Below are 57671 nucleotides of genomic sequence, written 5' to 3' on the forward strand. Positions count from 1 at the left end.
GTGGGCATCGCCCGCGCCGCGCGGGCACCAGCGCCCCGCCGCGGACGGCCTGGCCGGCGCGCCCGCGCGCGGCCGGTACTTCGGCTTCGGCCCGGCACACTAGGAGCGCAGGCGGTTATTTCGACGCGAGCTTGGCGCGTGCGTCCGCGGGCAGCTCGAGTGCGAACACGGTGGCCTGCGCATCCGAGCGGACGAGCCGCAGCGCGCCGCCATGCGCCAGCGCCACCGCATGCGCGAACGCCAGGCCGATGCCCCAGCCCTTGTGCGCCGTGCCCTGGCCGCGCGCGAAGGGACGGAAGATCGCCTCGCGGTCGGACGGGGCGATCGGCGTGCCGAGGTTCTCCACGGTCAGCACGGTGCTGCCGTCGGCAGTGGTGGCGAGGCGGCACCAGATCGGACTGGCGGGCGCGCCGTACTTGACGGCATTGAGCAACAGGTTCTCGACGACGCGGAACAGCGCGTCGCGGTCCCACCAGCCGCTGGCCGAACCTTCCCAGGCCACGCGCGCACCCAGGGCGGCCTCGTTCTCGGTGACCACTTCGGCCAGCAGCGCCTGGCATTCCACGAAGCACGCCTGCAGCCGCAGCGGCCGCCCCGCGTCGAGCGACAAGGTGTCCAACAAGGAGCGCAGCAGGCGGTCCAGTCTGCGGTTGCTGCGCTGCAAGCGCGCCAGCGCCGCCTCGGCCTGCGGCCCGGTCACGAGCCGCTGCAGCAGCGAGGCCGAGACCACCGCCGTCTGCAAGGGGCTGCGCAGGTCGTGCGTGACGGCGGCCGCCACGAGCTGGCGCATCTCGTCGCGTTCGCGCTCCGCCTGCACGCGCGCCAGTTCGGCGCGCTGCACCGCCACCGCGAGGGCCCACAGCATGCCCCACAGCACCGCCACGGCACTCCAGGCGACCAGCAGTACAGCGGTTTCCGCATCGAAGGCCGCGACGCGCCGGGCCACGATGACCAGGGCCGCCACCAACAGCACGCAAGCTGCGCCGGCGAGCAGCAGCAGCCTGCCGAAGCGCCCGACCGTGTTGCGCGACGTCAGCGCGCCGACGACCCCGCCGTGCGGGCGGGCCAGCAGCAGGCTGGCCGACAGGGCACCGAATGCCAGCACCGTCGGCAAGGCCACGCCGGTCCCCGGCATGAAGGCGTACAGATCGGCCCCGGGAAACGCATGGCCCAGGCCCACCAGCCCGGTGAACAGCAGCACGGCGCAGGCCAGCATCTGACCGCAGGCCAGCCGCCCCAGGGCCAGCAACAGGCTCGCCAGGCCGGACAGCGCGAACAGCGCACCCGTCAGCGCCGAGGACCACCACGGCAGCCGCAGGCCGCTCGTGAGCGGGATGTCGGCCAGGTGCGCCAGCACGATGCCTGCACCGCATGCCGCCTGCACGCCGGCCAGGGCGGCAGCGGCCGGCGGCCGTCGCCGCAGTGCGCAGGCCGCCGCGCAGGCCACCAGCATGAGCACGGCGGTCATGGGCGAGAGCGCCGGCCGGCCAGGCACCAGCGTGGTCAGGATCGGCCGGTCCAGCCACCAGCCCGCGAGCGAGCACGCGGCCAAGCCGGCCGCCAGCAGCGCCAGCGCCAGATGCGCCGCAGGCGTGCGCCACAGGCCATCCCTTCCCGCCACTGTGCGTTGCCAACCCAGGTTTGCCATCACGCTTCCGTGCCCGCCATGTCCCCGCAGCGGCACGCTTGCCTCTGCCGGGGGTGTTGCAGCGTTGTGCGAGCCTAGCGCATCGGCAGCCGCGGCTGCGCCGGGACGCCGCCGCCGCCGACACGAGTTGCCACCACCAGCCTACACGGTGGCCCGCGCGGGACGGGCAGGCTTGCGGACCAACCACCCAAGACAGCGACGGGAGCACAACATGCGCAAGATGATCCTCATGGCCGTGGCCGGCTTCCTGTGGAAGCAGTTCAAGGCCAGGCAGAGCGCCAGGACGGCGGCAGCCGGCCCGCGCCGCTGACGGCCGCAGGCCGCGCAAGCGCGCGCCCGCCTGCACGCATGCGCGTCGCCAGCTGGAACATCAACAACGTCCGCAAGCGGCTGGAGCTGCTGCTGGACTGGCTCGCCCGTGCGCAGCCCGACGTGCTGGCCCTGCAGGAACTCAAGACGACGACCGCGGACTACCCGACCCAGGCCTTGACGGCCGCCGGCTACCACAGCCTGGTGGTCGGCCAGCGCAGCTGGAACGGGGTCGCGCTGCTGGCGCGCGGGGCCGAGCCGCTGCCGGTGCTGAACGCATTGCCGGGCGACCCGACGGACAAGGAGGCCCGCTATGTCGAAGCGGCCATCCACGGCGTGCTGTTCGCCTGCCTGTACCTGCCCAATGGCAACCCGCAGCCGGGGCCCAAGTTCGACCGCAAGCTGCGCTGGTTCGCGCGCCTGCAGGCGCGCACGCAAGCCCTGTGGGACTCGGGGCAGCCCGTGGTGCTGATGGGCGACTGGAACGTGGTGCCCACCGATGCCGACATCTACAAGCCCGACACCTGGCGCGACAACGCGCTGCTGCGGCCCGAGGCGCGCGAACGCTTTGCGGCCGTGCTGGCCCAGGGCTGGACCGACGCGGTGGACCGCATGCATCCGGGTGGCCGCCAGTTCACGTTCTGGGACTACCGCCGCAAGCGCTGGGAGCGCGATGCGGGGCTGCGCATCGACCACATCCTGGTGGGCGCGTCCCTGGTGCTGCGCGACGCCGGGGTGGACCGGGACGAGCGCGGCAGGGAGGGCGCCAGCGACCACGCCCCGGTCTGGGCGGAACTCGGTCTCGCCAAGGCCAAGCGGCCCGCACGCACCGCGGCCCGCCGCCAGAGCGCGCCGGAGCGCGCTGCCGATGCCGCTGCGCCGCTCGCCCGCTACCACGCCAAGCGCGACTTTTCGAGGACGGCCGAGCCCGCCGGCACGGTGCCCGGCCGCAGCGGCGCCGCGGGCGCAGCACTGGCCTTCGTGATCCAGAAACACTGGGCATCGCGCCTGCACTACGACCTGCGCCTGGAGCTCGATGGCGTCATGGTGTCCTGGGCCGTGCCCAAGGGACCGTCCTACGACCCGGCCGCCAAGCAGATGGCGATCCATGTCGAGGACCACCCCATCGCGTACAACCGTTTCGAAGGCAGCATCCCCAAAGGCGCGTACGGCGCCGGCAAGGTGATCGTCTGGGACCATGGCAGCTGGGAACCCGTCGGCGACGCCCGCGCGGGCCTGGCGCAGGGCAAGCTGGTCTTTCACCTGCATGGCCAGAAGCTGGCCGGCCTGTGGGAGCTGGTGCGCATCTCCAAGCCGGGCGCGCAGGCGCAGGACCAGTGGCTGTTCTTCAAGAAGCGCGGCGACGCCTGGGCCCGACCGGGCACGGAGTACGACGTCATCGCGGCGCTGCCGGACAGCGTGGTCGCGCAGCCGCTCGGCCTGGTCGAGGAGCGCGAGCCGCAGCGCGTGCGGCGGCCCGCGCCGCCGCCACCCGGCACGGTCGACCTGCGCGAGGCCCGCCGCGCGCCCCTGCCCGCCCGGCTGCAGCCGCAACTGGCCACGCTCGTGTCCTCGGTCCCCCCGGGCCACTGGATCGTCGAATCCAAGTTCGACGGCTACCGGCTGCTGGCGCGCGTCGCACCGGGCCAGGTGCGGCTGTTCACCCGCAACGGGCACGACTGGACCGACAGGCTCGCGCCGATCGCGCGCGCCGTCGCCGACCTCGGGCTCGGCAGCGCCTGGCTGGACGGCGAGATCGTGGTGTTGAACGATGCCGGGCTGCCGGACTTCAACCGCCTGCAGAACGCCATCGACAAGGCCAGCACCGGCGAGATCGTGCTGTTCGTCTTCGATCTGCCCTACCTCGACGGCCTGGACCTGCGCGAACTGCCGCTGTCCAGCCGGCGCGAGGTGCTGCGCCAGCGGTTCGCGGCACGCGGCGACGGGGGCACCGTGCGCCTGAGCCAGTCCTTCGACGTGCAGCCCGGGCAGTTGCTGGAGGCCGCCTGCCGCATGGGCATGGAGGGCGTGATGGTCAAGCGCGCGGACGCCGCCTATACACCCGGCCGCGGCGAGAGCTGGCTCAAGCTCAAGTGCCAGCACCGGCAGGAGTTCGTGGTCGTGGGGTTCACCGAGCGCGCCGGCGCGCCCGGCGAGGTGGGCAGCCTGCTGCTGGGCTACCACGAAGGCACGGCGCTGCGCTTCGCGGGCTCGGTCGGGACGGGCTGGGGCGCGGAGACGGGGCGCGCGCTGCGCGCCAGGCTGGTCGGCCTGCGGACCGACCGGCCCGCGGTGGCCCCCGAGGACGCCCTGCCCGGCCGCTGGTCGCGCCGCGCGGCCGGCAGCGAGCGCTGGGTGCAGCCGCAGGTGGTGGTCGAGGTGGCGTTCTCCGAGTGGACGCCGGACGGCAAGGTGCGCCATGCGGTCTGGCGCGGGCTGCGCACCGACAAGCCGGCAGCGCTGGTCGTGCGCGAGCGGCCGCGCCCGCTCGGTGCCGACCCGCCGCCCAGGACCGGCGCCGGCCGCGCCAAGCTCACCCACCCGGAGCGCGTGATCGACACGTCCAGCGGCCTGCGCAAGGTCGACCTGGTCCGCTACTACGAGAGCGTGGCCGAGTGGATCCTGCCCCACCTGAAGGGCCGGCCGGTATCGCTGGTGCGCGGGCCCACGGGCGTCGAGGGCGAGCTGTTCTTCCAGAAGCACGACGACAAGCTCGCGATCCCGCACGTGCGCAAGCTGACCGAGCGGCTGTGGCCGGGGCATGCGCCGCTGCTGGAAGTGTCCACGGCGCAGGCCCTGCTTGCCTGCGCGCAGATGAACGTGATCGAGTTCCACACCTGGAACGCACGCGCGCGCACCATCGCCAGGCCCGACCGCATCGTGTTCGACCTGGACCCGGGCGAAGGCACGCCATGGCAGCAGGTGCAGGAGGCCGCCCTGCTCGTGCGGGCCCTGTTGCAGGAGCTCGGCCTGCAATGCTGGCTCAAGACCTCCGGCGGCAAGGGCCTGCACGTGGTGGTGCCGCTGGCGCCGCGGCTGGAGTACGACGCAGTGAAGGACTTCTCGCAGGCCGTGGTGCGGCATCTGGCGCGGACGATTCCGGGACGCTTCGTTGCCAAGAGCGGGCCCAGCAACCGCGTGGGCAAGCTGTTCGTGGACTACCTGCGCAACGGCCACGGTGCCACCACCGCGGCCGCGTTCTCGGCGCGTGCGCGCCCCGGCCTGGGCGTGTCCATGCCGGTGGCCTGGGAGCAGCTGGCCGAGCTGCGCAACGGCGCGCAGTGGACCATCGCCACCGCGCGCGAGTACCTGAGCTTCCAGCAGCAGGATCCCTGGCACGACTACTGGTCGACGCGCCAGGGCCTGGCCGCCGCACGCAGGACGCTGGACCGTGCCGCGGCGCGTTGAGAGCATGGCCGGCAGCGTCTGTGCGACCGGATGCCCCTGATGCGGTGGCCGCTCGCCTGCGTGCTGCTCGGCGCCGCGCTGGCCGCTGCGACCCATGGGCGCCTGTGGTCCCTGCCAGAGCGACACAATCCCTGGGCGCCGCTGCGCTACGCCGACGCGCCGAACTGGCTCACGCGCTACAAGCTGCAGCGCCTGTCCACCCAGCCACAAGCCTGCATGGCGCTGTTGGCACAGACGCCATGGCGCTTCCATCCGGTGCCCGACCGCGACAACGCCGCGGGTTGCGGCCTGCGCGATGCCGTCCAGGTGCAGCGCACCGCGCTGGACATCGGCCGCCCCTTCACGCTGCGCTGCACAGCGGCGGCCGCCACCGCGCTCTGGGAACGCCACGTGGTCCAACCCGAAGCGCAACGGCATTTCGGCATGCCGGTGCGCCGGCTGGAGCACCTGGGCAGCTACGCCTGCCGCGACATCGCCGGCAGCGGCGCCGGGCGGCGCAGCGAGCACGCCACGGCCAATGCCCTGGATGTCGCGGCCTTCGTCCTCGAGGACGGGCGCCGGGTCCGCGTGGCGGGCGGCTGGGACGATGGCGGCAGCAGCGCCGCCTTCCTGCAAGCGGTCCACCGCGGAGCGTGCGGCTTGTTCAGCGGCGTGCTGGGGCCGGACTACAACCAGGCCCACCACGACCACTTCCACCTGGACCGGGGCCCGTTTCAGGTCTGCCGCTGAGGGGCCCGGCCCGCGCGGGCTCAGGGTGCCGCGCGGTCGAACAGCGGCTGCAGGCCGGAAGGGGTGGCCGCGCTGCGCAGCGGCAAGGTGGTCTGCAGCAAGGCGCGCAGCCCCTCGTCGGGCATCGGCCTGGCGTACAGGTAGCCCTGCATCTCGTCGCAGCCGCAGTCCTTGAGGAAATTCGCCTGCTCTTCGGTTTCCACACCTTCGGCGACCACGCGCAGCCGCAGGGCCTTGGCCATGGAGACGACCGACTGCACGATGGCCTCGGCCTCCTGTCCCTTGGACGTTCCGATCGGCAGCACGAAGGAGCGGTCGATCTTGAGCTTGTCCAGCGCGAACCGCGTGAGGTAGCTCAGGCTGGAGTAGCCCGTGCCGAAGTCGTCCAGCGCGATGCGCACGCCCCTCGCCGACAGGCGCTGCATGGTGGTGATGGCGGCCTCGGAGCTCTCCATGATCAGGCTTTCCGTGAGCTCCAGCACGAGGCCGTGCGGTGCGACATCGAAGCGCGCCATCGTGCGCTCCACCTGCTCGACGAAGCCAGGGCGGCTGAACTGCAGGGCCGAGACGTTGACTGCGACCGCAGGCGGCAGCAGACCTGCGTCGCGCCATGCGGCCCAGGCCCGGCAGGCCTCTTCCAGGACCCACTGGCTCAGCTCGACGATGAGCCCCGAGGCTTCGGCGATGGGCACGAAGCGCGCGGGCGGCACCATGCCGCGCCGCGGATGCTTCCAGCGCAGCAGCGCCTCGACGCCGGTCAGGGACCAGTTCGCCAGGCGCGCCTGGGGTTGGTAGTGCAGTTCGAGCTGGCGGTGCTCGATGGCCGACTGCAGCTCCACCGCCAGCAGCATGTCGTCGTGCGCCGAGGCGTTCATCGCCGGTTCGTACAGCTGCCAGGTCTTGCCGCCCCGGGCCTTGGCCGTGGTCAGGGCCGCGCTGGCATTGCGCAGCAGCGATTCGGCGTCCTGCGACAGTTCGGGGTAGCTGGCCACGCCCACGCTGACCGACGGCGTGATGGCATGGTGGCCCGCCGTGTGCTTGCCGCACGCCAGCTCCAGCATGCGGTTGATGGTCAGCGCGTGGCCGACCGGCGGCCCTTCGAGCAGTCCGACGAATTCGTCGGCGCCGAAGTGGTACAGCCTGCCCGGCGGCAACGAGGCCTGCAGCCGCCGCGCCAGCTCGATCAGCATCCTGTCGCCTTCGGACAGTCCGAACGATTCGTTGATGGACTTGAAGCGGTCCAGGTTGAGCATGACCACGGTCAGGCTCCGGTCCCGCTCGGCCGCTTCGCGGACCAGGGCGGGCAGCGCGGCATCGAGACAGCGCCGGTTGGGCAGCTGCGTGAGCTGGTCGTGGTTGGCGTGGAACGCAGCCCGCGTCTGCGCTTCGCGCAGGGCCGTGAGGTCGGTGAACATGCCGACGTACTGGTAGACCTGCCCCGACGCGTCGCGGTGCGCGGCAGCCAGCATGTGGCGCGGATAGATCTGGCCGTTCTTGCGGCGGCCCATCAGCTCGCCTTCCCAGAAGTCGTTCTGCAGCACTTGCGCGACCATCAAGGCGTTCTTCTCAGGGTAGGCGCCCGTGGCGAGCGCCTCGACCCGGACACCGAGCACCTCTTCGGGCGCGTAGCCCGTGATGGCCGTGAACGCCGGGTTCACGGAAACCACCTGCAGCGCCTTGTTGCACACGACGATGGCCGCCGGCGCGAGTTCGAACACGCTGGCCGCCTGCTGCATGCGGGCCTGCAGCTCGCGCGCCTGCGTGACGTCCGTGGCCACGCTGTGGAAGTAGCGGCGGCCCTGGATCTCCAGCAGCCCCACGCGGCCTTCGACGAAGAAGGTGCTGCCGTCGGATCGGCGCCGCCGCCCCGTGAAGCGGCGCGAGTCACCGGGCTGCATCCCCTCGACCATCTGCAGGACGGCCGCGCGCTCGCTGTCGGGCGCCAGCGCCATCACGTCGCTGCCGATCATCTGCTCGCGCGCCAGACGGAAGGCCGTCAACGCCGAGGCGCTCGCGTCGACGACCTTGCCACGCCAGTCGTTGAGCACGAACAAGGCGTCGCCGTGGCGCAGGATCTGGTCGTAGAAGGCGGCCATCTCGGCTTCCCGCCGGAAATGGTGGCGGCGTTCTGCACGCAGCCAGAACGCCAGGCCGGCCGCCCCCAGCAGCAACAGCACGCCATAGGCCAGCACGGCCAGCCGGGTCGGCTCGCGCAGGCCCGCCAGGATTTCCGTCTCGTCGAGCACGCCGACCAGGTACCAGCCCGGCAGCGACAACGCTTCGCGCACGGCCATCGCACGGTCGCCGCTGCGCATGGTCCCCTGCACCACGGACTGTGGTGCAGTGAGCAGGCGGTGTTCGATGCTGCCGGGAACCCCATCGTGCAAGACCGCCAGCGCCGGGCCGGCAGGGCCGTCGACGCTGGCGAAACGCACGGGCCGGCCGTCCTGCACGCGCATCAGGATGCCTTTGCCGTCGAACACCCGCGGGCCGGATTCGGCCAGCGCCCGCACGAGCTGCACGGGCTGCACCTCGAGGTAGAACACGAAGCGTGCGAGCGGGCCACCGTCGGCCATGCGGCGCACCACCGCGGCGCGGTAGGCGTGGCCGGAGACGGTCGGCGGCAAGTCGATCCAGCGTGCGCCATCGCCCACCAGCACGCCGGCGGCCAGCGCGATGTCCGCAGCGTCCGGCCGGGCGCCGGCGGCGTAGACGGCCAGCTTCTGCTCGGTGTCGACGATGCTGACCGAGGTGTAGCCGTAGCGCAGACGGATCGACTCGAGGGAATGGCGGATCTCTTCGTCCTCGTGCGTGCTGTCGCCGTCGCCGATCGCATGGCGCAGCACGTGCTGCATGCTGGCACTGCTGGAGAACACGTCGGCATCGGCAAAGCGTTCGGCCAGCCATGCGTTCATGCTGCGGGCACCGAGCTGCACGGTGGCACGCAGCTTGTCCACCGCGGCTTGCTCGCTCCATCGTTCGGCCTGCCGATAGGCCAGGCTGCCGAGCACCAGGATCGCCGCGGCGAAGGCGACGAATCCGGCCGTGAGCCGCCATGGCAGCGAACGGCCACGCCATGCCCGCCGGATGCGGCTGGTGGGACGCGGGGCAGGCGCCGGTGCGGGGCCGCGACGCCTCACGGTCCTGGCAGCAGACGGAAGTCTGCCGTGGCCAAGCCGCCGCAGGCCACCATCGCCGCGCGGCCCGCGATCTGCCAGGCGCGCGCCGCGCGCACCATGGCCGGGCTGGTGTCCGGGGCAGCCGTTTGCGTGGCCTGCACCAGCTGTTCATGGGCGCGGTAGGCCGCCTCCGGGCTCAGGCCCGCGCTGCGCAGCACGTGGGCGGCCGCCCTGGCGCCCATGGCCCTCTGCTCCGCCGACGCTCCGGTCGCGATCACTGACAAATTCACGCTGCCCTCCCCTTGCGAAACGGGCCGGCAGGACCCGCGTTGCGCCATTGTGGGGAGATCCCGCGAGCGAATGTGGCGGGACTGTGGCGGCATGCCGGCAGCGGGGATGGGGCGGTGCTACAGGAGCACGATGTCGTACTGCTCCGGCCCCATCGCGCTTTCGGCCTGCAGCGAGATCGGTTTGCCGATGAAGTCCGACAGGCCCGCCAGGTGCTGGCTCTCCTCGTCCAGGAACAGCTCCACCACCTTGGGCGAGGCCACGACGCGGAACTCGCGTGGGTTGAACTGGCGTGCCTCGCGCAGGATCTCTCGCAGGATGTCGTAGGTCACGCTGCGCGCGGTCTTCACGGCACCGGTGCCGCGGCAGATCGCACAGGGCTCGCACAGCATGTGGGCCAGCGATTCGCGCGTGCGCTTGCGCGTCATCTCCACCAGGCCCAGTGGCGAGAAGCCGCTCGCGGTGGTCTTCACACGGTCGCGCCCGAGCTGCTTGCGCAGCTCGGCCAGCACGGCGCTGCGGTGCTCGTCGCGCACCATGTCGATGAAGTCCACGATGATGATGCCGCCCAGGTTGCGCAGCCGCAGCTGGCGCGCGATGGCGCCGGCGGCCTCCAGGTTGGTCTTGAAGATGGTGTCGTCGAAGTTGCGCGCGCCCACGTAGCCGCCGGTGTTCACGTCCACCGTGGTCAGGGCCTCGGTCTGGTCGATGATCAGGTAACCGCCGGACTTGAGGTCCACGCGCCGGCCCAGGGCCTTGGCGACCTCGTCGTCGATCGAGAACAGGTCGAAGATCGGCCGCTCGCCCTTGTAGTGCTGCAGCTTCTGCGTGGCCGCCGGCATGAACTCGCGGCCGAAGGCCTGCAGCTTGTCGAACTGCTCGCGCGAGTCGAGCCGGATGCTCTGCGTCTCCTCGGTCACGAGGTCGCGCAACACGCGCTGCAGCAGGTCCAGGTCCTGGTGCAGCAGCGAGGCCGGCGGCAGCTTCTGCGCGGCGGCCTTGGTGCGCGCCCACGCCTTGCGCAGGTAGGCGATGTCCTCGGCGAGCTCGGCATCGGTCGCGTCCTCGGCGTTGGTGCGCAGGATGAAGCCGCCACCGCCGCCGCTGGCGGCATCGCCCACCAGCGCCTGCAGCCGGCGCCGCAGGTCCTCGCGCTGGGCTGCGGGGATCTTCTGCGACACGCCCACATGCTCGTCCTGCGGCAGGAACACCAGCAGCCGGCCGGCGATGCTGATCTGCGTGGACAGCCGCGCGCCCTTGGTGCCGATCGGGTCCTTGATGACCTGCACCATGATCGCCTGGCCCTCGAAGACCTGGCGTTCGATCGGCACCTGGCCGTGGCCATGCGCGCCGGGCCGCGCCTGCGCCGGCTCGCCCTCGCCACGCACGCCGGCCGCGCTGGGCAGCAGGTCGGCCACGTGCAGGAAGGCGGCGCGCTCCAGGCCGATGTCGATGAAGGTGGACTGCATGCCGGGCAGCACGCGCACCACCTTGCCCATGTAGACGTTGCCGACCAGGCCCCGCTCCAGCGTGCGTTCCAGGTGCAGCTCCTGCACCGCGCCGTGTTCGACGATGGCCACGCGCGTCTCCTGCGGCGACCAGTTGATCAGGATGTCCTGCTGCATGCGTTCCTTGCTGTGGAGCGCGCGCGCGACCGCCGGATGCCGGCGGGGCTGCGCGCGGCCGCTCCTCGTTGTTCTGTTGTCCGGGTCTGGATCGTACGCGCTCAGCGCCGCGGCCAGGCCCGCGCCAGCGCATCCTGGTGGGCGGGTGCCAGCGCGGCCAGGCGCACATGGCCGGCCAGGCCGAAGGAAGCGCAGTCGCGCAACTGCACGCCAGCCGCGCGCAGCCGGGCCAGGTCCTCTGCCGGGCGCGCCGCGTCGGGCAGGCGGGCGCAGAAGAAGTTGGCATCGCTGTGCAGCACCTGCCAGCCCAGCTCGGCGCACAGCGCAGCCTGGCGTGTTTTCCAGGCGCGCAGCTGCGCCAGGCTGGCGGCCAGCCAGTCCTGCGCCGCGCGGCCGGTCCAGGCCTGCAGCATGGCCACGCCGTGCGCGCCCAGCGGCCAGGACGGCGCCAGCTCCGCGAGCCGCGCGAGCAACGGCGCGTCGGCCCGCAGCGGCGCGATCGCGTAGGCCGCGCGCACGCCGGTCAGGCCCAGCGCCTTGTTGGGCGACCACAGCTGCCAGACCTGCTCACGCTGCGCGGCGTCCAGCGATGCCGCGCCGGCCAGGCGCAGCGGCGCGTAGGCGCAGTCCAGCACGAGCGGCACTTGCGGCGCCAGGGCCTGCAGCTGCGCTGCCAGGCCGGCATGGGCCTGGCCCAGCGGCGAGGAGGGCTCGCAGGCCCAGACCAGCTGCGCCGGCGCATCCGTGCTGTGCACGGCCATCCGCTGCGCGCGCGCGGCCCAGGCATAGTCGCCATAGGCATGGGCCGGCACCCGCACGGCGGCGCCCGGCCGGGCCACGGCCGCGCTGATGCGCATGATGAATTCGCTGGCACTGGCCGCCACCAGCACGCGCGCCGGCGCCACGCCGTGGAAGGCGGCCAGCTGCTCGCGCAAGGCGCCGTAGCCGGGGTCGGGATAGCGCGTGGGATCGGCAGCCTGCAAGGCCGCGCGCGCTGCGGGGCATGGCCCGCAGGCGTTGGCATTGGTCGAGAAATCGTTCGCGGCCGGGCCGTCGGCGTCCGGCCCGCCGTGCACGCGGGCCGCCACCGCGGTGTCAGCGTCCATGGCGCGGCCGGGTCGCCGTCATGCGCCGTCGGGAATCTCGGGTTCGACCAGCTGCGCCAGCAGCGTCAGCGACTCCTGCCAGCCCAGCATGCAGGCGGCCGCCGGAATCACGGCCGGAATGCCTTGCTGCTCGATGTGCATTTCGGTGCCCACCAGGGTCTTGGCCAGGCGCACCGTGACCTGCATCTCGCCCGGCAGGTTGGGATCGTCGAAGCGGTCGGTGTAGCGCAGCAGTTCGCCGGGCACCAGTTCCAGGTAGGTGCCGCCGAAGCTGTGGCTGCTGCCCGTCGTGAAGTTCGTGAACGACATGCGGTGGCTGCCCCCCACGCGCGCGTCCATGGCATGCACCTTGGCCGTGAAGCCGTGCGGCGGCAGCCACTTGACCATGGCCTCGGGTTCGATGAAGGCGCGGTAGACGCGCTCGGGCGGCGCGCGCAGCACACGGTGCAGACGGACGGTGTGGGTGGAAGCGGACATGCGGTGCTCCTGAATCAAGCCGAGGACGACCCTCTGCCTCCACGACGCGTGGTGCGGGCCGAAATCGACAAGGCGTATCAGGGCTTGCGCTTGGCCTGCTTGGCCACGTCCTCGGCCAGCAGACGGCGCACCTCCAGCGCGTCCAGCGCGTAGGGCAGCAGCGAGATCGCATGCTCGGGCCTGGCCTTCTCGCCGAACACGGCCTGGGTGGCGGACCACATGAATTCCAGCGTCTCGGTGACTTCGCCCAGCGCGTCGCGCGTCATGTTGGGCAACAGGGCTTCGGCCTGTGCGGGCTTGGCCGCTGCCTTGCGCGCGGGGGCGGCGGCTTTCGACTTGGCGGTGGCGGATGTGCGGGCAGGCTTGGCGGTGGTCACGGCGGCTCCTTGTTCTGGGTCGGTCTGGTGTGGCGCGAGTGTAGTGTGCGAGCGGGTGCAGAGGGCACGCCGGGCGCTGCGGTGGCCGATCTTCCACAGCATGCCGGCTGCCCAAAAACCGGGCAATCCTGTGGCAGGCCGCATGGATGCTGGTGGTGCGCCAGCCCCTCCCAAGCCTGTCCCCAGCAATATCCACAGGCGGCCGGGACAAGTCCGGCGCCGGGGTTTCAGCAATCGACGCCCGCCTGGCGCAGCAGCTGCGCGGTCTCGAACAGGGGCAGGCCCATGATGCCCGTGTAGCTGCCGCGCAGGGTGCGGATGAAGGCCTGCGCCCTGCCCTGCACGGCATAGGCGCCGGCCTTGCCGAGCGGCTCGCCGCTGGCCACGTAGGCGGCGATCTGCGCGGGCGTGAGGCTGTCGAAACAGACCTCGGACACGCTCAGGGCCTGCAGCCTCTGGCCGCCGTGCTGCACGGCCACGGCCGTCAGCACGCGGTGGGCCTGGCCGGACAGCGCGGCCAGCATGCGGGCCGCATCGTCCGCATCCTCGGGCTTGCCGAGGATGGTGGAACCCAGCGCCACCGTGGTGTCGGCGCACAGCACGGGCGCCTCCGGCAGGCCGCGCGTGCGCAGGCGCGCCACGGCGGCATCGAGCTTCAGGGCCGTCACGCGCTGCACGTAGCGCGCCGGCGCCTCGCGGCCGCGCACGGCCTCGAGCGCCTCGGCATCCTCGCCGGGCGCGGCCAGCAGCAGTTCGTGGCGCACGCCGATCTGGTCGAGCAACTGGCGCCGGCGCGGGCTCTGCGAGGCGAGGTAGACGAAATCCGGCATGGGGCAGCGCCCCTACTCGCGGTGGTAGGGGTGGTTGGCGTTGATGGACCAGGCGCGGTAGAGCTGCTCGATCAGCAGCACGCGCGCCATGGCGTGCGGCAAGGTCATGTCCGACAGGCGGATGCGCTCGTGCGCAGCCTGGCGGAAGGCCGGCTCCAGGCCGTCGGGCCCGCCGATCACGAGGGCGACGCCGTCGCCTTCGAGCTGCCAGGTCGACAGCCGCGTGGCCAGGGCCTGCGTGGTCAGCGCGGTGCCGCGCTCGTCGAGCGCGACCACGCGGGCATTGCGGCCGACGGCCGAGGCGATGGCGGTTTCGATGCGCTCGCGCTCGGCGGCCTGCATCTGGGCCACGGTGCGCGAGCCGCGCGGCTCGGTCTTGACGGCGCGCAGTTCGACGCGCAGTTCGGCAGGGAAACGCTTGGCGTAGTCGTCGTAGGCCGTCTGCGCCCAGTCGGGCACGCGCAGGCCCACGGCCACGATGACGAGCTTCACGCGTAGATCAGCGGCGAATCAAGTGCGACGTGCAGCGGCCTTCTTGGCCGGCGCCGCCTTCTTCGCCGCAGGCTTGCCCACGACCACGGTCTTCACGGCGGTCTTCGCCGGCGTCTTCTTGGCCACGGCCTTCTTGGCGGGAGCGGCGGCCTGGGCCGGCGCACCGGCCTTCTTCGCGGGCGCCTTCTTCCTGGCGGGCGCGGCGATCACCGGACGCTCGGGTGCGTATTCGGGTTCGGGCCTGGCCTTCTTCGCAGCTGTCTTGCCAGCCGCGGTCTTCTTGGCGGCGACCTTCTTGGCCGGCGCCTTGTCGGCCGCCTTCGCCGGTGCGGCGGGCTTGGGCGCACCCAGCTTCAGGCGCACCGGCTTGTCGCCCCACAGCTCTTCCAGGTGGTAGTACTGGCGGATGCTGGGCTGCATGATGTGGACCACGGCCGGGCCGCAGTCCACGATGATCCATTCACCGTTGTCCTCGCCTTCCACGCGCGGCTTGGCGAAGCCGGCCTCGCGCACCGCATCGCGCACGCTGGCGGCCAGCGCACGGGTCTGGCGGTTGGAAGTGCCCGAGGCGACGATCACGCGCTCGAACAGCGGGGACAGGTGCTCGGTGTTGAAGACCTGGATGTCCTGCGCCTTGACGTCTTCGAGGCCATCGATGATGGACCTCTGCAGCTTCTGGGTGTCTTTCTTGGCGGCGGATTCCGTGGTGGGGCCAGTGGTCATCGAGCGGTACGGTAGAGGTGGTGTTGGTCAATATAGCCTGCAACGGCGGGCGGAACCAGATGGGCGATGCCCTGGCCCGCCGCGACGCGCTGGCGTATGTCGGTGGCGCTGGTCGCCACCGGATGGGTGTGGAGGAAGTCGATTGTCGCGCCCGGCAATGCCAGGTCGGGCACCTGGCCCTGCGGCGCGGCGTCGTCCACGCGGGCGGCGACGCACAGGGTTGCCAGCTTCACGATCTCCTGCCACTCGTGCCAACTGGTCAATGCACGCGCCTGGTCGGAACCGATCAGGAGGTGCAGCCGGGCGCGAGGATAGCCGATTTGCAGTTCCCGCAGGCTGTCCACGGTATAGCTGGGGCCGCTGCGCTCGGTCTCGCGCGCGTCCACGACCACGCCCGGGATGCCCTCGAACGCCAGTTCGGCCATGGCCAGACGGTGCACGGCAGCGGTCGGCTGCGTGGGACGGTGCCAGGGCTGGCCCGTGGGCAGCACGTGCATGCGGTCCAGCCGCCACTGGGACATGGCGGCGCGCACCAGGTCCACGTGGGTGTTGTGCGGCGGGTCGAAGGCACCGCCATAGACGCCGACGCGCAGCATGGTGGGAAGGCTCAGACCCAAGCGCGCGGCACCAGGAAGTGCTCGGTCAGTTGCGCCTCGGCCGAGCCGGGCGCGGGTGTGTGGCGGTAGGACCAGGCGGCCTGCGGCGGCATCGACAGCAAGATGGACTCGGTGCGCCCGCCGGACTGCAGGCCGAAGTGCGTGCCGCGGTCCCACACCAGGTTGAACTCCACGTAGCGGCCGCGGCGGTAGAGCTGGAAGGCGCGCTCGCGCTCGCCCCAGGCCATGTCCTTGCGGCGCGCGAGGATCGGCAGGTAGGCACCCAGGAAGGCCGCGCCCACGGCCCGGGTCATGGCCGCGCTGCGTTCCATGCCGAGTTCGGAGAAATCGTCGAAGAACACGCCGCCGATGCCGCGCGCCTCCTGCCGGTGCTTGAGGAAGAAGTACGCGTCGCACCACTGCTTGAAGCGCGGGTACTTGTCCTCGCCATAGGGCGCCAGCGCGTCGCGGCAGACCTGGTGGAAGTGGCGTGCGTCCTCCTCGAAGCCGTAGATGGGCGTGAGGTCCATGCCGCCGCCGAACCAGCACACGGGCGGCTCGCCCGGGTGGCCGGCCGAGATCATGCGCACGTTCATGTGCACGGTGGGCGCGTAGGGGTTGCGCGGGTGGAACACCAGCGAGACGCCCATGGCTTCGAACGGCGCACCCGCGAGTTGCGGCCGGTGTTGCGTGGCCGAGGGCGGCAGCTTCGGGCCGCGCACATGCGAGAAGCCGCAGCCGGCGCGCTCGAACACGGCGCCGTTCTCCAGGATGCGCGTGACGCCCTCGCCCTGCAGCACCTCGTCGGCACCCTTGGTCCAGGGGTCGGTCACGAAGCGGCCGCCGTCCACCGCGGCGACGGCACTGCAGATTTCCTCCTGCAGGCCACGCAGCCAGGCTGCGAAATGCGCAGAGGCGCTGGTCGTCATCTCGCGGCGCGGTGGCCGATGTCGCGGCGGTACTGCATCCCGTCAAAGTTGATCGCCCGCACGACCTCGTAGGCGCGCTGCTGGGCCAGCTTGACCTTGTCGGCCAGCACGGTCACGCACAGCACGCGGCCGCCGCTCACGCGCACGGTGCCGTCGGCGTCGCGCTGGGTGCCGGCGTGGAAGACCACGGCATCCGCCTCGGCGGCCGGCAGGCCGGTGATGGCATCGCCCTTGCGCGGCGTCAGCGGGTAGCCGTGCGCGGCCAGCACCACGCCCAGCGCGATGCGGCGGTCCCATTCCAGTTCGATCTGGTCGAGCTTGCCGTGCGGGCCGGGCTCGGTGGCGGCCCAGAACACCTCGAACAGGTCCGACTTCAGGCGCATCAGCAGCGGCTGGGTCTCGGGGTCGCCCAGGCGGCAGTTGAACTCCAGCGTCTTGGGCCGGCCCTGGGCGTCGATCATGAGCCCGGCGTACAGAAAGCCCGTGTAGGCGATGCCGTCCTTCTCCATGCCGCGGATGGTCGGCAGGATGATCTCGCGCATGGCGCGCGCGTGCACGTCGGCCGTGACCACGGGCGCGGGCGAATAGGCACCCATGCCGCCCGTGTTGGGGCCCTGGTCGCCGTCCTGCAGGCGCTTGTGGTCCTGGCTGGTGGCCATGGCTGTCACGTTCTTGCCGTCGCACAGCACGATGAAGCTGGCTTCCTCGCCCTGCAGGAACTCTTCGATCACCACGCGCGCGCCGCCTTCGTTGTGCGCCACGCCCAGGGGGTTGTCGACCAGCATGAAGTCGATGGCCTCGTGCGCCTCGGCCAGCGTGGTGGCCACGACCACGCCCTTGCCGGCCGCCAGGCCGTCGGCCTTGACCACGATGGGCGCGCCCTTGGCGTCCACGTAGGCATGGGCCTCCTTGGGATCGCTGAAGGTCTGGTACTCGGCCGTCGGAATGCCGTGGCGCTGCATGAAGGCCTTGGAGAAGGCCTTGGAGCTCTCCAGCTGCGCCGCGGCCTTGGTCGGGCCGAAGATGCGCAGGCCGTGGGCGCGGAATTCGTCCACCACACCGGCCGCCAGCGGGCCCTCGGGGCCGACCACGGACAGTGCGATGTGCTCCTTCTGCGCCCATTCGCGCAGCGCCACCACATCGGTGATGGGCACATTGACGAGCCGCTCGTCCAGCGCCGTGCCGCCGTTGCCGGGCGCCACGTACACGCGCGTGACGCGGGACGATTGCGCCAGCTTCCAGGCCAGCGCGTGCTCGCGGCCACCGCCGCCGATCACAAGAACTTTCATCTCAGTTTTCCACGGCGCTGGCGCGCCATCCGCAAGACACGAAACCGGCACGCAAGCCGCTGCTCGGAAGGCCGCGGAGCAGGCCATGCCAGCAGACGCGGCGCAACGGGCTCTGCCCGGGCGCTCGCGGCGCCCCCTGGAGGGGGGATGGGATTTCTACACGCAGTGAGAAATCCAAACGGGGGGGCTTCATTTCACAGCGCCCCGTTGTGGTACACGTTTTGCACGTCGTCCAGGTCTTCCAGGACGTCCAGCAGTTTCTGCATGCGCTCGGCGTCATCGCCCGTGAGCTCGACCGTGTTCTCGGCGCGCATGGTCACTTCGGCCAGCTCGGGCGTGAAGCCGGCGGCTTCCAGCGCGTTCTTGACCGTCTCGAAGGCCGCCGGCGCCGTCAGCACCTCGATGGCGCCGTCCTCGTCGGTGACCACGTCGTCGGCACCGGCTTCCAGCGCGACTTCCATGACCTTGTCCTCGTCGGCACCGGGCGCCAGCACGATCTGACCGCAATGCTTGAACTGGAAGGCCACCGAGCCTTCGGTGCCCATGTTGCCGCCGTACTTGCTGAAGGCGTGGCGCACCTCGGCCACCGTGCGCACGCGGTTGTCGGTCATGGTGTCGACGATGACGGCCGCGCCGCCGATGCCGTAGCCCTCGTAGCGGATCTCCTCGTAGCTCACGCCCTCGAGGTTGCCCGTGGCCTTGTCGATGTTGCGCTTGACGGTGTCGGCCGGCATGTTGGCGGCCTTGGCCTTGTCCACCGCCAGCCGCAGGCGCGGGTTGGCCGACAGGTCACCACCGCCCTGGCGCGCCGCCACCATGATTTCGCGGATGCAGCGCGTCCAGATCTTGCCCCGCTTCTCGTCCTGCCTGCCCTTGCGGTGCTGGATGTTCGCCCATTTGCTGTGTCCGGCCACGAAGAATCCTTTGATCGGTCTGATTTAATCTCGGGCGCGGATTTTACTTTTCGATTGAAGGACCCCCTGCCATGGCCGAGCCGCTCGTGATCGCCAAGAACGCCACCACCGAATGCGCACTGCTCCCGGGACTGGCCAACCGGCACGGCCTGATCACCGGCGCCACGGGCACGGGCAAGACGGTGTCGCTGCAGACGCTGGCGGAGAGCTTCTCCAGGATTGGCGTGCCGGTGTTCATGGCCGACGTCAAGGGCGACCTCACGGGCATCAGCCAGGCCGGCACACCCAACGCCAAGATGGCCGCCATCCTGGCCGAGCGCGGCATCGCCCCGCCCACGCCGCTGGCCTGCCCCGTGCAGCTGTGGGACGTGTTCGGCGAACAGGGCCACCCGGTGCGCGCCACCATCTCGGACATGGGGCCGCTGCTGCTGGCCCGCATGCTCAACCTCAACGAAACCCAGGCCGGCGTGCTGAACCTGGTGTTCAAGATCGCCGACGACAGCGGCCTCTTGCTGCTGGACTTGAAGGACCTGCGCGCCATGCTGCAGCACGTGGGCGACAACGCCAAGCAGTTCACCACCGAGTACGGCAACATCAGCGCGGCCAGCGTGGGCGCGATCCAGCGCGGCCTGCTGCAGATCGAGGGCCAGGGCGGCGACATGTTCTTTGGCGAGCCCATGCTGGACATCGCCGACTTCATGCAGACCGACGGCAACGGCCATGGCATGGTCAACGTGCTGGCGGCCGACAAGCTCATGCATTCACCGCGGCTGTACGCCACCTTCCTGCTGTGGCTGCTGTCCGAGCTGTTCGAGCAGCTGCCCGAGGTCGGCGACCCGGAACAGCCCAAGCTGGTGTTCTTCTTCGACGAGGCCCACCTGCTGTTCAACGAGGCGCCCAAGGTGCTGGTCGAGCGCATCGAGCTCGTGGTGCGGCTGGTGCGCTCCAAGGGCGTGGGCGTGTACTTCGTGACGCAGAACCCGCTGGACATTCCGGACAGCGTGCTGGCCCAGCTCGGCAACCGCGTGCAGCATGCGCTGCGTGCGTTCACGCCGCGCGACCAGAAGGCCGTCAAGGCGACGGCCAGCACCATGCGGCCCAAGCCCGGCCTGGACATCGAGGCCGCGATCACCGAGCTGGCCGTGGGCGAGGCCCTGGTCAGCCTGCTCGACGCCAAGGGCCGGCCCGGCATCACCGAACGCGCCTACATGCTGCCGCCGGGCAGCCAGGTCGGCCCGATCACGCCGCAGCAGCGCCAGGCGCTGATCGCCGGCTCGCTCGTGGCCGGCGTCTACGAAAAGGTGGTCGACCGCGAGTCGGCCTACGAGAAACTCAAGGGCCGCGCCGAGGAGGCAGCGGCCGGTGCCGCCGACGCCAGGGCGACGGCCGGTGCGCGCCAGGACAGCGGCGCGGGCAGCACCATGATGGACGGCTTGAACGACCTGTTGTTCGGCTCCACGGGCCCGCGCGGCGGCAAGCGCGACGGGCTGGTGCAGACCATGGCCAAGTCCACCATGCGCACCATGGGCACCAAGATCGGCAACGAGATCCTGCGCGGCGTGCTGGGCGGCATCTTCGGCGGCCGCAAGCGCTGACGCCTTGGACGGCCTGGACGCCGGTGGCGCCCGCCACCCCGCCGCTCCGCGGAAGGCGCGCGGCACCGTCGCCTTGACACCCTACCCCTGAACTGACGGAAACACCCCATGAACAGCCTGTCGAACACCCCCGAGGAGCCCCTGGCATGACGCTCGCGATGTCCTGGGACGAATGGACCGCGCACGACGGCACGGCCCTGGCCGCGCGCGTGCGCGCCGGCGAACTGACACCCTCCGAACTCGCGGCCCAGGCCGCGGCCGGCATCGCGCTGACCAACGGCCCCACCAGCGCCGTGGTCGAGGTCTTCGACGACGTGGTCGCCGATCCGCTCAAGGACGGCATGCACCCGGACGGCGTCTTCGCCGGCCTGCCCTACCTCATGAAGGACCTGGGGCCCACGCTCAAGGGCCGGCTGCAGGAGATGGGCTCGCAGCTCATGCAGGGCAACCGCGCCAGCGCCGACAGCTTCCTCACGGGCAAGCTGCGCCAGGCCGGGCTCAACATCATCGGCCGCACGACCACGCCCGAGTTCGGCGTCTGCAGCTCGGTCGAGAACGATCTCTTCGTCACGCGCAACCCCTGGAACCTCGACTACACGACCTGCGGCTCCTCGGCCGGCTCGGCCGCCATGGTGGCGGCCGGCGTGGTGCCGATCGCCCATGCGACCGATGGCGGCGGCTCCATCCGCATCCCGGCCGGTGTCAACGGCGCGATCGGCCTGAAGTGCTCGCGCGGCGTGTTCTCGATCGCGCCGGGCCTGTCGGACCTGTCCGGCCTGGTCTCCACCCAGGGCGCGATCAGCCGCAGCGTGCGCGACATGGCCAGTTTCGTGGACCACTGCCGCGGCGGCGCGCCGGGCGAGTTCATGCCCTACTGGAGCGCGCCCGAACCCTATGCCGATCTGATCCAGCGCGACCCGGGCCGGCTGCGCATCGCGCTCGTCCACCAGTGGGGCGACTTCGCGGCCACGCCGCACATCGCCGGCGAGCTCGAGCGCGTGGGTCGCTTCCTCCAAGGCCTGGGCCACGAGGTCGCATGGGCGCAACCGGTCGTGGACATCCGCGCCGCCTTTGAGGCCCAGACCTTCTGTTACATCAGCAACTTCGCGCAGACGATCGAAAGCATGCTGCGCACGCTGGGCCTGGACCGTCCACCGGCCGACAAGGTCGAGCCCATCAACATCAAGATCTGGGAAGCCGGCCGCGACGCGAGCTATGCCCAGCGCTTCGCGATGCAGGCCGCGTTCAACAGCACGGCGCGCGGCTTCGGCAGCTTCTTCGAGGACTGGGACATCCTGCTCTCGCCCGTGACCGCGCTGCCCACGCCGCGCGTGGGCACGACCGAGTACCTGACGACGAGCGACAACCCGTCGGTGCACGACTGGTTCGAGAACCTGTGGCGCAACTTCGCCTACACGCCGATCGCCAACCTGTGCGGCATTCCGGGGATCTCGTTGCCGCTGGCCTGGAACGAGCACGGCCTGCCGCTGGGCATGCACGCGCAGACGCGCCAGGCCGGCGACGGCCTGCTGCTGCAGCTGGCCGCGCAGATCGAGCGCGCCATCGGCGGGCGCTGGAACGACGGGCGCAGGCCCGGCGTGCACGTGACGGCCGGCCAGGGCTAGCAGGTTTTCGGCGCCGGCTTTGTTGCATCTGTCATCTGGCGGCGCGCGCGCTGTCCCTGCGCCCGCGGCCAGCCGCGTTGTGGTTCCAAGCCGGGCACATGCCCGGCCCACTCGACCGACTCGGAGTTGCCACGAGTCTTGCCCACCGAGGGACCACACCATGACCCGCACCCAGACCCTGATCGCCGCCGCCGCACTGGCCCTGGCCGCTTCGGCCAGCTTCGCCCAGGCCCCGGCAGCCGCCCCTGCCGCTCCGGCCGCAGCCACCGCCCCCGCCGATGCGGCCCCCGCCGCCACCAAGACCACGCCGGCCAAGAAGACCGTGGCCAAGAAGAAGAGCCACAAGACCAGCCACGCCGGAAAGAAGACCGCCGCCGCGCACAAGGCCTGATGGCGGCCCGCTGTGGCGCGGATGCACACCGCGCCGCAGCATCACATGCATCAACGTCCGGCGAGTCGCTATGCTTGGCAGACACCACCATCCGGTGGGCCAGCAGGCCGGCTGCGCGTTTCTGCGCAGCCGGTCCCTTTCGAGGAACGACCATGTCTGCAGAAGCCGACGCTGCCACCCCCACACCCTCCCCCGCGGCCGGCCCCAAACCGGCCGCGGGCCACATCCGGCTGACCTCGCATAGCGGCGGCTTCGGCGCCCTGCCGATCCGCTGGGACGCACCCACCGCCGCCGAACGCGGCCCCGTGGTCGGCACCACATCCAAGCGCGCCCACCGCAACGTGATCGGCACGCACAGCGGCTCCTACAGCGTCTACCGCGCGCTGGCCGTGGCCGCCGGCGCGCTCTCGCGCCAGCACAAGGCCGACCTCACCAACACCATGCCGACCGACCTGATCGGGCCCTACCCGCAGTGGAGCGAGCCCGGCAAGATCGTGAGCCTGGACCCCTGGGGCGCCTCGGTGGCCGATGTCTTCGCGACCGAACTGGCGGCCGGCTACGACATCCGTCCGACCATCGCCGTGACCAAGGCCCATGTGATCCTGCCCGAGGTGCTGGAGGCGCTGCAGAAGGGCCGCCTGAAAGCCGACGGCAAGTTCCTGACCGCGGGCGGCGCCGCCATGGTGACCAAGGCCGCGATCGAGCCGGTCTGGTACCTGCCCGGCGTGGCCAGGCGCTTCGGCTGCTCGGAAACCGATCTGCGCCGCGTGCTGTTCGAGGAGACGGGTGGCATGTACCCTGAACTCGTCACGCGCTCGGACCTGGAGGTGTTCCTGCCCCCCATCGGTGGGCAGACCATCTACATCTTCGGCAACCCGCGCGACCTGGCCAACCCCGCCGTGGAGCTGACCGCGCGGGTGCACGACGAGTGCAACGGCTCGGACGTGTTCGGCTCGGACATCTGCACCTGCAGGCCCTATCTCACGCACGCCATCGAGGAGTGCATCCAGGGCGCGCAGCGCGGCGGCGTGGGCCTCGTGGCCTATTCGCGCAAGGAAGGCCGGGCACTGGGCGAGGTCACCAAGTTCCTGGTCTACAACGCGCGCAAGCGCCAGGTCGGCGGCGACACGGCCGACCAGTACTTCGCCCGCACCGAGTGCGTGGCCGGCGTGCAGGACATGCGCTTCCAGGAGCTCATGCCCGATGTGCTGCACTGGCTGGGCATCCGCAAGATCCACCGACTGGTTTCGATGAGCAACATGAAGTACGACGCGATCACGGGCGCGGGCATCGAGGTCGGCGTGCGCGTGAACATCCCCGACGAGCTGATCCCTGCCGATGCCCGCGTGGAGATGGACGCCAAGATGGCGGCCGGCTACTTCACGCCGGGCGTGGTGCCCGATGCCGAGGAACTCAAGAAGGCCAAGGGCCGGGGGCTGGACGCATGAGCGCCGCGCCGGGCCGCCCCAAGCAAGCTCGCTCCCCCTCAGGGGGACAGGCCACAGGCCGAAGGGGGTACCAATGACGTTCGACGGCACCTCCCTGGAACTGGACACCGGACACCCCGAAGGCGCGGCCACGGCGCTGCGCACCACGCTCGCGGTGCGCACCCGCGCGCGCCAGCTGCTCGAGCGCGCGCGCGTCGGCGCCTCGCGCTGGTTCCTCGTGCACGACGACGCGCTGCAGACAGCGGCGGCCGACGTGGCCGCGCTCACGCGCCAGCGCTACCCCGACCTCAAGATCCCGTTCCACAGCCGCTGGCGCCATTTCGAGGCGGGCGGCGTGGACCGCAAGGCCGAACTGGACGCGCGGCTCGCGCCGCTGGATCCGCCCGCGCGGGCCCGCGCCATGATCGATCTGGCCCTGGTCAGTGTGCTGCTGGACGCTGGCGCCGGCCCGGACTGGAGCTACCTCGAAGCCGCCAGCGGCCAGCGTTTCGCGCGCTCCGAAGGCCTGGGCGTGGCCAGCTGGCATGCCTTCCTGGGCGGGCTGTTTTCCAGCGACCCGGCCCACCCGCTGCAAGTCGATGCGGCCGGGCTGCGCGGCCTGGTGCCGGACCGGCTGGCGCAGGCCTTCCAGGTCGGCACCTCCAATCCGCTGGTCGGGCTGGAGGGCCGCGTGCTGCTGCTGCGCAAGCTCGGCGAGGCGCTCGCGGCCCAGCCCGAGGTGTTCGGCCCGCAGGGCCGGCCCGGCGGGCTGTTCGACATGCTGATCGCGCCGCTGGGGCCGACCGGCATCGCGCCCACGGCCACCGTGGCGGCGCACGACATCCTCTCGCAGCTGCTGATGTCGCTGTCGGGCATCTGGCCCGCGCAGAACAGCATCGGCACCCAGCCGCTGGGCGACTGCTGGCGCCACGAGGCCGTGTCCGGTCCCGGCCTCACCGCCGGCTGGATGCCGTTCCACAAGCTCTCGCAGTGGCTGACCTACTCGCTGCTCGAGCCCTTCCAGTGGGCCGGCGTGCACGTGGACGGCATCGATGCGCTGACCGGCCTGCCCGAGTACCGCAACGGCGGCCTGCTGCTCGATGCCGGCGTGCTGGCGCTGCGCGACCCTGCGCTGGCCCAGCGCAGCTGGCAGCCCGGCGACGAACCCGTGGTGGAATGGCGGGCCCTGACCGTCGCGCTGCTCGACGAGCTGGCGCCCATCGTGCGCGCCCGGCTCGGCGTGCCCGCAGCGCAGCTGCCGCTGGCCTGCGTGCTCGAAGGCGGCACCTGGGCCATGGGGCGCGTGCTGGCCCAGCGCTTGCGTGGGGGCCTGCCGCCGCTGCAGATCGCCAGCGATGGCACCGTTTTCTAGTTTCACCTCAAACCAATAAAGAAGCCGCCATGTCCAATGTCCACCTGATCGACCACCCCCTGGTGCAGCACAAGCTGACGCTGATGCGACGCAAGGACGCCAGCACCAACACCTTCCGCCGGCTGCTCAACGAGCTGTCCAGCCTGATGGCCTACGAGGTCACGCGCGACATGGCCATGCAGGAGATCGAGATCGAGACGCCGCTGGAGACCATGCGCTCCAACGTGATCGACGGCAAGAAGCTGGTGTTCGTCTCCATCCTGCGCGCGGGCAACGGCATCCTGGAGGGCATGCTCAACATCGTGCCGGGCGCGCGCGTGGGCCACGTGGGCCTGTACCGCGACCCCAAGACCCTGGTGGCCGTGGAGTACTACTTCAAGATGCCGCAGGACATGCACGAGCGCGACATCATCGTCGTCGACCCCATGCTGGCGACCGGCAATTCCGCCAGCGCCGCGGTCGAGCGGCTCAAGGAGCTCAACCCCAAGTCGATCAAGTTCGTCTGCCTGCTGACCTGCCCCGAAGGCATCGCCACCATGCAGAAGGAGCACCCCGACGTGCCGATCTACACGGCCGCGATCGACCGCCAGCTCAACGAGCACGGCTACATCCTGCCCGGCCTGGGCGATGCGGGCGACCGCATCTTCGGCACCAAGTAGCCGGCGCCGCCCCCCATGCGCGCCGCCTGCCTGCCCCTCGCCGCCGCGCTGGCCCTGCTGCAGGGCTGCGCCACGCCCCCGGCCCCCATGGCGTGCACCAGCGTGGCGCCCAACGCGAGCTACACCGGCCCCTACAAGGGCGAGGAGAACCGGCTCACGGCGGCCGACATGGCGCGCGACCTGCACTGCGCCGAGGCCTTCAAGGCTGCCAAGTACCCGCGCGGCTTCGTCGTGGTCTACGGCAGTTCGCGCCTGGGCGAGGACAAGGCCGGCGCGCCACCGACCGACAGCGGCCGGCTCTACCAGGCCGTGCGCCGTTTCGCCGCCGACTGGACGCGCGCGCACGGCACCCGCTTGCCGATCCTGACCGGCGCCGGGCCCGGCATGATGGAGGCCGCCGCGCGTGGCGCCACCGAGGCCGGCGGCCCCAGCATCGGCTACACCACCTACTACGGCCCGGCGCGTGAGAAGGCCGATGCGCGGATCGCCTTCCAGACCTGGCAGGGCCAGCCCATCGTCAGCGATGGCCTGGTGTTCACGAGCGTGGCCATGCGCGAATCCATGATGGTGCTGCACGCCGCGGCCGTGGTCGTCACGCCCGGCGGCACCGGCACCGAGTGGGAGATCTACCAGACCGTGGAGTCGATCAAGAGCCGCCAGCTCGACCCGGTGCCGATCTACCTGGTCGGGCCGCGCGCGGTCTACTGGAAGGGCTTCGAGCAGCGCGTGCAGGAGATGGCGCGCTTGGGCACCATCCGCGCCAACGAGGTCACCGACCTGGTGCGCTTCGTCGAGGATCCGCAGACCCTGACCGAAGCGCTCGCGCGCGACATGCGGCTGGCGCGCTGATCAGCGCTGCGTCACCGGGAAGATGTCCAGCGGCGTGGCGCTGCTGATGGTCCAGCGCACCTGGTTGCGGCCGTTGCGCTTGGCCACGTACAGCGCGCGGTCGGCCAGTTCCAGCAGTTCGTGGGCGCCGGGGTAGCCGTCGCGCGGATCGTGGCAGGCCACGCCAAGGCTCACGGTGACGCAGGGCGCCACGCTGGAGGCCTGGTGCGGAATGGCGAGTGCCTCCACCGCGCTGCGGATCTTCTCGGCCACCCTTTGCGCGCCGATCTTGTCGGACGCCGGCAGCACGGCGGCGAACTCCTCGCCGCCGTAGCGCGCCAGCACGTCGGTGGCGCGGTTGATCTGCTCGCGCGCGGCGTGGGCGATGGCCACCAGCACGCGGTCGCCGGCCGGGTGGCCGTAGTTGTCGTTGTAGGCCTTGAAGCTGTCCACGTCGAACATCACCAGCGCCACCGGAACCTGGCTGCGCTGGGCGCGCTCGAGCTCGGCCCGCAGTTTGTCGTCCAGGTACTTGCGGTTGTAGATGCCGGTCAGTCCGTCGATCACGGCCTCGCGCGAGAGCCGGTCCGAGCGCAGCTGCAGCACGCGCTCGCGCGTGGCCAGCGTGCTCGTGTCGGTGATCTGCAGCAGACACAGGTGGCCGGCCCCCGGCTGCGCCACGGGCGTGATCGTGACGGACTGCGGCAGGCGCTGGTCGGCTGCGCGGTGCTCGGCGCGCGCGTAAAGCGGCAGCGGCGCACGGTGCAGCACGTTGGACAGCACGATGGGCAGGCGGTGCCGCAAGGCATTGGCCACGGCCTTGCGGAACGGCGCCGACAGCGCTTCGGGAAACACCTCTTCCAGCGTATGACCCTGGGCGTCGGCCAAAGCGATGCCGGCGTAGCGGCTGATCCAGGCGTTCCAGTGCAGCACGCGGCCCTTGCCGTCGAGCAGCACCAGGCCCAGCGCCAATGCGTCGGACAGCATGGGCCAGTTGACCTTCAGGCGCGGTGCGGTCATCGGTGCGGTGAAAGGGCCGGAGCCTCGTACCCGTTGTTCAAATGCGCGCCAGGAACCTGTCGACGGCGGCGATGAGCTCGTGGAACGAGGCCGAACTCAGCAGAAACACGAGCGCGCCGTGCGTCTCGCGCTTCTCGATGGTGAGGTCGATGTGCAGCACCAGCACCACGGGCTGTTGCATGTCCGAGGTCAGCTCGTGCAGCACCGTCTCGGTGCGGTTCACGAGGTACTGCGGCAGCGTGCTGGTCATCTCCACGCCCAGCATTTCCGAGATCGAGGCCATGCAGGCGTTCAGGATGATGTTGCCCAGCTCGCACATCGCTTCCTGCTCGAACTCGGGCAGGTCGTCCACGCTGACCTGCGAGCCCAGCATCTCGCGCACGATCTCCAGCGCCTTGTCCTCGGTGAACAACAAGGAGGCGGCGACCGAGAAGGCACCGCTGAAGTCCTGCCGCACCGCGCCCAGCCGCTCGCTGCGCAGCAAGGCCAGGCTGGTGCCGAGTTCCTCGCGGCGGCAGAACGCGATGCGCGGGATCGACAGCAGCACCTCGTCGCCGACGATCTCCGACAGGCTGGCAGCCGCATGCCCTGCGCCGACATTGAACATCTCGGCCAGCGCGTCGGTCTGCAGTTCGGTCAGCGTGATCACGCGGCCCCGTCGAAGAAGTTGAGGGCCAGCTGCACGCTGCGATCGCTGACCGGCTTGGGCACGAAGCAGGCGCCCATGGCGGCCGCCCTGGCCTGGTGCGCGGCCTGCACGTTGGCGGAGAACACGACCATGCGCACCTGCGGATAGGCCTGCAGGATGCGCTCGGCCACGTCCGTCCCGATGGTGCCCGGCATGTTGATGTCCATGCTCACGTAATCCGGCACGCCTTGCGCCAGCCGGGCCAGCGCCTCGTCGCCGGTTTCGCATTCCTGCAGCGTCCAGTGGGGTTTGCGGGCCGCCACCAGGGTGCGGATCATCATGCGCGACACGCGGCTGTCGTCGACGATCAAAAGGGTCTTGGGAGGCGCGCTGGACATGGGGCCGATGGTGCGTGGGCGGTCGGAGCCACACAATAGTCGAATACGAGGGACAAATTCTAGGCCCTCGCATTGCACAATCCGGCGCCTGCCACCGTCGGCGCGGCCGGCCCCGCCAGCGCCTGGCACGGAAGCTGCGCCGCCCTCCCTCCCACTGCACTTGCCCGCCGCGCCACGCGGTACCGCCTCAACCCCATGCTCGATCTGCTCGTCACCCACGCCACGCTGCCCGACGGCGCGTCCGACATGTCCATCGCCGTGCAGGACGGCCGCATCGTGGAGGTCACGCCCGGCCTGCAGGCGCCCGCACACAAGACACTGGACGCGGCCGGCCTGCTGGTCAGTCCGCCTTTCGTCGATCCGCATTTCCACCTGGACGCCACGCTGAGCCGCGGCCTGCCGCGCATCAACCAGAGCGGCACGCTGCTCGAGGGCATCGCGCTGTGGGGCGAGCTCAAGCCGCTGCTGACCGCCGAGGCGCTGATCGAACGCGCCGTCGCCTATTGCGACTGGGCCGTGGCGCGCGGCCTGCTGGCCATCCGCAGCCATGTGGACACCAGCGATGCCAGCCTGTTGCCGGTCGAGGCCATGCTGGAGGTACGCCGGCGCGTGGCGCCGTACCTGGACCTGCAGCTCGTCGCCTTCCCGCAGGACGGCGTGCTGCGCAGCCCGGGTGGCCTGGACAACCTGCGGCGCGCGCTGGACCTGGGCGTGGACGTGGTCGGCGGCATCCCGCACTTCGAGCGCACCATGTCCGAGGGCGCGGCCAGCGTGCAGCTGCTCTGCGAACTGGCGGCCGAGCGCGGCCTGCCCGTGGACATGCATTGCGACGAATCGGACGACCCGCTGTCGCGCCACATCGAGACACTGGCCTTCCAGACGCAGCGCCTGGGCCTGGCCGGGCGCGTGAACGGCTCGCATTGCACTTCCATGCACAGCATGGACAACTACTACGTGAGCAAGCTGCTGCCGCTGATCGCCGAGAGTGGCGTCAGCGTGGTGGCCAACCCGCTCATCAACATCACGCTGCAGGGCCGGCACGACAGCTACCCCAAGCGCCGCGGGATGACGCGCGTGCCCGAGCTGCTGGCGGCCGGCGTCACCGTGGCCTTCGGCCACGACTGCGTGATGGACCCCTGGTACGGCATGGGCTCGGGCGACATGCTGGAGGTGGCGCACATGGGGCTGCACGTGGCGCAGATGACCGGCGAGGCCGGCATGACCCAGTGCTTCGAGGCCGTGACCAGCCAGGCCGCACGCGTGATGGGCCTGTCCGGCTACGGGCTGGCGCCGGGCTGCGACGCGAGCTTCGTGCTGCTGCAGGCGCGCGACCCGGTCGAGGCGATCCGCCTGCGCGCCACGCGGCTGCAGGTCGTGCGCAAGGGCCAGGTGCTGGCACGGAGCCCGGCCGCCACGGCGACGCTGCACCTGCCTGGCCGGCCGGGGACGACGGCCTTCATGCCGGCACGCGCCGCATCCGTAACGTAACGAAATAATTCGCAGCGCACGTTTCGGGCGCGGCCCCGCTAGCCTCGTCTCGGCACAACAGCCGACAGGCGCGGCGGGAGGCTGGCGTGGACAACGAATTGCGCAAGCAGGTGCAGGCACGCCGGCAGGCCTGGGCGCGGGCCGGCACCGACGAGGAGCTGGGCAAGCCGCTCGAGGAAGCCGGCTTGTGGGGCCTGGCGCTGTCCGGCGGTGGCATCCGCAGCGCGACCTTCTGCTTCGGCCTGCTGCGCGCGCTGGCGCGCGAGGGGCTGCTGCTGCGCTTCGACCTGCTCTCCACGGTGTCCGGTGGCGGCCACATCGGCGGCCTGCTGGGCCGCCTGTTCTCGCGCGCCAGCTCGCCGCAGGAGGCGGCCCGGGTGCAGCAGGCCCTGGGCGCGGCGCGCACCAACTGGTTCGTCTGGTGGCTGCGCGCGAACGGCCGCTACCTCATTCCGCGCGGCGCGCGCGACGCGACCTTCGTCGCCGCGCTGTACCTGCGCAACCTGGTCGCCATCCATTTCGAGCTGGGCATGCTGGCGCTGCTGCTCGGTGTGCTGCTCACGGCGGTCAACCTGGCGGGCTGGCAGCTCATGCACCACCTGGGCTTCACGCACGCCACGCCCGTGTTCGCCATGCTGCGCAACCTGCCGGACTGGGTGCCGCTGTGGCTGCCCATGGCCTGGCTGCTGCTGCCCGGCGTGGTGCTGGTGGGTGCCACGCGGGCCATGGCCTACTGGATCGTGCCCTGGCTCACGCTCGCGCGGCGCTGGGCCCTGGCTGGCTGGCTCGCCGTGGCGGTGGCCACGGCCTGGCTGGTGTCGTGGTACTGGCGTTTGGTCGCGGCCAGCATCAGCCCGGTCGGCGAAGTCATGCGCACCACCTTGTGGGCGGTCACGGCGGCCCTGCTGCTGCTGTGGCTGCTGGCCGTGCCCGTGGGCGCCTTGGCGCTGCGCCGCGCCCGGCTGCGCTGCGCCGGGCCGGCGGCCGAGGCCGCGCGCAGCGATCTCACGGCCCGGCTGGCCAATGCCTTCCGCTGGTTCAGCGCGGTGGCGCTGGCCGGCCTGATCGACCGCGCCGCCTGGTTCCTCGCCTTCGAACTGGAACCGCTGACCGAGGCCGGCCAGGGCGCCGCGGCGTTGTGGCTGGCCGTATGGGCCGCCGCCATCCGCACCGTGCTGCCGCTGGCCTCGCAGCTGCTGCCCGGTCGCGTGCTCACGCGCGCGCTGCTGGTGGTCGGCCGCGTGCTGGGCTACGGCCTGTCGTTCGCGCTGTGCGTGTGGTGGGTCTCGCTCGTGCAGAAGGCGGTCATGGGTGCGGTGTTCAGCTACAACGGCGCGCAGTTCGCGCAGGGCTGGCAGATGTGGCTGCTGTTCCTGCTGCCGCTGGCGGCCTTCTTCCTGGCCACGGCGCGCAACGTGGAGTTCCTGAACCTGTCCTCGCTGCACGCCTTCTACCAGGCGCGCATCGTGCGCAGCTACCTGGGCGCGGCCAACGGCGCGCGCCTGGGCGCCGGGCCGGGTGCGCTGTCGGCGCTCGGCGAGGTGCCGCCGGTGCTGCCCGTGCGGCGCCGCCACATCCCGGTGGACGACCTCAATGCCGACGACGACATCGCGCTGGAGCGCTACCGGCCACAGGACTGCGGCGGCCCCGTGCACCTGCTGAACTGCTGCATCAACCAGACGCGCGACCCGCGTGGCGGCCTGTTCAACCAGGACCGCCGCGGCCTGCCACTGTCGGTGGCCTCCGGCGGGCTGATCAAGGTCTCGCAGGAGGACTGGGAACGCCCGCTCGCCCAGGGCCTGCCCAGCCTGGGCGGCTGGATGGCGATCTCGGGCGCGGCCATCGCGCCGGGCCTCGGCAACCTCACGCGCGGCGGCATCTCGGCGCTGGCCACCTTCGCGGGCATCCGGCTGGGCTACTGGTGGAACGTGTCGGCGCGCACCGGCGCCGAGCGCCGCTGGCCGCGCTTGTTCGTCAAGTCCTGCGGCGTGCTCAGCGAAACCTTCGGCAGCTTCCTGGGCGGGCGCGGCGACAACTGGTTCCTGACCGATGGCGGCCACTTCGAGAACACCGGCGCCTACGCGCTGCTGGCCGAACGCTGCCAGGTCATCGTGCTGGCCGACTGCGGCGCCGACCCGCGCTATGGCTTCGACAACCTGGAGGACCTGGTGCGCAAGGCCCGCATCGACCTGCAGGCCGACATCCTGTTCCAGCGCCCGCGCCGCGTCGCAGCGGCCGTGGGGCCCACGCCGGCGGGCCTGTCGCGCTTCGGTTCGCTGAACGATCTGGCCTCGCCCGAGAGCACGGCCTGCCTGGCGCTGGCCAAGGTGCTGTACGGCGGCGCGCGGCCCAGCACCGGCATCCTGCTCGTCATCAAGCCCAACCTGTGCGACGGGCTGCCCGTGGACCTGGTCAACTTCAAGCGCCAGAACCCGGACTTTCCGCAGGAGACCACGGCCGACCAGTTCTTCTCGGAAGCCCAGTGGGAGAGCTACTTCCACCTGGGCACCTTCCTGGGCCAGAACCTCAGCCGCGCCTGGATCGCCGAGCTGCTGCGCGACCCCGGCGCCTGGTTCGAGGACGACGACTGCTCGCCCTTCGCCGCCGCGCAGGCCGGCCGCGCGGCCCAGGAGCAGGAGGGCGCGCGCGTCGCCGCCGGCGGCCGGCTGCCGGCGCGCATCAGCGGCACGGCCACGGCCGTGGGCGCCACGCTGAGCCTGGGCGCCGCCGCCACGCTGGGCGTCACGGTGTGGCAGGCGATCGAAACGGCGCGCAGCGTGTACGCCAAGCAGACGCAGGACGAACGCGGCGCGCTCAAGGAATTGGCCGAGCTCTGGGCCAAGGCCACGCCCGACGGCCAGGCCCGGCCCGACCCGGCGACCGCCGGCAACCTGGCGGCCGCCCTGCTGCGCACGGCCGACACACTGTGCCCGACCGACGAGGCGCGCTGGTTCACGCGCTCGGACCTCGCGCGGCGCATCCACCAGTCCGCCATGCAGCAGTGCGCGGCGCTGACCGAGGCCCTGCCGGCCGCCTGCGCTGCCTTGCTGGCCACCGGCGAGCGCCATGCCGATACGCGCGCCAACGGCAGCTGCCTGGTGCCTGCGCCCGAGATCCTGGCCGTGGCGCCGCCGCCGCGCTACTGGGTCTACGACTACACGGGCAAGGGTGCGGCTTCCAGTTCCCACCCCTGCGATCCCGTCGTCGCCGAGCGGCTGTACCTGCAGCAGGCCGCCACCGGCGCGCCGCGCGACGGGCCGCCGGCCAGCTGCCACTACACGGGCCGCTTCGCCGAGGGGGCGTTCGCGCGCCATCCCACCGCGGCCGGTGCCCCCACCGCAGCGCCTTCACCGGGCGCAGCGCTGCCGCCGCTGCCCCCGCCTGTGCCCAGCCACGAATGCGCCGGCATCACGGTCTTCATGCAGATCTACGGCCCGAGCCAGCGCCGCGCCGTGTGGCCGCTGCGCCGCACCTGGCGCGCCATGGGCGCCGAGGTGCCGCCGCTGGAGGACGTGGTGGAAACCGCCAACGCACGCGGCTACGCGAGTCCGGTACCGGTGGACAAGACCACGGTGCGCTTCCACGACCCTGCGGCGCTGGCCTGTGCGCGCGCGCTCGGTCCCAAGGCCGGCTTCAACGACTGGATCGTCGAGCCGCTGTCCGCGCGCTACCGGCCGCGGCCCAACACCGTGGAAGTCTGGGTGGCCCCGGCCGACACCACGCTGCAGGACCATCCGCTGCCACCGGTCGAGAGCCGGCCACCGCCCGTGCCGAAGTCGCGCGCAACCCCCTGAGTCGCAAGACCCTGGCCACGCAGGGCCGGCCGCGGCCGCCTATGCTGCGCACCTCCAACATTTCCAAGGCTCCCAAGCACCATGCCCGACCTGTCCGCCTTCGCCATCACCAAGAAGTGGCCCGCGCGCCATCCCGAGCGTCTGCAGTTGTATTCCCTGCCCACGCCCAATGGCGTGAAGGTTTCCATCGCGCTGGAAGAGACCGGCCTGCCCTACGAGGTGCACCGCGTCGCGTTCGACACCAACGACCAGCTGTCGCCCGAGTTCCTATCGCTGAACCCGAACAACAAGATCCCGGCCATCCTGGATCCGAACGGGCCGAAAGGCCGGCCGCTGGCGCTGTTCGAGTCCGGCGCCATCCTGGTCTACCTGGCGGCCAAGACCGGCCAGCTCATGCCCACGGACGAGGCCGCGCGCTATGAGACGCTGCAGTGGCTGATGTTCCAGATGGGCGGCATCGGGCCCATGTTCGGCCAGCTCGGCTTCTTCCACAAATTCGCCGGCAAGGACTACGAGGACAAGCGCCCGCGCGACCGCTACGTGGCCGAGTCGCGCCGGCTGCTCAAGGTGCTCGATGGCCGGCTGGCCGGGCGCCAGTGGATCATGGGAGACGACTACGGCATCGCCGACATCGCCGTGTTTCCCTGGGTGCGCAACCTCGCGGGCTTCTATGGCGCGGGCGAGATCGTGGGCTTCGACGACTTCCGCGAAGTGCGGCGCGTGCTCGATGCCTTCGTGGCACGGCCGGCCGTGCAACGCGGGCTGGCGATCCCGCCAGCCCCCTGAGCCCGGCTCACTGCGACAGCAGCACCTGGGCGATGATGCCGGTCGCGATGGCGATCAGCACGTATTCGGCGCCCACCTGCACCCAGTGGTAGCCGCGCGGCGGCCGCTGCAGGCGGTGGCCACGCCAGTCGTCGACCACGTAGTAGCGGGTGCGGTAGGCGGGCGGCAGGCGGTCGCCCTTCTTCCAGTGGCCCGGAGGGCCGCCGTAGGCATGGCCGGGCGGGCCGCCGTGCGGATGGCGCGAAGGCTTGCCATGGTGGCGGTCGTCATGGCGGCCGGGGCCCCGCCGGTCGTCGCGGTCGCCGCGGCGCCCCCTGTCGTCCCGGTCACCGTCGCGGTCGCGGTCGCGCGGCTGGGCGAGCGCACCGACGGACGGCACACCCAGGGCCATGGCCAGCAGGGCTGTGGTGAAGGTCGAGCGTTTCATCTGGAGTCCTTTCGAGACCCGGTCTGTCGTGCCGGGCTGGGAACGAGCTTAGGCTGGAAATGTAAAGCTGCGGTGGCGCAATGCAGGGCTTGTGCAAAGCCGCGTGTCAGCTCGGCAATGCCGCCAGCGCGGGTCCAATGGGCAATTCGACCTTGAGCGCCAGCAGCGCGTCGGCGCGCGTGCGGCCCAGGTTCAGTGCCGCGATGGGTTTGTGCTGTTCGGCCGCGGCCAGCGCGAAGCGGTAGCCCGAAAACACCATCAGCGAGGAGCCGACCACCAGCAATGCGTCGGCACGTTGCAGCGCGGCCATGGCCTGCGCGACGCGTTCGCGCGGCACGGACTCGCCGAAGAACACCACGTCGGGCTTGAGCATGCCGCCGCAGCGGCTGCAGGGCGGCACCTGGAAGCGCGAGAAATCCGCGTGCTCCAGGTCGGCATCGCCATCCGGCGCGGCACCGGCCGACAGGCCGGCGAAGGCTGGATTGCGCGCCACCAGTTCCTGCTGCAGCAACGCACGCGGCGAGCGCGTGCCGCAGGCCAGGCAGACCACTGTGTCGATGCGCCCGTGCAGGTCGACCACGTGCCGGCTGCCGGCCGCCTCGTGCAGGCCGTCCACGTTCTGCGTGAGCAGCAGCTCCACCCGTCCCGCGGCCTCCAGCCGTGCCAGCGCGACGTGCGCGGCACCGGGTCGCGCATGGGCCATGGTGCGCCAGCCGAGCAGGCTGCGCGCCCAGTAGCGTCGGCGCGTGGTCTCGTCGCCTGTGAAGGCCTGGTAGGTCACGGGCTGCGGCCTTTTCCAGTCGCCGTTGGCGTCGCGGTAGTCCGGAATGCCGGACTCCGTGCTGACGCCGGCGCCCGTCAGCACCATGAGCCGCGGGTGGCGGCGCACGAAGTCGGCCAAGGCCGTCTGCGGGTCCATCTCAGGAGAGGTCTGCGGTGATGTCCTCGACATAGGCGTGCAAGGCTTCGAGGATCTCGATGGCGCGTTCGTCGGCGTCCTGGCCATGCCGGTCCAACTCCTCCAGCAACTGGTCCACATTGCGCACGCCGCCCTCGCCTTCGATCAGGCGCGCGGCGCGGTGCTGCAGCCAGCGCTCCTGCTCGTCCTCGGACAGCGTGTCGGGGAAGTTGCGTGCGCGGTAGCGGAACAGCAGCTCCTCCAACCGGCCGTCGTCGAAGCTGTTGCGGGCCGTGGCCAGCTGCTGGGGCGACTGCTGGCGCAGCTGGTTCAGGCGGCGCCGGTCGGCCGGGCCGATGAAGCCGCCGTACAGGTCTTCGTCCACGTCGGGCGTGGCCTGCGGTTCGCGGCGCAGCAGGCCGTCCCACAGCGCCGACAGATCGGGCAGCGCAGCGGCATGGGCAGCGTTCTGCAGCTGGGCCGTGAGGTCCAGGCCCCAGCGTGCGGCCATGGCCGGCGCCAGTGTCTTGAGGTTGCCGACCACCATGGGCGACTTGTTCAGGTGCACGCTCTTGAGCGGCAGGCGCGTCACGTCGGGCGGCAGCTCGGCCGCCCGCGTGTACAGGCGCAGGCGGGCATCCTCCACCGTGAGGCCGTCGAGCTGGCGCGGGTCGTGCGCGAGGTCCCAGGCCAGCAGCTCGTTCTTGTTGGTGGGATGCATGGCCAGCGGCCACATCAGCGCGAGGCAGCCGCGCTCGGTGCCGAACATGCCCGAGACATGCAGGAAGGGCCGGGCCGTCTGCGGCGAGGTCGGCAGGCCCAGCTCGCTGGCCACGCGGTCCTTCTTGTGCAGGGCCAGCGCGAACTCGAACAGCTTGGGCTGGGCCTGGCGGATCAGCCGCGCCAGCGCGATGGTGGCGCGCACGTCGGACAGCGCATCGTGCGCGGCCTCGTGCGCGAGGCCGTTGGCCGCGCTCAGGTGCTCGAGCTTGAAGCTGGGGCCGCCGCCCTCCTCGGCGCTGCGCTGCGGCCACTGGATGCCGTCCGGCCGCAGCGCGTGCGTGAGCCGCACCACGTCCAGCAGGTCCCAGCGGCCGCAGCCGTTCTGCCACTCGCGCGCATAGGGGTCGATCAGGTTGCGCCAGAACAAAAAGCGCGTGACCTCGTCGTCGAAGCGGATGGTGTTGTAGCCCACGCCGATGGTGCCGGGCTGGCTGAAGGCGGCCTCGATGCGCGCGGCGAACTCTGCCTCCGGCAGGCCGCGCTCCAGGCACAGCTGCGGCGTGATGCCGGTGATGAGGCAGGACGCCGGGTCGGGCAGGTAGTCCGGCGCCGGCTGGCAGTACAGCATGATGGGCTCGCCGATCTCGTTGAGCTCGGCATCGGTGCGGATCGCGGCGAACTGTGCCGGGCGGTCGCGCCGCGGCACCACGCCGAAGGTCTCGTAGTCGTGCCACAAAAAGGTACGGGGCACTTTGGAACCTTCGTCCTGTCGGGCGGCGGTGCGAGCGCCTTCGGGCGGCCGGGCGGCGCTCATAGCCGCCCCAGGGCCTTGTCCACGCCCTTGTTGGCCAGCGCGTCGGCGCGCTCGTTGCCGGGGTTGCCGGCATGGCCGCGCACCCAGCGCCAGTCGATCTTGTGGCCGCCGTTGGTCACCAGCGCGTCCAGCTTCTGCCAGAGTTCCACGTTCTTGACGGGCTGCTTGGTCGAGGTGATCCAGCCGCGCGCCTTCCACCCCTTCATCCATTCGGTGATGCCCTTGCGCACGTACTCGCTGTCCAGGTAGAGCGTGACCTCACAGGGCTTCTTCAAGGCCGCCAGCGCCTCGATCACGGCGGTCATTTCCATGCGGTTGTTGGTGGTGGCCAGCTCGCCACCGAACAACTCTTTCTCGAGCGTGCCCGACTTCAGCACCACCCCCCAGCCGCCCGGGCCGGGGTTGCCCTTGCAGGCGCCATCGGTGTAGATCTCGACGTGGTTCAACGCAATCCTTTTTCTCTCTGGGAAACGGAAGGGGCCGGCGCTGCGTGCGCCGGCTCGTGGACGGGGCGCCGCGGGCGCCGGTTGGCCAGCGGCACGGGCGCGGTGCTGAGCTTGCGCGCGGCCTTCCAGTTGGCCTCGAGCAGACGCATGCCGCGCACGCGCTTGACGGCCGTGACGAAGTAGACCGCGCCCAGGATGGGCCAGCAGCGCTCGCCGAGCGCCTCCATCCAGCCGAAACGGCCCAGCGTGGCCTCGCTGTTCACGGCCGGCCGGTAGCAGCCGAAGCGGCTGGACTCGACCTCGAAGGACAGCAGGCGCAGCCAGTCGCGCAGCCGCAGGTAGCCGATGAAGTCGCCGTCGGCCGGCAGGTACAGCTGGCCCAGACCCAGCTTGCGGTACAGCCGCGCGCGGCGCTGGCGCAAGCCCCACAGGCTGGCGCTGTTGAAGCCGCAGACGATGGCCTGGCCCTCGGGCACGAGCACGCGCTCGACCTCGCGCAGCGTGGCGTGCGGGTCGGGGCTCAGCTCCAGCGCATGCGGCAGCAGCACCAGGTCCAGGCTGTTGGATTCGAACGGCAGGGCAGAGAAGTCGCACGCCAGCGCGGCGCTTCCCGGCGCGCCGGGAAGCGGTGGCTCGGCGGCAGCGAGCCAGCGGTTCTGGATGCGGCAGGTGCGCAGGCCATCGATTTCGCCGGCGCCCAATTGCAACGCGTGGTAACCGAAGACGTCGGTCACCACCCGGTCGAAGGCGGCCTGCTCCCAGGCCAGCAGATAGCGGCCGGGCGGGGTCTGGAACCAATCGTGCAAACCTATAATTTGACCGCTCATGGAACTCATTGCGCTGCCCGCTTTCGCCGACAACTACGTGTGGATGCTGCACGACGGACAGGCGGCGCTGGTGGTCGATCCGGGCGATGCCGCGCCGGTCTTCGAGGCCCTGCAGCGCCACGGTTTGCAACTGCGCTCGATTCTAGTCACGCACCACCATGCCGATCATGTCGGCGGCGCGGCCGCGCTGCGCGAGGCCACCGGTGCCCGGGTCTTCGGTCCGTCGCGCGAGCGCATCCCCGAACCGCTCACGCGCCTGGCCGGCGGCGACCGCCTGCCGGTGGACGCCAGCACGCTGGGCCTGGCCTTCGAGGTCATCGACGTGCCCGGCCACACGGCCGGCCACATCGCCTACTGGTGCCCGGCCATCGACGACGCCGATGGCAGCCCCGTGCTGTTCTGCGGCGACACGCTGTTCTCGGGCGGCTGCGGGCGCCTGTTCGAAGGCACGCCCGCGCAGATGCTCGACTCGCTCGACCGGCTGGCCGCCCTGCCCGGCAACACGCGCGTGTGCTGCGCCCACGAGTACACGCTGTCCAACCTGAAATTCGCGCGCGCCGTGGAACCTGGCAGCGCCGATCTGCTCCACTACAGCGCGCAGTGCGAACAACAACGCGCGCTGAACCAGCCGACGCTGCCTTCGCGCATCGCGCTGGAGCGGCGCATCAATCCCTTCCTGCGCGTACGCGAACCCCTGGTGGCCCAAGCCGCCCGCGGCTTCGACGCCGGTGCGCAGGATGCGGTCGGCGTGCTGGCCGCGCTGCGGCAGTGGAAAAACGAATTCAAATGAATGTTCTGATGAAGTATCTCGGCGTGGCGGTGCTGCTCTGGCTGACCGGCTGCGCCAGCATCGACCAGCCCAACTCTCCGATCTCCGCCAATGCGCCGCAGCCCCCCGCCACCGTGCAGGTGGACGGCGCTGCGATTGCCGCGGGCCCTGGCCAGGCCATCATCCCCACGGGCCCGCTGAGTCCGATCGCTGCCTCCGAACTGCGCTCGGGCACCGTCACGCTGCAGCTGCCGCCGGCCGACCTGTGGGAGCGCATCCGCCGCGGCTTCGCTATGCCCGACCTGGACAGCGACCTCGTGCGCGACCGCGAGCAGTGGTACGCCACGCGGCCGGACTACATGCAGCGCATGACCGAGCGGTCGTCCAAGTACCTGTTCCACATCGTCGAGGAACTCGAGGTGCGCGGCATGCCGACGGAGCTCGCGCTGCTGCCCTATATCGAGAGCGCCTTCAACCCGCAGGCCGTGTCGGTGGCCAAGGCCGCCGGCATGTGGCAGTTCATGCCGGCCACCGGCACCTACTTCGAGCTCAAGCAGAACATCTTCCGCGACGACCGGCGCGACGTGCTGGCCTCCACGCGCGCGGCGCTGGACTACCTGCAAAAGCTCTACGGCATGTTCGGCGACTGGCACCTGGCCCTGGCCGCCTACAACTGGGGCGAAGGCAGCGTGAGCCGCGCGATCCAGCGCAACCAGCGCGCCGGCCTGCCGACGGGCTACATGGACCTGTCCATGCCCAACGAGACGCGCTACTACGTGCCCAAGCTGCAGGCCGTCAAGAACATCGTGGCCCGGCCCGAGCGCTTCAGCACCGAGCTGCCCTTGATCGAGAACCACCCCTACTTCCAGATGGTGGACCTGGCGCACGACATCGACGTGGCGCTGGCCGCGCAACTGGCCGACGTCTCGCCCGAGGACTTCCGCGCGCTGAACCCGGCCATGAACAAGCAGGTGATCCTGGCCGCGGCCACGCCGCAGATCCTGCTGCCTTGGGACAACGCGCTGGTCTTCAAGCGCAACCTCGACGCGCGCGGCAAGGGCCAGCACGCCAGCTGGGGCGCCTGGGCCGTGCCCAGCACCATGACGGTGGCCGCCGCCGCCGAGCGCGTGGGCATGAGCGAGGCCGAGCTGCGCAGCGTGAACAACATCCCGCCGCGCATGCTGATCAAGGCCGGCTCGGTGCTGGTGGTGCCGCGCTCGGGCAAGATGGGCGACGTGGCCAGCCACCTGGCCGACAACGCATCGCTGCAGCTTGCGCCCGAGATCATGACGCGCAGGACCGTGGTCAAGGCCGCGCGCAAGGACACCGTCGCCAACCTCGCGCGGCGCTACCACGTCACCGCGGCGCAGGTCGCCGACTGGAACGACATCTCCGCGACGGCCGCGCTGCGCGCCGGCCAGGCCGTCACGCTGTTCCTGCCGGTGCGCGCCAGCGTGGCGCGCAAGTCCGTCGTGGCGAAGCGGCCCGCCACACGGCAGGTGGCGCCATCGGCCAGGCAGCCGGTGGCCAAGAAGCGCGCCGCGCGCTGAGAACGTGATCAGGCGGTTTCCTCGGCCAGCTCCAGCCGGGCGGCACGCCGCAGCGACACTGCGTCGACCTCGGCCAGCGACTGCTCGCCGCGCACCAGCCGGAACAAGCGCATCGAGTCGCTGACGCCCTGCGCACGGCCCTGCAGCGACTGCGCCGCGGCCGCGAGCTGCTCGACCAGGGCCGCGTTCTGCTGCGTGATGCCGTCGATCTGGTTCACGCCCTCGTTGATCTGCGCGATGCCCTGCTGCTGCTCGCGTGCGGCGGTGCTGATCTCGTCCAGCGTCGTGCGCACCTTGGCCACCGAATCCAGGGCCTGCTGCATGCGCTCGCGCGCTTCGGCCGTGCGGCTCGCGCCCTGCTCCACGCGTGCAGCCGATTCGACGATGAGCTCGCGGATCTCGCGCGCCGCACCCGAACTGCGCTGCGCCAGCGCACGCACCTCGGACGCCACCACCGCGAAACCGCGCCCGCTCTCGCCGGCGCGGGCCGCCTCCACCGCGGCGTTCAGCGCCAGGATGTTGGTCTGGAAGGCCACGCCCTCGATCAGTTGCACGATCTCGCCGATCTGCTTGGACGACTGGGTGATGCGCTCCATGGTGTCGGCCGCGGCCAGCACCGCGGCATTGCTGCGCTCGGTGACCTCCGAGGTGGCGTGGGCAAGCTCGGCGCCGCGCGCGGCCGAGCTCGCGCTCTGCTGCACGGTGCCGTTGATCTCGTCCATCGAGGCCGCCGTCTGCTGCAGGCTGCTGGCCTGCGATTCGGTGCGGGCCGACAGGTCGTGGTTGCCGGCGGCGATCTCGCCCACTGCGTCGCCGAGCTGTCGCACCTCCGCGCGCACGTCGGACACCACCGTGCGCAGGTTGACCGACATCTGCATCAAGGCGCGCTGCAGGCGGCCGACGGCGCCCGTGGCATCCGTCGCCACGCGATGCGACAGATCGCCCGAGGCCAGCCGGTTGGCATCCACCACCAGGCCCTTGAGCGGGGCCAGCATGAGCTGGCGCACGCCCCAGACCGCGGCGGCCGTGGTCACGGCGGCCACGGCCAGCACCGCGGCATCCGGCAGTCCGGCCCAGCTGGCCAGCACGATGGCGGCCGACGCCGTCAGCTGCAGCGCCAGCAGCTTGCCGTTGGCTTGCGGCGTGAGGCCTTGCACGAGCCGGCCCCAGAGATCGCGGCGCCGCAGCTCCCCGCGCTGCAGCACATGGCGCAGCCGGCCGCTGGCGGCTTCCTCGCGCATGCTGGCGTACAGGCGCTCGGCTGCCTGCACATCCTCGCGCGCCGGATGGGTGCGCACCGACAGGAAGCCAGTGATGCGTTCGCCGTCCATCATGGGCGTGGCATTGGCCCGCACCCAGTAGTGGTCGCCGTTCTTGCGCCGGTTCTTGACCAGGGCGCTCCAGGGTTCGCCGGCCTGGATCGTGGCCCACATGTCGCGGAAGGCCTCGGCTGGCATGTCCGGATGCCGCACCAGGTTGTGCGGCTGGCCCAGCAATTCCTCGCGCGAAAACCCGCTGACCTCGATGAAGGCCGGGTTGCAGTAGGTGATGCGGCCCTTCAGGTCCGTGACCGAGACGAGCGTCTGGTCAGCGGGAAATTGGTATTCGTGCCCGCTGACAGGCTGGTTATTGCGCATACGGCCCCTACACGTTGGTCGGTGCGCACAGTCTAGTCACATAAACACACAAATAGAACGGAAATTTCGTTCGGCACGCGTGCGAATTGACGCAGGTCAATCTTCCGCAACATTTGTGCCGCACAGAAGTCCGGCACGCCCGGCGTCGGCCAGCGCGGCGACCCCGGCCAGCTGCATGGCCAGCCGCAGCTCGCCCAGCAGGATGGCGATGGCGCGGTGGGCGCCGGCCTCGCCACCGGCACAGGCGCCGAAGAGCGCGGCCCGGCCGACCGCCACGGCCTGGGCGCCCAGCAGGCGGGCCTTGAGCGCGTCCACACCGCGGCGCACGCCGGAATCGACGAGCAGCGGCACGCGCCCACCCAGCCGGCGCGCGATCGCCGCCAATGCGTCGGCCGAGGCCTGGGCGCCATCGAGCTGGCGGCCGCCGTGGTTGGAAACCCAGATGCCGTCCACCCCCAGCGCCGCGAGCCGCTCGGCATCGTCGGCATGCTCCACGCCCTTGACCAGCAGCCGGCCCGGCCAGCGGTCGCGCAAGGCGGCCAGGTCGTCCCAACCGTAGGAGGCGTCCAGGTTCTGGCCGACCTTGGCCGCGATCGTGAGGCCGGCGCTGTGGTCGCCCAGCAGGCCGCGCACGTTCTCGAACTCGGGCCGGCCGGCCCGCGCCATGCGCCAGGCCCAGCCCGGATGCGTAAGGCCTTCCCACAGGTGGCGCGGCGTCATGCGCAGCGGGATGGAGACGCCGTTGCGCAGGTCGCGCTCGCGCTTGCCGCCGGCCGGCAGGTCCACCGTGACGACCAGCGTGCCATAGCCCGCGGCCCAGGCGCGCTGCACCAGCGTGGCGTTGAAGGCGCGGTCACGCAGCACGTAGAGCTGGAACCACAGCCGGCCCTGCACCTCGGCGGCTATGCGCTCCAAGGCGGTGGTCGACATGGTCGACAGCGTGTAGGGGATGCCGTGGGCCGCAGCGGCCCTGGCGATGGCGATGTCGGCTCCGGGCCAGCCCAGCGCGCACGAGCCCATGGGCGCGACGACGAAGGGCGCGGCGGCCGGCGTGCCGACGATGTCGGTAGAAAGGTCGGGCGCCGAGACATCGACGAGCACGCGCGGCACGATGCGCACGCGCTCGAAGGCGGCGCGGTTGTCGGCCAGCGTGAGCTCGTCCTCGGCGCCGCCGTCGATGAACTCGAACACCGAGCGCGGCAGCTTGCGCTGCGCGATGGCGCGCAGGTCGGCGATGGACAGCGCGCGCTCCAGCGCGGCGGCCCTCACTTGCGACGCGAGGCCGCGGCCATGTAGTTGTCGAACGGGCCTTCGCAGAACTGCTGCCAGAGCACCTGCTCGTTGCGGAACTTGACCCAGTGCTCGAAGATTTTCTTGAACGCGGGGCTTTTGTCGGACAGCTCGGCGTACAAGGCCTCGGCCGCCTTGTAGCTCGCATCGAGCACCGGCCGCGGGAATGCGCGCAGCACCGCGCCGCCGGCCACCAGGCGCCCCATCGCGCGCGGGTTCTCCACGTCGTACTTGGCGGTGCACCACTGGTTGGCCTCGGCCGCCGCCGTGCGCAGCGCCGCCTGGTAGTGGGCCGGCAGCGCCGCCCAGGCCTTGGGGTTGATGAACAGGCCCAGCGTGGCCGATCCTTCCCACCAGCCCGGGTAGTAGTAGTACTTGGCCACCTTGTGCAGGCCCAGCTTCTCGTCGTCGTAGGGACCGACGAATTCCGCCGCATCCAGCGTGCCCTTCTCCAGCGCCACGTACAGGTCGCCCGCCGCCAGCTGCTGGGCGACGACGCCGAGCTTGGCCAGCACCATGCCGGCCAGGCCGCCGACGCGGAACTTCAGGCCCTTGAGGTCCTCGACGGTCTTGATCTCCTTGCGGTACCAGCCGGCCATCTGCGCGCCGGTGTTGCCGATCGGCATGGCCAGCACGCCCTGGCTGGCATAGAACTCGTCGAGCAGCGCCTGGCCCCCGCCTTCGTAGAGCCAGGCGTTCTGGCCGCGGGCGTTGAGGCCGAAGGGCAGCGCCGTGCCGAAGCCGTAGGCCGGGTCCTTGCCGATGTAGAAGTAGCTGGCCGAGTGACCGGCTTCGACCGAGCCGGACTGGGTCGCGTCCAGCACCTGCAGGGCCGGCACCAGCTCGCCGGCCGGGTGCAGCGAGATGTTGAAGCGCCCCTCGGTCAGCTCGCCGACGCGCTTGACGGCCATGTCCATGGCGCCGTAGATCGTGCCCAGCGAGCGTGGGTAGCTGGACGCCAGGCGCCAGCGCACCTGCGGGTTGCTGCCCTGGGCCAGCGCGGGCGCGGCCAGGCCGGCCGCGAGCGTGCCGGCGGCGGTGCCGCGGGCCAGGAATTTCCGGCGTTCCATCGTTCTTGTCTCCCTTGCGTTGGTCTGGTCAGTCGTGGCGGATGGCGACGGTCTTGAGCACCGTGAACGCGTACAGCGCCTCGAAGCCCTTCTCGCGCCCGTGGCCGCTGGCCTTGACGCCGCCGAACGGCAGCTCGATGCCGCCGCCCGCGCCGTAGTTGTTGATGAAGACCTGGCCCGCGCGCAGCTTGCGCGCCAGCCGCAGCTGGCGCCCGCCGTCGCGGCTCCAGACGCTGGCCACGAGGCCGTAGTCGGTGGCGTTGGCGATGCGCACGGCGTCGGCCTCGTCGTCGAAGGGCATGGCGGCCAGCACCGGGCCGAACACCTCCTCCTGCGCGAGCCGGTGCGTCACGGGCACGTCGCGCACCAGCGTGGGCGGCTGGTAGAAGCCGTCCCGCGGCGCGGTCGGGTCCACGCTGCCCTGCGCCACGATGGCCAGGCCATCGCGCCGCACCTCGTCCAGGAAGCCGGCCACGCGCTGCTGCTGGGTCTTGCGGATCAGCGGGCCGCAGTCCAGGTCCTGCTGCGCCGAGCCCACGCGCAGCGCCGCGAACATGGGCTGAAGGCGCGCCAGCACGGCCTCGTAGGCGCTGCGCTCGATCAGCAGCCGGCTGCCCGCGGAGCAGGTCTGGCCGGCGTTCTGCACGATGGCATTGACGATGACGGGCAGCGCGGCATCGAGGTCGGCATCGGCGAAGACGATCTGCGGGCTCTTGCCGCCCAGCTCCAGCGTGACCGGTGTGTGGTTCTCGCAGGCCGCACGCGTGACCACCTTGCCGATGTTGGGCGAGCCCGTGAACGAAACATGGTCGATGCCCGGATGCTTGACCAGCGCGTCGCCGGCCTCGTGGCCATAGCCCGTCACGATGTTGATGGCGCCGGGCGGGAAGCCCACCTCGGCCGCGAGCTCGGCCACGCGCAGCAGCGACAGGCAGGCGTCCTCGGCCGGCTTGACCACGCACGCGTTGCCGGCGGCCAGCGCGCCGCCCACGCTGCGGCCGAAGATCTGCAGCGGGTAGTTCCAGGGCACGATGTGGCCGGTCACGCCATGCGGCTCGCGCCAGGTCAGCACCGTGTAGCCGTTCTGGTAGGGAATGGTCTCGCCGTGCAGCTTGTCGCAGGCGCCGGCGTAGAACTCGAAGTAGCGCACGATGGCCAGCGCATCGGCGCGGGCCTGCTTCATGGGCTTGCCGGCATCGCGCGCCTCGGTCTGCGCCAGCTCATCGGTGTGCTGGGCCAGGTGCAGTGCGAGCTTGTGCATGAGGCGGCCGCGCTCGGCGGCTGTGAGACGACCCCAGTCACCTTCGTAGGCGGCGCGGGCGGCGGCCACGGCCATGTCGACATCGGCTGCGTTGCCGCGCGCGATCTCGTCGAAGACCTGGCCATCGGAGGGATCGACGACGGGAATGCTTTCGCCCGACGCGGGCGCGACACGGCGGTTGCCGATGAAATGCTGCTGCATGCTTGTCTCCTGGCCAATGGCGGCGGCGCGGATGTTAGGCGCGCGCCGGACGAGTTGTCAAAGCGTTTTACTACTTTGACCCGAACCTCCGTACTATCCCGGTTTCGTCCAAGCGTCGATCGGCCATACAAGTAAACCAGGATGACAAATTCACCGGAACAGCATGCCGACCTGCCGCTCGGCCTGGAACCCGTGCGGCACGAGCGCTTTGCCGAGCGCGTCTACGACAGCCTGTTCCATGCCGTCATGACCGGCCGCCTGGCGCCGGGCGCGCGGCTGCCCTCCGAGGTGGAACTGGCGGCGCGCTTCCAGGTGTCGCGGCCCGTCGTGCGGCAGGCGCTGGACCGCCTGCGCAGCGACCGGCTGGTGGAGTCCATCCGCGGCTCGGGCACCTACGTGCGCACCCAACCCGCCACCATGCCCGTGGTGCCGCTGGCACGCAGCACGGCCGACCTGAGCCACATCGCCCACGGCCTCGAACTGCGCCTGGTGCTGGAGCCCGAATGCGCCTTCTTCGCCGCCATGCGCCGCAAGCCGCGCGACCTGGCCCGCATGGAGGAGATGCTGGAAGGTTTCGAGAATGCGAACCGGCGTGGCGACGTGGCCCACCACTTCGACTATGGCTTTCATGAAGCCATCGCCCAGGCCAGCGCCAACCCAAGGCTGGCCCAGGTGCTCAAGTCGCTCGAGTACGACGTGAGCCATGCCGTCAACCTGTGGCGGCACCTGGCGCGCATGCAGCCCTGGCGCCGCACGCAGGATGCGCTGGACGAGCACCGCCACATCTTCGCGCTGATCCGCGCGCAGGACGCCGAGGGCGCGCGCCGCGCGATGCGCGCGCATGTGGAGAACGCGCGCGTGCGCATGCTCGAGATCGAGCCCGGCACCTGAGAACGTGTGAACGAACCGCTCACACCCACGCGAGGCCCCGATGAGCAGCCGTTTCCATCATGTTCGTTGCGCTCGGGGCCTCGCCCTTCGGGCCGGGGCACGCCAGGCCGCATGCGGGCGTTGCGGTCCTTGCCCGCGCACGAGCCCGGGCTGCGGCCCGCGCCTACGCCTGCGGCCCGCCGAGCCCCGTCGTGGGCGCGATCGGTTCATTCACACGTTCTGAGCGATCAAAGCTTGAAGCGCTCCTTGGCCTTGCGCGCGAACACGTTGGTGGACAGCTTGGCCGGATCGATGCGCGCGCCGTCGATGTCGGGGTCGAAGCTGGCCAGCGTGCGCAGCGCCGTGACACCGCCGTCGTCCGGCACCAGGCCATCAGGGGAGATCGTCTCGCGCACTTTCTGGAACGAGGCCAGGTACAGCGCGCGGTCGCCGAGAAGGTAGTTCTCGGGCACGGTGCGCACGATGTCGCCCGGGCCCGCGGTCTGCAGCCACTTGAGCGCATGCACGATGGCATGGGCCAGCGCCTGGCAGGTGCGCGGGTGGCTCGCGATGAACGCGGTGGACGCGTACAGGCAGGCCGCCGGCATGTTGCCGCCGAACAGCGCCTGCGAGCCCTTGAGCGTGCGCGTGTCGGCGACGATGCGCACATCGCCGTGCTGCTCCAGCATGGTCATCACGGGTTCGGTGTTGCACATGGCGTCGAGTTCGCCGGCGCGCAGCGTGGCCAGCGCTTCGGCGCCCGTGCCCACGCCGACGAAGCGCGCATCCTGCGGCCTGAGCCCGGCCCGTGCGAGCAGCAATTGCGCCACCATCTGGGCCGAGGTTCCCGATGCGGGCACGCCGATGCTGCGACCGCGCAGGTTGGCCAGCCCCTGGTACTGCGCCAGCGTGCGCGTGGAAACGCCCATGGCGATCTGCGGCGCGCGCCCCTGCAGCACGAAGGCCTGGTAGGACTGGTTGCGGTTGCGCAACACGACCATGGCCTCGAACGGTGCGGCACCGATGTCGGCCGCGCCGCCGAGCACGGCCTGCATGGCATGCGCGCCGGCAGCGTGGTCCTCGACGACCACGTCCAGGCCTTCGGCCTTGAAGTAGCCGAGCTGCTCGGCGATCGTCAGGGGCAGGTAGTAGAAGGTGGCCTTGCCACCCACGGCCAGGGTCAGCCGGGGCTTTTCCAGCTTGTCCTGCGCGCGCAGTGAGGGCGCTGCCCACCACGCCGCGCCGGCGAGGCCGGCGGCCACGATGCCGCGTCGGCTGAGGGCAGGCGTCTGCATGGTTCTGGTTCTGGACACAAGGCCGGCCCAGCATAGTCAGGCGCTGCCGCGTGCGTCATCCGGAACATCCCCTTTGGGGAAAGCACGTAAGCGGTGCTGCGGAGAGCCCGCGTGCCAGCATCGTCAACGCCGGTCCACCAAGGCGTGCGCAATGGTCGAGAGGTCGACGTATTCGAGCTCGCTGCCCGCAGGCACGCCGCGCGCGAGCCGCGTGACGGCCAGGCCGCGCGCCTTGAGCGAGGCGGCGATGGCATGCGCGGTGGCCTCGCCCTCGGCCGTGAAGTTGGTGGCCAGGATCACCTCCTGCACCACGCCGTCGCAGGCACGCTCGATGAGCTCGTGCATGCCGATCTCCTTGGGGCCGATGCCGTCCAGGGGGCTGAGCCGCCCCATCAGCACGAAGTAGCGGCCCTTGAAGGCGGCCGTGCGCTCCACGGCCGACTGGTCGGCCGGCGTCTCCACCACGCAGAGCTTGCTCGCATCGCGGCGCGGATCGGCGCAGGTGCTGCAGATCTCGTCCTCGGTGAAGGTGTGGCACAGCGCGCAGTGGCGCACGTGGTCCACGGCCTGCGTCAACGCGCGCGCCAGCGCCTGGGCGCCGGCACGGTCGTGCTGCAGCAGGTGAAAGGCCATGCGCGAGGCCGACTTGGCACCCACGCCGGGCAGGCGGCGCAGTCCTTCGACGAGCGCCTGCAATGAGCCGGAATCGGCCACCGTGTTCTGGCGGGTGCCTGCCTCAGAAAGGGAACTTCATGCCGCCCGGCAGGCCGGGCATGCCGGCCGTGAGCTTGCCCATCTTCTCCTGGCTGGTCTCTTCGGCCTTGCGCACGGCGGCGTTGAAGGCGGCGGCGACCAGGTCTTCCAGCATGTCCTTGTCGTCGGCCAGCAGGCTGGGGTCGATGGTGATGCGCTTGACGTCGTGCTTGCAGGTCATGACGACCTTGACCAGGCCGGCACCGGACTCGCCCTCGACCTCGATGAAGGCCAGTTCGTCCTGCGCCTTCTTGAGGTTGTCCTGCATGGCCTGGGCCTGCTTCATGAGGCCGGCCAGTTGTCCCTTGTTAAACATGCGAATACTCCTAAAGGTGTTTGGATCAGAGAGGCTTGATGCCGCTGGCGACGATTTTCGCGCCAAAGTCACGCACCAGGCTTTGCACATAGGCGTCGTTGCGCACGGTCTCTTCGGCGACGCGCTGTTTCTCGGCAGCGAACGCCGCATTGCGGCGTGCCGGGCTGTCGCTCACCGTGCCCACCTCCACGCTGAGCCGGGTGCCCAGGCCGGCCTGCTCCAGCGCGGCGCGCAGGCGCTCGCGGCTGCCGGGCTGGTTCAGCGACTCGCGCTCCACGCGCAGCATCCAGTGCTCGCCGTCGCGCGCAATCAGCTGGGCCTGCAGCGCCAGCTCGCGCGCCAGCGCGGTGATGGCTTCGGCGGCGACGAGCTGCTGCACGGTCTGGTGCCACAGGTCGCCCTCCTCGTTCGGCACCAGGCGCGAAGGTCCGGTGGCCGACTGGGGCTGTTCACGCGGGCCGGGCTCGGGTTGCTCGCGCACCGCGATGGCCACCACGTCCTGCTGCGGCACATGCGGGGGGGCCGCGGGCGCAGGGGCCTGCACTTCCACGGGCGGCATCTCGACCACACGCAGGCGCTCGCCCCCGGGTCGGGGCGACGCCGCGGCCGGCGGCGGCGCTGCCGCGGGCCGCGGTGCAGGGGCTGGGGCGGGGGGCGGTGCGGCGCGGTTCAGGCCGGCGCCGGCGTCATGCGGAGTTTTTTTTTCCGCGGTGGCGCTGGCCGGCTTGAAGGCCAACAGCCGCAGCAGCACCATCGTGAGGCCGGCGTACTCGTCCGGCGCCAGGCCCAGCTCGGTGCGGCCGTGCAGGCAGATGGAATAGAGCAGCTGCGTCTCGTCGGCCGGCATCGCGGCCGCCAGGCGTGCCGCGTCGGCCAGTTCGGCATCGTCGCCGTGGGCACCGTCCGGAACGGCCTGCAGCACCGCCATGCGCTGCAGCATGGCGGCCATGTCCTCCAGCGTGGCGGCGGCCGACAGGCCTTGCAGGCGCAGCTCTTCGCAGGTGTCGACGACCGTGCGCCCGTCACCTTCGGCCAGCGCCTGCAGCAGGCGCAGCACATGGCTGCGGTCGGCGCTGCCCAGCATCTGGCGCACGTTGTCTTCCTGCAGCTGGCCGGCGCCGAAGGCGATGGCCTGGTCCGTCAGCGACAGCGCATCGCGCATGGAGCCGCGCGCGGCCCGCGCGAGCAGGCGCAGCGCGCCCTCGTCGGCCGGCACGCTTTCGGTCTGCAGCACGCGGCCCAGGTGCTCGCGCACGGTCTCCGGCGCCATCGGGCGCAGGTTGAACTGCAGGCAGCGCGACAGCACGGTGACGGGCACCTTCTGCGGGTCGGTGGTGGCCAGCACGAACTTGAGGTACTCGGGCGGCTCCTCCAGCGTCTTGAGCATGGCGTTGAACGCCGTGTTCGTGAGCATGTGCACTTCGTCGATCATGAAGACCTTGAAGCGGCCCTGCACCGGCTTGTAGACGGCCTGCTCGAGCAGGCCCTGCACCTCGTCCACGCCGCGGTTGGAGGCGGCGTCCAGCTCGGTGTAGTCGATGAAGCGGCCGGCGTCGATCTCGGTGCAGGCCTGGCAGACGCCGCACGGCTGGGCCGTCACGCCGCCCTGCCCGTCCGGCCCCTGGCAATTCAGCGACTTGGCCAGGATGCGCGACACCGTGGTCTTGCCGACGCCGCGCGTGCCCGTGAACAGATAGGCGTGGTGCAAGCGCTGGCTGGTCAGCGCGTTCTCGAGCGCCCGGACCACATGTTCCTGCCCCACCATCTCTCCAAACGTCTTGGGTCGGAATTTGCGCGCGAGAACCAGATAGGACATCCGCGCATTCTACGAACCGGTCCGGAGGGGAATTCGGCCACGGCTACAATGCGCCCCGACGGGCCTTCCCGCATGGTGAAGCGGCCAACCGGGTCAGGTGGGGAACCAAGCAGCCCTAACTGTGGAGCCAGTGCCGGGGTCAAGGCTCGTCACCTTTCCTTCTCCCTCTTTTCGCATGGACGCCGCGCCAGCGGTGCTGCGAGCGTGCCCGGGCCCATGGGCCCGCCCTGCAGCAGTCCAGCCAACGCCCACCGTCCTCGCAGCCGCTCAGCGGTTTGCGGCGTCCCACAAGCCGCATCGGCGCAGCACAGATCCCTTTCGTCCAGCCGCGTGGCGCTGCCCGCGCGATGCTGCATGGCTACCGCCCGCGCATTCCATGCTTGTGCTGCGGTTTCCCGCCTGTCGGCACGCAGTAATATGATCTAAAACTGATCAATTAAAGCGACCAAAACGCACAAAAATGGGTGCTAATAACGCTCGTGGGACCTTATCGTCTGTCTTACTGCGCGAATGGCTGCTCTGGGCTGGTGTACTTGCTGTTCTTGCCGGCCTGATGGTGTACGCACTGGTGCGGGAGCACCGGCGCGTCGAAGTTTCGGAAAGCATCCGCCTGCAGACACAGGCCCAGGTCGTGGAGCACCATGTCCGCCGCCAATTGGAGAGCGTCGACCAGGCATTGCGCACCACCTTGCAGGCCGCCGCCCACGGGCCCGTGGCGACGGGCGGCGTCGGCGGGACGACCCTGCATGCGCTGGCCGACGTGATGCCGGGCGTGCGTACGCTGATGGTGCTGGACGCCAGAGGCACCGTGCTGACGGCGAACCGGCCCGAACTGCTGGGACGCAACTACGGCGAACGCGACTTCTTCCGGGCGGCCGTGGCCGCCCCGCAAGCCGGCATGCTGGCGCTCTCGGCACCGTTCCGCTCCTACCTGGGCAGCGTGGCGCTGAACGCCGCGCGCGCCGGCCTGGCATCCGATGGCCGCGTGCAGCATGTGGTCAGCGCGACGCTGGACCCGGAGTACTTCGGCGGCGTACTCGGTTCGGTCACTTACGCCCCCGACATGTGGGCCGCGGTGGTGCACGGCGCAGGCCGGCCGTTCCAGGTCGCCCCCTTGACGGCCGGCGACATGCTGGAGGACCTGCAGGAGGACGGCTCGTTCTGGCAGCAGCACGCCACGGCGGGCACGCCGCACAGCCTGGTACGCGACCATGGCACCGGCCTGGACAGGCTGGTGGCGGTGCGCACCGTGCTGTCGCCGCAGGTGCGGATCGACCACCCCCTGGTGGTGGCCGTTGGCCGCTCCGAAGCCGCCATGTACGCCCCCATCTGGCAGCAGGCGCAGACCTACGGCCTGCTGTTCGCCGCCGCGGCCCTGGCCAGCGGCGTGGGGCTGGGCCTGCTGCAGCGGCGCCGCCTGCAGGTCGCGGCGTTGCAGGAGGCCGGCCGCGCGGCGCGGCAGGACAGCGAGGAACGCGTGGCACTGGCCCTGCGCGGTGCCGATCTGGGCCTGTGGGAATGGAACCTGGACAGCGGCCGCATGGTGCTCGATGCGCGCGGCTGCAGCATGCTGGGTTTGACGCCGGCGCAGCTGCAGCTGGAGCACAGGCCCTGGGCCGAGCGGCTGCACCCCGACGACGCGGCCGCCGTGCTGGCCCATGCCACGGACCACGCGCAGGGCCGCGCCCTGCGCTTCGAGGCCGAATTCCGCGTGCGCCATGCCGACGGCCACTGGGTCTGGATCCTGTCGCGCGGCAACCGCGTCGACGGCCTGCCGGTGCGCCTCGCCGGCACCCACATGGATGTGACGGCGCGCCAGCAGGCGGCCCAGGCCCTGGCCGCGCGCGAGGCCGAACTGCGCGACTTCAAGAGCATGCTGGACGAGACGCTGGACTGCGTGTTCATCCTGGACGCCCAGACCTTGCAGTTCCTCTACGTCAACGAGGGCGCGATCCGCATGAGCGGCTACGGCGAGGCGGAACTGCTCACGATGAAGCCGACCGACCTGCTGTGGGACACCACGCCCGCGCAGTACCTCGAACGCACACGGCCGCTGGTGGAAGGGCGCGAGCCGGCGCAGCTCGTGGAGGTCGTGCACCGGCACCGTGACGGGCACCCGATCCCGGCCGAGGTGTTCCTGCAATACCTGCCGGCCACCGCGGAGCGCCGCCCGCGCTTCCTGGCCGTGGTGCGCGACATCACGGCGCGGCGCGCCCAGACCGCGCTGGAGCTGTCCGAGGCACGCTTTCGCATGCTCATCGAAGGCGCGCCGGCGGCCATCGCCATCCTGCGCGGCGAGCGCTTCGAGTACACCAACCGGCGCTTCCTCGCCATGCACGGCTACGACAGCGGCGACGACCTGGCCGGCAGCCCCTGGCGCGCGGCGTTCGCGGTCGATGCGCACGCCATCCTGGCTGCGCCCCGGGCCACGCCGGCCAGCGCGGGGAAGGCGCACAGCACCCGCAAGAACGGCGAGCTGCTGCCGGTGCTCGTGGCCTGCACCGCGGTGGAGCTGTCCGACGGTCCGGCCACGGTGGTGTTCCTGCAGGACATCTCGGACCTGGAACGCGCCGAGGCCGAACTGGTGCAGGCGCGCGACGCGGCCGAGCAGGCCAGCCGCGCCAAGGCCGCCTTCGTCGCCAACATGAGCCACGAGGTCCGCACCCCGCTCAACGCCATCCTGGGCCTGGCCTACCTGCTCGAACACGGATCGCTGCAGGGCGAGCCGCTGGACCTGGTGCGCAAGATCCACGCGGCCGGGCGCACGCTGCTGGGCACCATCAACCACGTGCTGGACATCTCCAAGATCGAGGCCGGCCGCCTGGAGATCGAGCGCGCGCCGTTCCGGCTCGACGAGGTCATCGACAACGTGGCCACCATCATGGGGGCCAACGTCGGCGACAAGCCGCTGGAGCTCGTGATCTCGCCGCCGCCGCTGGGCGCAGGCCAGCTGATGGGCGACGCGTTGCGGCTGCAGCAGGTGCTCGTGAACCTCACCGCCAACGCCATCAAGTTCACCGAACGCGGCCAGATCACCCTGCACACGGAGCTCGAGCACCGCGACCGCCGCCAGGTGCGGCTGCGCTTCTCGGTGGCCGATTCGGGCATCGGCATCCCGGCCGACAAGGTGGGCGAGATCTTCGCCCCGTTCGCACAGGCCGACACCTCGACCACGCGGCGCTTCGGCGGCACGGGCCTGGGCCTGGCGATCTGCCGGCAGCTGGTGGAACTCATGGGCGGGCAGATCGGCGTGCACAGCACGCCCGGCAAAGGCAGCACCTTCTGGTTCTCGCTGCCGTTCGAGCCGGCGCCGGCCACGCACTTCTCCTCGCCCGCCATGCTGCAGGTGCAGGCGCTGGTGGCAGACGACAACCCGCTCGTGTGCGAAGCCGCCGTCGCCACGGCGCGCGGGCTGGGCTGGCAGATGGATGCCGTGGCCTCGGGCAGCGACGCGCTGGCCTTCATCGAGCGGCGCCTGACGACGCAGGCCCTGCCCGACGTGGTGCTGCTGGACTGGCGCATGCCCGGCATGGACGGGCTGGCCGCCGCGCGGGCCATCCGTGCCACGGTGCCGCCCCACGCCTGCCCCATCGTCATCATGGTGACGGCCCATGCGCGCGGCGCGCTGCTGGCCGAGGCCGGCCCCGACCTCGTGGACGCCGTGCTGGACAAGCCGCTCACCGGCTCCAAGCTCTACGACGCGGTGGTGCAGGCGCAGCGCCGCCGCAGTGCCACGCCCGAGGCCCCGGTGGCCGGGCAGGCGGCGCAGGAGCAGCCGCTGGCCGGCTTGTCCATCCTGGTGGTGGACGACAGCGAGATCAACCGCGAGGTGGCGCAGCGCATCCTGCAGCGTGCCGGCGCTTGCGTGGTGCTGGCCAGCGATGGCCAACAGGCGCTGGACCGGTTGGACGACAGCACGGCCCCGGCCGTGGACATCGTGCTGATGGATGTGCAGATGCCCGTCATGGACGGCATCGAGGCCACCCGCCGGCTGCGGCGCGCCTCACGGATGGCGCACCTGCCCGTGGTCGCCCTGACCGCCGGCGCCTTCAAGAGCCAGCAGGACGCGGCCTGGGCCGCGGGCATGAACGGCTTCATCGGCAAGCCCTTCGACGTGGCCGAGGCCATCGCGCTGATCCGGCGCCTGACGGGGCGCGACGGCACGCCCGCGGCCGTGGCCGCGCCGGCAGCGCGGCGCGCGGCGCTGGCGCGGCCCGAACTGCCGGGCATCGACATGGCGCAGGGCCTGCAGATCTGGGCGGACGAGCGCGCCTACCGGCGCTTCCTCGCGCGCTTCCTCGACGAGCATGGCGCCAACGCCCAGGAGATCCGCAGCCTGCTGGCAGCCGGCGATGCCGAGCGGGCCGCTGCGCTGGCGCACCGTCTGCGCGGCGGCGCTGCCCACCTGGCCCTGCCGCAGACCACCGAGGCCGCGGCCGAGGTCGAGCTGGCGCTGCAACGCGGCCAGGATCCGACCGCGGCCCTGCAGCGGCTGGAGCAGGCACTGGCCACGGCCAGTGCCTCGGCGCGGCAGTTGCAAGCCACCGAGCCGGTCTCCGCACCGGCGGCACCGGCCGCAGCCGCCGCGCCGGCCACCGCGGCCAAACGGCAGCAGCTGCTGCAGGCCCTGCTGCGGGCGCTCGACGCCGACGACCCCGGCCCCGCCGAGGCCTTGCTGACCGCGCTGGGCCCGCAGCTTTCGCCCGCCGACCGGCAGGTCCTGCAGGACCTGCTGGACAGCTACGACTTCCGCGGCGGCGAGCGCTATGTGCGCCGCCTGCTCGACAACCCATGACCGCGCCCCAAGGAGCCCCCATGCAGCGCCGCCGGCCCATCCTGATCGTCGATGACGAACCGGCCAATCTCGCCACCCTGCGCCAGATCCTGGCCGACGAGCACCCGCTCGTGTTCGCCCGCGACGGCGCCGAGGCCCTGGCCGCCGCGCACAAGCACCAGCCGGCCTTGGTGCTGTTGGACATCCGCATGCCCGACATGGACGGCTATGCGCTGTGCCGCCGCCTGAAGGCCGAGCCGGCCACGCGCGACACGCCGGTGATCTTCGTGACCGCGCTGTCCGATGTCGGCGACGAGGCCGCGGGCTTTGCCGCCGGGGGCGTGGACTACATCGTCAAGCCGGTGTCTGCGCCCATCGTGCGCGCCCGGGTGCGCACCCATTTGTCCCTGGTGCGCGCGACGGCGCTGGAGGCCAGCTACCGCACCGCCATCTTCATGCTGGGCGAGGCCGGCCACTACAACGACAACGACACCGGCGTGCACATCTGGCGCATGGCGGCCTACGCCCGGCTGCTGGCCCAAGCCTGGGGCTGGGACCCGGAACAGGCGGCCATGCTGGAGCTGGCCGCCCCCATGCACGACACCGGCAAGATCGGCATTCCCCACACCATCCTGTGCAAGCCCGGCAAGCTCGACGAGGCCGAATGGGAAATCATGCGCACGCACCCGCGCATCGGCCACGACATCCTGGTCAAGAGCCGCGCGCCGGTGTTCCAGCTCGCGGCCGAGGTGGCGCTGGCCCACCACGAGCGCTGGGACGGCACGGGCTATCCGCAGGGGCTGGCCGGCAAGGACATCCCGGAATCGGCGCGCATCGTCGCCATCGCCGACGTGTTCGACGCACTCAGCATGCGCCGGCCCTACAAGGAGCCCTGGCCGCTGGACCGCATCATGCAGGCGCTGCACGACGGCACCGGATCGCATTTCGATCCGGAGATGGCGCCCGTGTTCGCATCCATCCTGCCGCAGGTGCTGCAGGTCAAGCAGCGCTGGGACCAGCGCGAGGCCGACGAGGGCGAGCCCTTCAGTGCCTCGGCGCTGCTG

The 57671-nt window shown here is 71.1% G+C and carries 47 protein-coding genes and 1 other RNA gene (1 of these 48 running past the window's edge); 18 read left to right on the forward strand and 30 right to left on the reverse strand.

Features of this window, described 5'->3' with window-relative positions:
• Nucleotides 1–115: 115 nt before the first annotated feature.
• Entirely contained in the window at nt 116–1648 is a 1533-nt protein-coding gene (locus IE209_RS24380) for a sensor histidine kinase (protein ID WP_189689489.1), read from the reverse strand.
• Between the two features lie 348 nt (nt 1649–1996).
• Here IE209_RS24380 and ligD point away from each other — a divergent pair, with 348 nt between their 5' ends.
• A complete protein-coding gene (gene ligD / locus IE209_RS24385; RefSeq protein ID WP_189689490.1) occupies nt 1997–5365 on the forward strand; it encodes a DNA ligase D in 3369 nt (1122 codons plus the stop codon).
• Nucleotides 5366–5404: 39 nt separating this feature from the next.
• On the forward strand, nt 5405–6094 hold the full coding sequence (locus IE209_RS24390) for an extensin-like domain-containing protein (RefSeq protein ID WP_189689491.1): 690 nt from the start codon (nt 5405–5407) through the stop codon (nt 6092–6094).
• A 20-nt stretch (nt 6095–6114) separates the two neighbouring features.
• Here the strand turns inward: IE209_RS24390 and IE209_RS24395 are convergent, their stop codons facing one another.
• The 13 genes from IE209_RS24395 to IE209_RS24455 form a co-directional block, all read right to left on the reverse strand.
• Nucleotides 6115–9234: a bifunctional diguanylate cyclase/phosphodiesterase gene (locus IE209_RS24395; RefSeq protein ID WP_189689492.1), complete on the reverse strand. Its 3120-nt coding sequence runs from the start codon at nt 9232–9234 to the stop codon at nt 6115–6117.
• A complete protein-coding gene (locus IE209_RS24400) occupies nt 9231–9455 on the reverse strand; it encodes a hypothetical protein (protein WP_189689493.1) in 225 nt (74 codons plus the stop codon). Before IE209_RS24400 ends, IE209_RS24395 begins: the two co-directional genes overlap by 4 nt.
• 165 nt (nt 9456–9620) lie before the next feature.
• Nucleotides 9621–11126: a ribonuclease G gene (gene rng, locus IE209_RS24405; protein ID WP_189689494.1), complete on the reverse strand. Its 1506-nt coding sequence runs from the start codon at nt 11124–11126 to the stop codon at nt 9621–9623.
• Nucleotides 11127–11227: 101 nt separating this feature from the next.
• Nucleotides 11228–12232, reverse strand: coding sequence for an aminotransferase class I/II-fold pyridoxal phosphate-dependent enzyme (locus IE209_RS24410; protein ID WP_189689495.1), 1005 nt, complete (start codon nt 12230–12232; stop codon nt 11228–11230).
• An 18-nt stretch (nt 12233–12250) separates the two neighbouring features.
• A complete protein-coding gene (locus IE209_RS24415; RefSeq protein ID WP_189689496.1) occupies nt 12251–12709 on the reverse strand; it encodes an SRPBCC family protein in 459 nt (152 codons plus the stop codon).
• Between the two features lie 77 nt (nt 12710–12786).
• On the reverse strand, nt 12787–13086 hold the full coding sequence (locus tag IE209_RS24420) for a hypothetical protein (RefSeq protein WP_189689497.1): 300 nt from the start codon (nt 13084–13086) through the stop codon (nt 12787–12789).
• A 227-nt stretch (nt 13087–13313) separates the two neighbouring features.
• Entirely contained in the window at nt 13314–13916 is a 603-nt protein-coding gene (locus IE209_RS24425; protein WP_189689498.1) for a Maf family protein, read from the reverse strand.
• Nucleotides 13917–13928: 12 nt separating this feature from the next.
• Entirely contained in the window at nt 13929–14408 is a 480-nt protein-coding gene (gene rlmH, locus IE209_RS24430; RefSeq protein ID WP_145549448.1) for a 23S rRNA (pseudouridine(1915)-N(3))-methyltransferase RlmH, read from the reverse strand.
• An 18-nt stretch (nt 14409–14426) separates the two neighbouring features.
• Nucleotides 14427–15131 carry a ribosome silencing factor gene (gene rsfS, locus IE209_RS24435; protein ID WP_189689499.1) on the reverse strand — a complete coding sequence of 235 codons (705 nt, stop codon included), beginning with the start codon at nt 15129–15131 and terminating at the stop codon, nt 14427–14429.
• Nucleotides 15128–15727 (reverse strand): nicotinate (nicotinamide) nucleotide adenylyltransferase, encoded by a 600-nt coding sequence (gene nadD, locus IE209_RS24440; protein WP_189689500.1) that lies wholly within the window; start codon nt 15725–15727, stop codon nt 15128–15130. Before nadD ends, rsfS begins: the two co-directional genes overlap by 4 nt.
• An 11-nt stretch (nt 15728–15738) precedes the next feature.
• On the reverse strand, nt 15739–16656 hold the full coding sequence (gene hemF / locus IE209_RS24445) for an oxygen-dependent coproporphyrinogen oxidase (RefSeq protein WP_189689501.1): 918 nt from the start codon (nt 16654–16656) through the stop codon (nt 15739–15741).
• Nucleotides 16653–17945 carry a phosphoribosylamine--glycine ligase gene (gene purD, locus IE209_RS24450; RefSeq protein ID WP_189689502.1) on the reverse strand — a complete coding sequence of 431 codons (1293 nt, stop codon included), beginning with the start codon at nt 17943–17945 and terminating at the stop codon, nt 16653–16655. Before purD ends, hemF begins: the two co-directional genes overlap by 4 nt.
• 194 nt (nt 17946–18139) lie before the next feature.
• Nucleotides 18140–18859 (reverse strand): YebC/PmpR family DNA-binding transcriptional regulator, encoded by a 720-nt coding sequence (locus tag IE209_RS24455; protein WP_189689503.1) that lies wholly within the window; start codon nt 18857–18859, stop codon nt 18140–18142.
• Between the two features lie 71 nt (nt 18860–18930).
• Between IE209_RS24455 and IE209_RS24460 the strand changes: the two genes are divergently transcribed.
• From IE209_RS24460 to IE209_RS24490, 7 genes are all read left to right on the forward strand, one after another.
• On the forward strand, nt 18931–20454 hold the full coding sequence (locus IE209_RS24460; protein ID WP_189689504.1) for a helicase HerA-like domain-containing protein: 1524 nt from the start codon (nt 18931–18933) through the stop codon (nt 20452–20454).
• Nucleotides 20455–20600: 146 nt separating this feature from the next.
• The gene (locus IE209_RS24465) at nt 20601–22079 is read left to right on the forward strand and encodes an amidase (RefSeq protein ID WP_189689505.1); all 1479 of its coding nucleotides are present in this window, start codon (nt 20601–20603) and stop codon (nt 22077–22079) included.
• Nucleotides 22080–22239: 160 nt separating this feature from the next.
• Nucleotides 22240–22470, forward strand: a complete 231-nt coding sequence (locus tag IE209_RS24470; protein ID WP_189689506.1) for a hypothetical protein — start codon at nt 22240–22242, stop codon at nt 22468–22470.
• Nucleotides 22471–22622: 152 nt separating this feature from the next.
• Nucleotides 22623–23918, forward strand: coding sequence for a GTP cyclohydrolase II (locus IE209_RS24475; RefSeq protein WP_189689507.1), 1296 nt, complete (start codon nt 22623–22625; stop codon nt 23916–23918).
• Between the two features lie 73 nt (nt 23919–23991).
• Nucleotides 23992–25269: a URC4/urg3 family protein gene (locus tag IE209_RS24480; protein ID WP_189689508.1), complete on the forward strand. Its 1278-nt coding sequence runs from the start codon at nt 23992–23994 to the stop codon at nt 25267–25269.
• A 29-nt stretch (nt 25270–25298) separates the two neighbouring features.
• On the forward strand, nt 25299–25928 hold the full coding sequence (gene upp / locus IE209_RS24485; protein ID WP_114469240.1) for a uracil phosphoribosyltransferase: 630 nt from the start codon (nt 25299–25301) through the stop codon (nt 25926–25928).
• A gap of 15 nt (nt 25929–25943) precedes the next feature.
• Nucleotides 25944–26777: an LOG family protein gene (locus tag IE209_RS24490; protein ID WP_189689509.1), complete on the forward strand. Its 834-nt coding sequence runs from the start codon at nt 25944–25946 to the stop codon at nt 26775–26777.
• On the opposite strand, the gene IE209_RS24495 is transcribed toward IE209_RS24490, so the two are convergent.
• From IE209_RS24495 to IE209_RS24505, 3 genes are read right to left on the reverse strand one after another with little or no spacing between them, the layout of a single operon-like run.
• Nucleotides 26778–27776 carry a GGDEF domain-containing protein gene (locus tag IE209_RS24495; protein WP_189689510.1) on the reverse strand — a complete coding sequence of 333 codons (999 nt, stop codon included), beginning with the start codon at nt 27774–27776 and terminating at the stop codon, nt 26778–26780.
• A gap of 37 nt (nt 27777–27813) precedes the next feature.
• Nucleotides 27814–28425 carry a chemotaxis protein CheX gene (locus IE209_RS24500; RefSeq protein WP_189689511.1) on the reverse strand — a complete coding sequence of 204 codons (612 nt, stop codon included), beginning with the start codon at nt 28423–28425 and terminating at the stop codon, nt 27814–27816.
• Entirely contained in the window at nt 28422–28802 is a 381-nt protein-coding gene (locus tag IE209_RS24505; protein ID WP_189689512.1) for a response regulator transcription factor, read from the reverse strand. The genes IE209_RS24500 and IE209_RS24505 overlap by 4 nt, the downstream gene beginning before the upstream one ends.
• 195 nt (nt 28803–28997) lie before the next feature.
• On the opposite strand from IE209_RS24505, the gene IE209_RS24510 reads away from it, so the two are divergent.
• The 3 genes from IE209_RS24510 (at nt 28998) to IE209_RS24520 (ending at nt 34870) form a co-directional block, all read left to right on the forward strand.
• Entirely contained in the window at nt 28998–30290 is a 1293-nt protein-coding gene (locus IE209_RS24510) for an amidohydrolase family protein (protein WP_189689513.1), read from the forward strand.
• Nucleotides 30291–30376: 86 nt separating this feature from the next.
• Complete coding sequence (locus IE209_RS24515) at nt 30377–34084, forward strand: patatin-like phospholipase domain-containing protein (protein ID WP_189689514.1); 3708 nt, start codon at nt 30377–30379, stop codon at nt 34082–34084.
• Nucleotides 34085–34165: 81 nt separating this feature from the next.
• Entirely contained in the window at nt 34166–34870 is a 705-nt protein-coding gene (locus IE209_RS24520; protein WP_189689515.1) for a glutathione S-transferase N-terminal domain-containing protein, read from the forward strand.
• Nucleotides 34871–34877: 7 nt separating this feature from the next.
• Here IE209_RS24520 and IE209_RS24525 read toward each other — a convergent pair whose 3' ends face one another.
• From IE209_RS24525 to IE209_RS24545, 5 genes are all read right to left on the reverse strand, one after another.
• Nucleotides 34878–35297 (reverse strand): RcnB family protein, encoded by a 420-nt coding sequence (locus IE209_RS24525; protein ID WP_189689516.1) that lies wholly within the window; start codon nt 35295–35297, stop codon nt 34878–34880.
• 106 nt (nt 35298–35403) lie between these two features.
• On the reverse strand, nt 35404–36216 hold the full coding sequence (locus IE209_RS24530) for an NAD-dependent protein deacetylase (protein ID WP_189689517.1): 813 nt from the start codon (nt 36214–36216) through the stop codon (nt 35404–35406).
• A 1-nt stretch (nt 36217) separates the two neighbouring features.
• Nucleotides 36218–37669, reverse strand: coding sequence for an exodeoxyribonuclease I (sbcB, locus tag IE209_RS24535; RefSeq protein ID WP_189689518.1), 1452 nt, complete (start codon nt 37667–37669; stop codon nt 36218–36220).
• A 59-nt stretch (nt 37670–37728) separates the two neighbouring features.
• On the reverse strand, nt 37729–38178 hold the full coding sequence (gene rnhA / locus IE209_RS24540) for a ribonuclease HI (RefSeq protein ID WP_145549468.1): 450 nt from the start codon (nt 38176–38178) through the stop codon (nt 37729–37731).
• Complete coding sequence (locus tag IE209_RS24545; RefSeq protein WP_189689572.1) at nt 38175–39005, reverse strand: class I SAM-dependent methyltransferase; 831 nt, start codon at nt 39003–39005, stop codon at nt 38175–38177. The genes rnhA and IE209_RS24545 overlap by 4 nt, the downstream gene beginning before the upstream one ends.
• Here IE209_RS24545 and gloB point away from each other — a divergent pair.
• The gene (gloB, locus tag IE209_RS24550) at nt 39004–39795 is read left to right on the forward strand and encodes a hydroxyacylglutathione hydrolase (protein ID WP_189689519.1); all 792 of its coding nucleotides are present in this window, start codon (nt 39004–39006) and stop codon (nt 39793–39795) included. The genes IE209_RS24545 and gloB overlap by 2 nt on opposite strands.
• Nucleotides 39796–39803: 8 nt before the next feature.
• Nucleotides 39804–41324: a transglycosylase SLT domain-containing protein gene (locus tag IE209_RS24555; protein ID WP_189689520.1), complete on the forward strand. Its 1521-nt coding sequence runs from the start codon at nt 39804–39806 to the stop codon at nt 41322–41324.
• A gap of 8 nt (nt 41325–41332) precedes the next feature.
• Here IE209_RS24555 and IE209_RS24560 read toward each other — a convergent pair whose 3' ends face one another.
• The 4 genes from IE209_RS24560 to IE209_RS24575 form a co-directional block, all read right to left on the reverse strand.
• Entirely contained in the window at nt 41333–42961 is a 1629-nt protein-coding gene (locus IE209_RS24560) for a methyl-accepting chemotaxis protein (RefSeq protein ID WP_189689521.1), read from the reverse strand.
• A gap of 96 nt (nt 42962–43057) precedes the next feature.
• Nucleotides 43058–44230: an alpha-hydroxy acid oxidase gene (locus IE209_RS24565; protein WP_189689522.1), complete on the reverse strand. Its 1173-nt coding sequence runs from the start codon at nt 44228–44230 to the stop codon at nt 43058–43060.
• A complete protein-coding gene (locus tag IE209_RS24570) occupies nt 44227–45321 on the reverse strand; it encodes a TRAP transporter substrate-binding protein (RefSeq protein ID WP_189689523.1) in 1095 nt (364 codons plus the stop codon). Before IE209_RS24570 ends, IE209_RS24565 begins: the two co-directional genes overlap by 4 nt.
• Before the next feature lie 28 nt (nt 45322–45349).
• Nucleotides 45350–46783, reverse strand: coding sequence for an aldehyde dehydrogenase family protein (locus IE209_RS24575; protein WP_189689524.1), 1434 nt, complete (start codon nt 46781–46783; stop codon nt 45350–45352).
• A 141-nt stretch (nt 46784–46924) separates the two neighbouring features.
• On the opposite strand from IE209_RS24575, the gene IE209_RS24580 reads away from it, so the two are divergent.
• Nucleotides 46925–47674, forward strand: coding sequence for a FadR/GntR family transcriptional regulator (locus IE209_RS24580; protein WP_189689525.1), 750 nt, complete (start codon nt 46925–46927; stop codon nt 47672–47674).
• 227 nt (nt 47675–47901) lie between these two features.
• Here the strand turns inward: IE209_RS24580 and IE209_RS24585 are convergent, their stop codons facing one another.
• From IE209_RS24585 to dnaX, 4 genes are all read right to left on the reverse strand, one after another.
• Nucleotides 47902–48948 carry an ABC transporter substrate-binding protein gene (locus IE209_RS24585; protein WP_189689526.1) on the reverse strand — a complete coding sequence of 349 codons (1047 nt, stop codon included), beginning with the start codon at nt 48946–48948 and terminating at the stop codon, nt 47902–47904.
• Nucleotides 48949–49071: 123 nt separating this feature from the next.
• Complete coding sequence (gene recR / locus IE209_RS24590) at nt 49072–49662, reverse strand: recombination mediator RecR (protein ID WP_189689527.1); 591 nt, start codon at nt 49660–49662, stop codon at nt 49072–49074.
• A 22-nt stretch (nt 49663–49684) separates the two neighbouring features.
• A complete protein-coding gene (locus IE209_RS24595; RefSeq protein WP_056902480.1) occupies nt 49685–50017 on the reverse strand; it encodes a YbaB/EbfC family nucleoid-associated protein in 333 nt (110 codons plus the stop codon).
• Between the two features lie 25 nt (nt 50018–50042).
• Complete coding sequence (gene dnaX, locus IE209_RS24600) at nt 50043–51833, reverse strand: DNA polymerase III subunit gamma/tau (RefSeq protein WP_189689528.1); 1791 nt, start codon at nt 51831–51833, stop codon at nt 50043–50045.
• Nucleotides 51834–51890: 57 nt separating this feature from the next.
• Here dnaX and ffs point away from each other — a divergent pair.
• The 3 genes from ffs to IE209_RS24615 form a co-directional block, all read left to right on the forward strand.
• An RNA gene (gene ffs / locus IE209_RS24605) (signal recognition particle sRNA small type) lies at nt 51891–51987 on the forward strand.
• A gap of 399 nt (nt 51988–52386) precedes the next feature.
• Nucleotides 52387–56628, forward strand: a complete 4242-nt coding sequence (locus IE209_RS24610; protein WP_189689529.1) for a response regulator — start codon at nt 52387–52389, stop codon at nt 56626–56628.
• A 20-nt stretch (nt 56629–56648) separates the two neighbouring features.
• Nucleotides 56649–57671 carry the 5' portion of a response regulator gene (locus IE209_RS24615; RefSeq protein WP_189689530.1) on the forward strand. It continues 9 nt past the right edge of the window, so only the first 1023 of its 1032 coding nucleotides appear in the window; the start codon lies at nt 56649–56651; the stop codon falls past the right edge of the window.

It is taken from the genome of Pseudorhodoferax aquiterrae (genome assembly GCF_014652235.1).
GTDB lineage: Bacteria > Pseudomonadota > Gammaproteobacteria > Burkholderiales > Burkholderiaceae_C > Pseudorhodoferax > Pseudorhodoferax aquiterrae.

Bases quoted from the DNA above. Each gene is read 5' to 3' on its own strand.
- IE209_RS24380 (WP_189689489.1), bottom strand. From the start codon at position 1,648: ATGGCAAACCTGGGTTGGCAACGCACAGTGGCGGGAAGGGATGGCCTG.
- ligD (WP_189689490.1), top strand. From the start codon at position 1,997: ATGCGCGTCGCCAGCTGGAACATCAACAACGTCCGCAAGCGGCTGGAG.
- IE209_RS24390 (WP_189689491.1), top strand. From the start codon at position 5,405: ATGCGGTGGCCGCTCGCCTGCGTGCTGCTCGGCGCCGCGCTGGCCGCT.
- IE209_RS24400 (WP_189689493.1), bottom strand. From the start codon at position 9,455: ATGGGCGCCAGGGCGGCCGCCCACGTGCTGCGCAGCGCGGGCCTGAGC.
- rng (WP_189689494.1), bottom strand. From the start codon at position 11,126: ATGCAGCAGGACATCCTGATCAACTGGTCGCCGCAGGAGACGCGCGTG.
- IE209_RS24410 (WP_189689495.1), bottom strand. From the start codon at position 12,232: ATGGACGCTGACACCGCGGTGGCGGCCCGCGTGCACGGCGGGCCGGAC.
- IE209_RS24415 (WP_189689496.1), bottom strand. From the start codon at position 12,709: ATGTCCGCTTCCACCCACACCGTCCGTCTGCACCGTGTGCTGCGCGCG.
- IE209_RS24425 (WP_189689498.1), bottom strand. From the start codon at position 13,916: ATGCCGGATTTCGTCTACCTCGCCTCGCAGAGCCCGCGCCGGCGCCAG.
- rsfS (WP_189689499.1), bottom strand. From the start codon at position 15,131: ATGACCACTGGCCCCACCACGGAATCCGCCGCCAAGAAAGACACCCAG.
- nadD (WP_189689500.1), bottom strand. From the start codon at position 15,727: ATGCTGCGCGTCGGCGTCTATGGCGGTGCCTTCGACCCGCCGCACAAC.
- hemF (WP_189689501.1), bottom strand. From the start codon at position 16,656: ATGACGACCAGCGCCTCTGCGCATTTCGCAGCCTGGCTGCGTGGCCTG.
- purD (WP_189689502.1), bottom strand. From the start codon at position 17,945: ATGAAAGTTCTTGTGATCGGCGGCGGTGGCCGCGAGCACGCGCTGGCC.
- IE209_RS24460 (WP_189689504.1), top strand. From the start codon at position 18,931: ATGGCCGAGCCGCTCGTGATCGCCAAGAACGCCACCACCGAATGCGCA.
- IE209_RS24465 (WP_189689505.1), top strand. From the start codon at position 20,601: ATGACGCTCGCGATGTCCTGGGACGAATGGACCGCGCACGACGGCACG.
- IE209_RS24470 (WP_189689506.1), top strand. From the start codon at position 22,240: ATGACCCGCACCCAGACCCTGATCGCCGCCGCCGCACTGGCCCTGGCC.
- IE209_RS24475 (WP_189689507.1), top strand. From the start codon at position 22,623: ATGTCTGCAGAAGCCGACGCTGCCACCCCCACACCCTCCCCCGCGGCC.
- IE209_RS24480 (WP_189689508.1), top strand. From the start codon at position 23,992: ATGACGTTCGACGGCACCTCCCTGGAACTGGACACCGGACACCCCGAA.
- upp (WP_114469240.1), top strand. From the start codon at position 25,299: ATGTCCAATGTCCACCTGATCGACCACCCCCTGGTGCAGCACAAGCTG.
- IE209_RS24490 (WP_189689509.1), top strand. From the start codon at position 25,944: ATGCGCGCCGCCTGCCTGCCCCTCGCCGCCGCGCTGGCCCTGCTGCAG.
- IE209_RS24495 (WP_189689510.1), bottom strand. From the start codon at position 27,776: ATGACCGCACCGCGCCTGAAGGTCAACTGGCCCATGCTGTCCGACGCA.
- IE209_RS24505 (WP_189689512.1), bottom strand. From the start codon at position 28,802: ATGTCCAGCGCGCCTCCCAAGACCCTTTTGATCGTCGACGACAGCCGC.
- IE209_RS24510 (WP_189689513.1), top strand. From the start codon at position 28,998: ATGCTCGATCTGCTCGTCACCCACGCCACGCTGCCCGACGGCGCGTCC.
- IE209_RS24520 (WP_189689515.1), top strand. From the start codon at position 34,166: ATGCCCGACCTGTCCGCCTTCGCCATCACCAAGAAGTGGCCCGCGCGC.
- IE209_RS24525 (WP_189689516.1), bottom strand. From the start codon at position 35,297: ATGAAACGCTCGACCTTCACCACAGCCCTGCTGGCCATGGCCCTGGGT.
- IE209_RS24530 (WP_189689517.1), bottom strand. From the start codon at position 36,216: ATGGACCCGCAGACGGCCTTGGCCGACTTCGTGCGCCGCCACCCGCGG.
- gloB (WP_189689519.1), top strand. From the start codon at position 39,004: ATGGAACTCATTGCGCTGCCCGCTTTCGCCGACAACTACGTGTGGATG.
- IE209_RS24545 (WP_189689572.1), bottom strand. From the start codon at position 39,005: ATGAGCGGTCAAATTATAGGTTTGCACGATTGGTTCCAGACCCCGCCC.
- IE209_RS24555 (WP_189689520.1), top strand. From the start codon at position 39,804: ATGAAGTATCTCGGCGTGGCGGTGCTGCTCTGGCTGACCGGCTGCGCC.
- IE209_RS24560 (WP_189689521.1), bottom strand. From the start codon at position 42,961: ATGCGCAATAACCAGCCTGTCAGCGGGCACGAATACCAATTTCCCGCT.
- IE209_RS24570 (WP_189689523.1), bottom strand. From the start codon at position 45,321: ATGGAACGCCGGAAATTCCTGGCCCGCGGCACCGCCGCCGGCACGCTC.
- IE209_RS24575 (WP_189689524.1), bottom strand. From the start codon at position 46,783: ATGCAGCAGCATTTCATCGGCAACCGCCGTGTCGCGCCCGCGTCGGGC.
- IE209_RS24580 (WP_189689525.1), top strand. From the start codon at position 46,925: ATGACAAATTCACCGGAACAGCATGCCGACCTGCCGCTCGGCCTGGAA.
- IE209_RS24585 (WP_189689526.1), bottom strand. From the start codon at position 48,948: ATGCAGACGCCTGCCCTCAGCCGACGCGGCATCGTGGCCGCCGGCCTC.
- IE209_RS24595 (WP_056902480.1), bottom strand. From the start codon at position 50,017: ATGTTTAACAAGGGACAACTGGCCGGCCTCATGAAGCAGGCCCAGGCC.
- dnaX (WP_189689528.1), bottom strand. From the start codon at position 51,833: ATGTCCTATCTGGTTCTCGCGCGCAAATTCCGACCCAAGACGTTTGGA.
- IE209_RS24610 (WP_189689529.1), top strand. From the start codon at position 52,387: ATGGTGTACGCACTGGTGCGGGAGCACCGGCGCGTCGAAGTTTCGGAA.